General features: G+C 60.3%; 46 protein-coding genes and 1 pseudogene (1 of these 47 running past the window's edge). 12 read left to right on the forward strand and 35 right to left on the reverse strand.

Translation table 11 applies throughout. The features are described from left to right. Positions 1-219 precede the first annotated feature (219 nt). On the forward strand, positions 220-807 hold the full coding sequence (rimJ, locus tag CKW14_RS28210; RefSeq protein WP_095126584.1) for a ribosomal protein S5-alanine N-acetyltransferase: 588 nt from the start codon (positions 220-222) through the stop codon (positions 805-807). Between the two features lie 29 nt (positions 808-836). Continuing rightward, positions 837-2,315 carry a glycosyltransferase family 39 protein gene (locus tag CKW14_RS28215; protein ID WP_095126585.1) on the forward strand — a complete coding sequence of 493 codons (1,479 nt, stop codon included), beginning with the start codon at positions 837-839 and terminating at the stop codon, positions 2,313-2,315. 67 nt (positions 2,316-2,382) lie between these two features. Here the strand turns inward: CKW14_RS28215 and CKW14_RS28220 are convergent, their stop codons facing one another. After that, positions 2,383-3,198 (reverse strand): phosphatase PAP2 family protein, encoded by an 816-nt coding sequence (locus tag CKW14_RS28220; protein WP_095126586.1) that lies wholly within the window; start codon positions 3,196-3,198, stop codon positions 2,383-2,385. After that, positions 3,195-3,866 carry a histidine phosphatase family protein gene (locus CKW14_RS28225; protein ID WP_095126609.1) on the reverse strand — a complete coding sequence of 224 codons (672 nt, stop codon included), beginning with the start codon at positions 3,864-3,866 and terminating at the stop codon, positions 3,195-3,197. The genes CKW14_RS28220 and CKW14_RS28225 overlap by 4 nt, the downstream gene beginning before the upstream one ends. A gap of 388 nt (positions 3,867-4,254) precedes the next feature. Here CKW14_RS28225 and CKW14_RS30620 point away from each other — a divergent pair. Then, a pseudogene (locus CKW14_RS30620) lies at positions 4,255-5,181 on the forward strand (methyl-accepting chemotaxis protein); the annotation flags it as partial. Positions 5,182-5,325: 144 nt separating this feature from the next. After that, entirely contained in the window at positions 5,326-6,039 is a 714-nt protein-coding gene (locus CKW14_RS30625) for a methyl-accepting chemotaxis protein (RefSeq protein ID WP_371042694.1), read from the forward strand. 296 nt (positions 6,040-6,335) lie between these two features. On the opposite strand, the gene CKW14_RS28235 is transcribed toward CKW14_RS30625, so the two are convergent. The 7 genes from CKW14_RS28235 to CKW14_RS28265 all read right to left on the reverse strand — a co-directional run bounded on the left by CKW14_RS28235 (position 6,336) and on the right by CKW14_RS28265 (position 16,521). Further along, the gene (locus CKW14_RS28235; protein WP_095049689.1) at positions 6,336-6,584 is read right to left on the reverse strand and encodes a plasmid stabilization protein; all 249 of its coding nucleotides are present in this window, start codon (positions 6,582-6,584) and stop codon (positions 6,336-6,338) included. Positions 6,585-6,660: 76 nt separating this feature from the next. Continuing rightward, complete coding sequence (locus CKW14_RS28240) at positions 6,661-8,034, reverse strand: DUF1329 domain-containing protein (protein WP_095049688.1); 1,374 nt, start codon at positions 8,032-8,034, stop codon at positions 6,661-6,663. A gap of 163 nt (positions 8,035-8,197) precedes the next feature. Next, positions 8,198-10,156, reverse strand: a complete 1,959-nt coding sequence (locus tag CKW14_RS28245; RefSeq protein WP_095049687.1) for a DUF1302 domain-containing protein — start codon at positions 10,154-10,156, stop codon at positions 8,198-8,200. A 49-nt stretch (positions 10,157-10,205) separates the two neighbouring features. After that, positions 10,206-11,495 carry a phospholipase gene (locus tag CKW14_RS28250; protein WP_095126588.1) on the reverse strand — a complete coding sequence of 430 codons (1,290 nt, stop codon included), beginning with the start codon at positions 11,493-11,495 and terminating at the stop codon, positions 10,206-10,208. Positions 11,496-11,735: 240 nt separating this feature from the next. Beyond that, positions 11,736-13,304: an FGGY-family carbohydrate kinase gene (locus CKW14_RS28255; RefSeq protein ID WP_095049685.1), complete on the reverse strand. Its 1,569-nt coding sequence runs from the start codon at positions 13,302-13,304 to the stop codon at positions 11,736-11,738. Positions 13,305-13,324: 20 nt separating this feature from the next. Next, entirely contained in the window at positions 13,325-14,920 is a 1,596-nt protein-coding gene (locus CKW14_RS28260; RefSeq protein ID WP_095126589.1) for a glycerol-3-phosphate dehydrogenase/oxidase, read from the reverse strand. A gap of 5 nt (positions 14,921-14,925) precedes the next feature. Further along, entirely contained in the window at positions 14,926-16,521 is a 1,596-nt protein-coding gene (locus CKW14_RS28265) for an FAD-binding oxidoreductase (RefSeq protein ID WP_095126590.1), read from the reverse strand. A gap of 211 nt (positions 16,522-16,732) precedes the next feature. On the opposite strand from CKW14_RS28265, the gene CKW14_RS28270 reads away from it, so the two are divergent. Both CKW14_RS28270 and CKW14_RS28275 read left to right on the forward strand, forming a co-directional pair. Continuing rightward, positions 16,733-17,749, forward strand: coding sequence for an AraC family transcriptional regulator (locus CKW14_RS28270; protein ID WP_095126591.1), 1,017 nt, complete (start codon positions 16,733-16,735; stop codon positions 17,747-17,749). A gap of 514 nt (positions 17,750-18,263) precedes the next feature. Then, positions 18,264-18,629 carry a DUF6124 family protein gene (locus tag CKW14_RS28275; RefSeq protein ID WP_095049681.1) on the forward strand — a complete coding sequence of 122 codons (366 nt, stop codon included), beginning with the start codon at positions 18,264-18,266 and terminating at the stop codon, positions 18,627-18,629. 684 nt (positions 18,630-19,313) lie between these two features. Here the strand turns inward: CKW14_RS28275 and CKW14_RS28280 are convergent. The 7 genes from CKW14_RS28280 to CKW14_RS28310 form a co-directional block, all read right to left on the reverse strand. Then, positions 19,314-19,682, reverse strand: coding sequence for a glyoxalase superfamily protein (locus CKW14_RS28280; protein ID WP_095126592.1), 369 nt, complete (start codon positions 19,680-19,682; stop codon positions 19,314-19,316). Positions 19,683-19,880: 198 nt separating this feature from the next. After that, positions 19,881-21,338 (reverse strand): amidohydrolase family protein, encoded by a 1,458-nt coding sequence (locus CKW14_RS28285; RefSeq protein ID WP_095126593.1) that lies wholly within the window; start codon positions 21,336-21,338, stop codon positions 19,881-19,883. Position 21,339: 1 nt separating this feature from the next. Next, positions 21,340-22,200, reverse strand: coding sequence for a MurR/RpiR family transcriptional regulator (locus tag CKW14_RS28290; RefSeq protein ID WP_093442302.1), 861 nt, complete (start codon positions 22,198-22,200; stop codon positions 21,340-21,342). Positions 22,201-22,216: 16 nt separating this feature from the next. After that, a complete protein-coding gene (locus CKW14_RS28295; protein WP_095051052.1) occupies positions 22,217-23,566 on the reverse strand; it encodes a GntP family permease in 1,350 nt (449 codons plus the stop codon). Between the two features lie 340 nt (positions 23,567-23,906). Next, on the reverse strand, positions 23,907-24,800 hold the full coding sequence (locus CKW14_RS28300; RefSeq protein ID WP_095126594.1) for an NAD-dependent epimerase/dehydratase family protein: 894 nt from the start codon (positions 24,798-24,800) through the stop codon (positions 23,907-23,909). 103 nt (positions 24,801-24,903) lie between these two features. Beyond that, positions 24,904-25,815 carry a LysR family transcriptional regulator gene (locus CKW14_RS28305; RefSeq protein ID WP_095126595.1) on the reverse strand — a complete coding sequence of 304 codons (912 nt, stop codon included), beginning with the start codon at positions 25,813-25,815 and terminating at the stop codon, positions 24,904-24,906. 124 nt (positions 25,816-25,939) lie between these two features. Next, positions 25,940-26,530: an NAD(P)H-dependent oxidoreductase gene (locus tag CKW14_RS28310; RefSeq protein WP_095126596.1), complete on the reverse strand. Its 591-nt coding sequence runs from the start codon at positions 26,528-26,530 to the stop codon at positions 25,940-25,942. 184 nt (positions 26,531-26,714) lie between these two features. On the opposite strand from CKW14_RS28310, the gene CKW14_RS28315 reads away from it, so the two are divergent. Next, positions 26,715-27,029 carry a putative quinol monooxygenase gene (locus CKW14_RS28315; protein WP_095051032.1) on the forward strand — a complete coding sequence of 105 codons (315 nt, stop codon included), beginning with the start codon at positions 26,715-26,717 and terminating at the stop codon, positions 27,027-27,029. Here CKW14_RS28315 and CKW14_RS28320 read toward each other — a convergent pair. Further along, complete coding sequence (locus CKW14_RS28320; protein ID WP_095126597.1) at positions 27,019-27,783, reverse strand: sulfite exporter TauE/SafE family protein; 765 nt, start codon at positions 27,781-27,783, stop codon at positions 27,019-27,021. The two genes, CKW14_RS28315 and CKW14_RS28320, sit on opposite strands and share 11 nt — an antisense overlap. Before the next feature lie 234 nt (positions 27,784-28,017). On the opposite strand from CKW14_RS28320, the gene CKW14_RS28325 reads away from it, so the two are divergent. The 3 genes from CKW14_RS28325 to CKW14_RS28335 all read left to right on the forward strand — a co-directional run bounded on the left by CKW14_RS28325 (position 28,018) and on the right by CKW14_RS28335 (position 30,140). Then, positions 28,018-28,899, forward strand: a complete 882-nt coding sequence (locus CKW14_RS28325) for a LysR substrate-binding domain-containing protein (RefSeq protein WP_093442329.1) — start codon at positions 28,018-28,020, stop codon at positions 28,897-28,899. 55 nt (positions 28,900-28,954) lie between these two features. Further along, the gene (locus tag CKW14_RS28330) at positions 28,955-29,530 is read left to right on the forward strand and encodes an NAD(P)H-dependent oxidoreductase (protein ID WP_095126598.1); all 576 of its coding nucleotides are present in this window, start codon (positions 28,955-28,957) and stop codon (positions 29,528-29,530) included. Positions 29,531-29,729: 199 nt separating this feature from the next. Continuing rightward, positions 29,730-30,140, forward strand: a complete 411-nt coding sequence (locus CKW14_RS28335; protein WP_034154373.1) for a MerR family transcriptional regulator — start codon at positions 29,730-29,732, stop codon at positions 30,138-30,140. 69 nt (positions 30,141-30,209) lie between these two features. Here CKW14_RS28335 and CKW14_RS28340 read toward each other — a convergent pair whose 3' ends face one another. The 11 genes from CKW14_RS28340 to CKW14_RS28390 all read right to left on the reverse strand — a co-directional run bounded on the left by CKW14_RS28340 (position 30,210) and on the right by CKW14_RS28390 (position 44,896). Continuing rightward, the gene (locus CKW14_RS28340) at positions 30,210-32,825 is read right to left on the reverse strand and encodes an RND family transporter (RefSeq protein WP_095051053.1); all 2,616 of its coding nucleotides are present in this window, start codon (positions 32,823-32,825) and stop codon (positions 30,210-30,212) included. Between the two features lie 33 nt (positions 32,826-32,858). Further along, a complete protein-coding gene (locus CKW14_RS28345) occupies positions 32,859-33,695 on the reverse strand; it encodes an outer membrane lipoprotein-sorting protein (protein ID WP_093442334.1) in 837 nt (278 codons plus the stop codon). A gap of 57 nt (positions 33,696-33,752) precedes the next feature. Beyond that, a complete protein-coding gene (locus tag CKW14_RS28350; protein WP_371857766.1) occupies positions 33,753-34,985 on the reverse strand; it encodes a DUF1302 family protein in 1,233 nt (410 codons plus the stop codon). Between the two features lie 68 nt (positions 34,986-35,053). Then, positions 35,054-35,818 (reverse strand): SDR family NAD(P)-dependent oxidoreductase, encoded by a 765-nt coding sequence (locus tag CKW14_RS28355; protein WP_095126599.1) that lies wholly within the window; start codon positions 35,816-35,818, stop codon positions 35,054-35,056. Next, positions 35,815-36,552 carry a 3-oxoacyl-ACP reductase family protein gene (locus tag CKW14_RS28360; protein WP_095051037.1) on the reverse strand — a complete coding sequence of 246 codons (738 nt, stop codon included), beginning with the start codon at positions 36,550-36,552 and terminating at the stop codon, positions 35,815-35,817. The genes CKW14_RS28355 and CKW14_RS28360 overlap by 4 nt, the downstream gene beginning before the upstream one ends. A 9-nt stretch (positions 36,553-36,561) precedes the next feature. Further along, positions 36,562-39,432: an aminotransferase class III-fold pyridoxal phosphate-dependent enzyme gene (locus tag CKW14_RS28365; protein ID WP_095126600.1), complete on the reverse strand. Its 2,871-nt coding sequence runs from the start codon at positions 39,430-39,432 to the stop codon at positions 36,562-36,564. A gap of 54 nt (positions 39,433-39,486) precedes the next feature. After that, complete coding sequence (locus CKW14_RS28370; RefSeq protein ID WP_095126601.1) at positions 39,487-40,695, reverse strand: beta-ketoacyl synthase N-terminal-like domain-containing protein; 1,209 nt, start codon at positions 40,693-40,695, stop codon at positions 39,487-39,489. Next, positions 40,692-41,987 (reverse strand): beta-ketoacyl synthase, encoded by a 1,296-nt coding sequence (locus CKW14_RS28375; RefSeq protein ID WP_095051040.1) that lies wholly within the window; start codon positions 41,985-41,987, stop codon positions 40,692-40,694. The genes CKW14_RS28370 and CKW14_RS28375 overlap by 4 nt, the downstream gene beginning before the upstream one ends. Beyond that, positions 41,984-43,042 carry a beta-ketoacyl synthase gene (locus tag CKW14_RS28380; protein WP_095051041.1) on the reverse strand — a complete coding sequence of 353 codons (1,059 nt, stop codon included), beginning with the start codon at positions 43,040-43,042 and terminating at the stop codon, positions 41,984-41,986. Before CKW14_RS28380 ends, CKW14_RS28375 begins: the two co-directional genes overlap by 4 nt. A 1-nt stretch (position 43,043) precedes the next feature. Further along, entirely contained in the window at positions 43,044-44,318 is a 1,275-nt protein-coding gene (locus CKW14_RS28385) for a beta-ketoacyl-[acyl-carrier-protein] synthase family protein (RefSeq protein ID WP_095051042.1), read from the reverse strand. An 8-nt stretch (positions 44,319-44,326) separates the two neighbouring features. Next, positions 44,327-44,896 (reverse strand): acyl carrier protein, encoded by a 570-nt coding sequence (locus tag CKW14_RS28390; RefSeq protein WP_095126602.1) that lies wholly within the window; start codon positions 44,894-44,896, stop codon positions 44,327-44,329. A gap of 511 nt (positions 44,897-45,407) precedes the next feature. Here CKW14_RS28390 and CKW14_RS28395 point away from each other — a divergent pair. Then, on the forward strand, positions 45,408-45,752 hold the full coding sequence (locus CKW14_RS28395) for a cupin domain-containing protein (RefSeq protein WP_003177747.1): 345 nt from the start codon (positions 45,408-45,410) through the stop codon (positions 45,750-45,752). A gap of 163 nt (positions 45,753-45,915) precedes the next feature. On the opposite strand, the gene mmsB is transcribed toward CKW14_RS28395, so the two are convergent. Both mmsB and CKW14_RS28405 read right to left on the reverse strand, forming a co-directional pair. After that, on the reverse strand, positions 45,916-46,818 hold the full coding sequence (mmsB, locus tag CKW14_RS28400; protein ID WP_095126603.1) for a 3-hydroxyisobutyrate dehydrogenase: 903 nt from the start codon (positions 46,816-46,818) through the stop codon (positions 45,916-45,918). Positions 46,819-46,828: 10 nt separating this feature from the next. Further along, on the reverse strand, positions 46,829-48,355 hold the full coding sequence (locus CKW14_RS28405; protein WP_095051045.1) for a CoA-acylating methylmalonate-semialdehyde dehydrogenase: 1,527 nt from the start codon (positions 48,353-48,355) through the stop codon (positions 46,829-46,831). 149 nt (positions 48,356-48,504) lie between these two features. Here CKW14_RS28405 and CKW14_RS28410 point away from each other — a divergent pair, with 149 nt between their 5' ends. After that, positions 48,505-49,452: a LysR family transcriptional regulator gene (locus tag CKW14_RS28410; RefSeq protein WP_095126604.1), complete on the forward strand. Its 948-nt coding sequence runs from the start codon at positions 48,505-48,507 to the stop codon at positions 49,450-49,452. On the opposite strand, the gene CKW14_RS28415 is transcribed toward CKW14_RS28410, so the two are convergent. From CKW14_RS28415 to recB, 5 genes are all read right to left on the reverse strand, one after another. Beyond that, entirely contained in the window at positions 49,449-49,901 is a 453-nt protein-coding gene (locus tag CKW14_RS28415) for an OmpA family protein (RefSeq protein ID WP_095051054.1), read from the reverse strand. The genes CKW14_RS28410 and CKW14_RS28415 overlap by 4 nt on opposite strands. Positions 49,902-49,948: 47 nt before the next feature. Further along, a complete protein-coding gene (locus CKW14_RS28420) occupies positions 49,949-51,217 on the reverse strand; it encodes a diguanylate cyclase domain-containing protein (RefSeq protein ID WP_095051047.1) in 1,269 nt (422 codons plus the stop codon). Further along, entirely contained in the window at positions 51,214-51,789 is a 576-nt protein-coding gene (locus CKW14_RS28425; protein ID WP_095126605.1) for a YfiR family protein, read from the reverse strand. Before CKW14_RS28425 ends, CKW14_RS28420 begins: the two co-directional genes overlap by 4 nt. 119 nt (positions 51,790-51,908) lie before the next feature. After that, positions 51,909-54,017, reverse strand: a complete 2,109-nt coding sequence (recD, locus tag CKW14_RS28430) for an exodeoxyribonuclease V subunit alpha (RefSeq protein ID WP_095126606.1) — start codon at positions 54,015-54,017, stop codon at positions 51,909-51,911. Then, positions 54,014-57,671, reverse strand: partial view of an exodeoxyribonuclease V subunit beta gene (gene recB / locus CKW14_RS28435; RefSeq protein WP_095126607.1) — the 3' portion only. It continues 32 nt past the right edge of the window; only the last 3,658 of its 3,690 coding nucleotides appear in the window; the start codon falls outside the window, past its right edge; its stop codon occupies positions 54,014-54,016. The genes recD and recB overlap by 4 nt, the downstream gene beginning before the upstream one ends.

A 57,671-nucleotide genomic window follows, 5' to 3' on the forward strand; every position in this document is an offset into this window, starting at 1 on the left:
AAGGAAAGTATTAATATCGCGCATAAGAACGCCGGTTTGTTAGATGTGTTTGCTCGCACGAACATCATCAATCAAATCGGCGTTCTTGTTTCTGTCTTTCCCGGGATTCCGTGAAGAACCTTTTTTTTGCCTGAAACAAAACCCCTTCTTCGTCACAACTTGCCGTAACCCCAGTGATTGCGCGACTCTGCGAGCAGATCCCACAAGCCGGAGCGCCCGATGCCGCTGTTGACCCTGCCCTGCCAACGCCTGACGCTCGCGATACTTGCACCGGAGCAGGCCGAGCTGGAAAGCGAGTTCTACCGACGCAACCTGCGCCACCTGGCGCCATGGTCGCCCATCCGCACCACTGAATATTTTTCCACCGAGCAAATTCGCCGGCGCCTTGACGTGCAGGCCAGCGCATTCGAGGCCGGGCTGGCCATGCATTTCGCGCTGCTGACCCCGGACGGCCAGCAGATGATCGGCGCCTGCAATTTCAGCGGCATCATTCGCGGAGCCTTTCAGGCGTGTTATCTGGGTTATCACATCGACGAGGCCCAACAGGGTCAGGGCTTGATGCAGGAAGCGCTGGAGGCTGGCATCGCTTACATGTTCGACAGCCAGAACCTGCACCGGATCATGGCCAACTACATTCCCGGCAATGAGCGCAGTGCACGTTTGCTGGAGCGCCTGGGCTTCGAGCGCGAGGGTTACGCCAAGGCGTATCTGAACATTGCCGGGCGCTGGCAGGATCATGTGCTGACGGCGCTGGTCAATCCGCTGTTCGAAACGCCGGAGAAGCGTTGGTCGCGACAACTGGCCTAGCTTCACAATTTGTTCAGGATTGCCGACGTATGCTCAGGCCTCCCGCCCCTTCCGGTTGCCTGAAACCTATGTCGCGTGCCGCCACTTCGCTGTTTCTGCTTGCCGCCCTGCTGTTTTTCTTCGCGCTGGGTGGCCACCAATTGCAAGGCTCCACTGAGGCCCGCGTCGCCGGTATCGCCATGGAGATGCACTTGGACGACGACTGGGTGACGCCTCGGTTGTTCGGCGAACCGTTTCTGGAAAAACCACCGCTGAGCCTGTGGCTGGATGCTGGCGCCATGCGCGTGTTCGGTGTTTCACCGTGGGCCGTGCGGCTGGCGTCGGCCGTTGCCGGTTTGCTCAGTGTGATGCTGCTGTACGGCATGTTACGGCGTTTCGAGCGACCGAAAATGATTGCCTGGACCGCAGGCATTCTGCTCGCGACCATGGCCAGTTATTGGAGCAATGTGCGCGGCGTCGGTGAGGATGCGCTGCTCGCACTCGGCGTGACCACCGCGCTGCTGGTCTTTTATCAGGCGCAGCGGGCATCGACTCTGGGCAACTCGCTGCTGTTTGTCGTCGGGATCGCCATCGCCACGTTGAGCAAAGGTGTGCTGGGGCTGGCCATGCCGGGAGTGGTGATTTTTGCCTATCTGCTGGCCGACAACCTGATGGACCAACGACTGAAAATCGCTGACTGGCTGCGACCGGGTTTCCTGACCCTGCTCGGTTTGATTCCGCTGCTGATCTGGCTCGTCATCCTCTTCCAGCACGGCGGCGCACAGGCCGTCAGAGAAGTGCTGCTGACCAACAGCGTCGGGCGCTTCAGCGGTTCGTTCGTCGAGGCCGGGCACTACGAACCGTTCTACTACTACCTCGCCAAACTGCCGGAAGCCTTTCTGCCGTGGAATATTCTGGTGTACCTGGGGCTCTGGCATTTCCGCAAACACCTGAAGGCCAATCGTTACCTGCTGTTTTTCAGCCTGTGGATCGTGGCGCAGTTCATCATGCTGACGTTGGCGTCGAGCAAACGCACGGTGTACCTGATGTCGATGACACCGGCCGCCGCGGTGATCGCAGCGGAGTATGCAGGCGTGCTGTTCGAGCGCTTGAAGCAGTATGAATCCGGTAATGGATTCGTAGGCCGAATTGCCCGGCAGCGTCAGACACTGGCAGTCGGTGTGCTCACGCTGGTGATCGGCAGTTACCTCGCCGCCGCGCAGTGGGCGTTGCCTCATGCCGACAAAAAGCTTTCGTTCCTGCCGTTGAGTGCAGAGATTCAATCGCTGCAAACCGCCGGGCACCAAGTCGCGCTGTTTCAGGCCAATGAGCGGGTCGGTGGCGCCACGGTCTTCTATACCCAGCAAGTACTCAAAGGCCTGGATACCGAAGCGCAGTTACGAGATTTTCTCGCGGCATCACCCTCGCATGTCGCGGTGATGGCCGGCGACAGCGAACCCGCAGCCCCATTGAAAGTGCTCAAGACCATGATAGTCGGACGACAACCGTATTACTTCGTCGGCTATTGAGGGCCTGCGCAGCCCCATAAAAAAACCCGCCGATGATTGGCGGGTTTTTCATTTGATCCGAACGGGTTCAGAGAGAGACCTCAGCACTGAAAGCTTTCTGCTCACGCTTGCCCAGCACTGGCAAATCCAGCCGAGCCCGCCCATAGAACGCCAACGCTGTCAGCAAACACGCCAGCCAGACAAAGATTCCGGCCCAAAACGTGTGGGACATGTAATGCCAGCCCTGCAGGACGCGGGTGGTGCCGTAAACCAATCCCAGCAGCAGCGAACCCCACAAGATGGCACTGGAAAAACGCCATTGATAACGTCGCGCCACGAAATACAGCGCCAGCATGGTGAAGCCGCCCGACGCATGACCACCCGGCCAGCACCGGCCACTACCCGCTTCATGGAACAGTTGAAAATTGCTGTACCACTCAACGTGAGCCATTTTGCCGCCGTACAGCGTGGTCTCGATCGGGCAGTAAACGCTGGTGTGGGATTTGAGGAAGTGAATCACCCCGGTGCAAACGGCAAATGCGACCACCACAAACAGAAAATCCCTACGGTGATCAGCGGCAAATCGCAGCACTGGCGCGACTTTGCTGCGCTCCAGCATTGCGCCGAGTCGCGGACGTTTGTACGGATTGACCAACGGCCAGAGCACCGATAGCAGCGCGCCGATCAGGGCGATTTCCGCCGTCCAGTTGGGAATGATCCGCGCCCATTTGTGCGTGAGCTTTTCAAAGAAGTGGATTTTGTCGAGCGGGAAGGTCTGGGTCAGCGGATCGAACAGCAGGTTACTGAAGGCGATGTCGATTTTGGTCATGTCGAACATCAGGAACACCAGCGCCGCACAAGCGAGCGGAATACCAAAGTTGTAAGCGTAGAAGCGGGATTTCATCGGGTATTCACCGTGCGCCAGTCGGAGGCTTCAATAAAGCCGAGCATCTTGGGAGCCGCCGGGCTGGCAGCGGAGACAAACAACGACGAGCCATAACCCGCGCTCGAAGTCGGTACGTTGAGGTCTTTCTCGATTTGCGCCATGCACTCGCTGTGGGTCACCAGAATCAGGTTGCGCCCCGGGATCTTGTGGGCGAGCGCATCCTGCAACATGCGCCCCCGGCAGTTGATCAACCAGTCGTCACCGCTGGCGGCATGATTGAACATGTAGCCGGCCGTCTGCACCGTGCGCATAGACGGGCTGTTGTAGATGTCGGCGTTGTTCAGGCCCAGTTGTTCGAACCCGGCACCAACCGCCACCGCGACACTGCGCGAGCGATCGGTAATACCGTCATTGCCACTCAGGCAGGCAGCTTTGGAGTGATCGCAGCGCTCGACATGACGCACCAGCACGATCATCTCACCCTTAGCCCAACCTGTCGCCAACGCTTGCGCACCGGCGACATTGCCGTGGGCCAGGTCCGGCACCGCCGCCGGCGCCAGCAACCACAGAGTCAGCGGGATCACCAACACTGATGCCGCCAACACCACCCAAGTGTTGCGAAAACGCGCTAAAAAGCTCAGATCGATCGAGCGTTTGACGCCGAACAGACTCAGTCTCAATTCCACAAAAACCGCCTCGCCACTGTGCATCTCGGGTTCATTCGATGCGGCGAAGGTACAGAGGCGCGCGTGGGCAGCCAGTGAAACCCATGTGAAAAAAGTCTTGGGATCCGGTGTTACAAATTCCGTAGGACAAAATCCTTTCAGCTCTGGGAAATGCGGCCGATACAGTCCTGCTAACACCCTTGCTGGCTCAAAAAAACAACAATCTTCCAGCCTAACCGACGACAAGAAACCCAACGTTTCTGGAGGATTTTTGATGAATAGCTGGTTCGGCAACATCAGCGTGAACATGAAACTGGGCCTGGGCTTCGGCCTCGTGCTGGCCCTGACCTGCGTGCTGGCCCTGACGGGCTGGACCAGCCTCGGTGGCCTGATCGACCGCAGCAACTGGATGAGTGACATCACCCAGCTCAATGCCGGTTTGACCAAACTGCGCGTGGTGCGCCTGCAATACATGCTGACCAATGGCGATGAAACCGCCGCACAGAATGTGCAAACCACCCTCGAAAGCTTCGCCGCGCAGCAACAGAAGCTGATCAACAGCTTCAAGAGCCCGGAAAACGTCAAACTGCTCAAAGAGCAGGCAGCGACCATCGCTGAATACCAGACCTCGCTGAACAAAATGCGCAACGCCTATCGCACCGGCAACAGCGCGCGCGACAGCATGAGCGTGAGTGCCGAGACCGCGTACAACCAGATCGAATCGATCAGCAAACGCGTGCAGCAGATGGACATGAGCGAGCAGCGTTTCGAACAGTTCCAGGCGATAACCGCCGCCAAGGAAGCGTTCATCCTCGCGCGCTACGAAGTGCGCGGCTACACCGCCACCAGCAACGCCGAAACCGAGCAGAAAGCCGTCCGCCAGATCGACGCCGCCATTGCCAGCCTCAAGCAACTGAACGTGCATTTTGCTGACTCGCAGCAAGACGCCCTGCGTCAACTGGAAACCGCACTGGTCAACTATCGCAGCGCATTGATGGCGTACAAAAACGCCAACACCGACGCGGTGCAGGCGCGCAAAGAAATGACTGATCAGGGCGCCGCCATCGTCACTACGAGCGAGCAGCTGTATCAGATCCAGCTTGATCGTCGTGATGTAGAAAGCGCTCAGGCACGTACTTTCCAGTTGATCAGCACCCTGCTGGCGCTGTTGGTCGGCGTGATTGCTGCGGTAATCATCACCCGTCAGATCACCCGTCCGCTGCAAGAAACCCTGGCCGTGGTCGAGCGCATCGCCAGCGGCGACCTGACCCAGAACGTCACCGTCACCCGCCGCGACGAACTCGGCGTGCTGCAACAAGGCATCGCACGCATGGGCGTGACCCTGCGTGACTTGATCAGCGGTATCCGCGACGGCGTCACCCAGATCGCCAGCGCCGCCGAAGAACTGTCCGCTGTGACCGAGCAGACCAGCGCCGGTGTGAACAGCCAGAAAGTCGAGACCGATCAGGTCGCCACCGCAATGCACGAAATGACCGCCACCGTGCAGGAAGTCGCGCGCAACGCCGAAGAAGCCTCACAAGCCGCTGCCGCCGCTGACGGCGAAGCCCGTGAAGGCGACAAAGTGGTCAACGAAGCCATCGCCCAGATCGAACGTCTGGCCAGCGAAGTGGTGCGTTCCACCGAAGCCATGAGCGTGCTGCAACAGGAAAGCGACAAGATTGGTAGCGTCATGGACGTGATCAAGGCAGTGGCCGAACAGACCAACCTGCTGGCCCTCAACGCCGCGATCGAAGCCGCACGTGCCGGTGAAGCCGGTCGTGGTTTTGCCGTGGTCGCCGATGAAGTTCGTGGTCTGGCCCAGCGTACGCAGAAATCCACCGAAGAAATCGAAGGCCTGGTCGCCGGTCTGCAGAACGGCACCCAGCAAGTCTCGGCCGTGATGAGCAACAGCCGTGCGCTGACCGACAGCAGCGTGGCGCTGACGCGCAAGGCTGGTGCATCGCTGGAAAACATCACCCGTACGGTGTCGAACATCCAGTCGATGAACCAGCAGATCGCTGCTGCTGCCGAACAGCAGAGCGCCGTGGCTGAAGAGATCAGCCGCAGCATCATCAACGTGCGCGACGTGTCGGAACAGACCGCTGCGGCGAGTGATGAGACGGCGGCGTCGAGTGTTGAACTGGCGCGTCTGGGTGGTCAGTTGCAGCAGATGGTCAGCCACTTCCGCGTTTGATCCTGATTTCGCGCTGAAGCTACAACCGAATCGCGAGCAGGCGAAGGCCTACAGGTAACGCGTCGATCACAGATTATGTGGGCGACGCCAATTCCCATGTAGGAGTGAGCCTGCTCGCGATTGCGTCCGCCCCATCACCCCGATGTCCCGGAAAAAACTCCGCCTAATGTAGGAGCTGCCGCAGGCTGCGATCTTTTGATCTTCGCTTTTGAACAAATCAGAAGCCAGATCAAAAGATCGCAGCCTTCGGCAGCTCCTACATGAAGGTATTCTTCAGCGCGTGCGCATTTCGAGCATCAGCAATCTGGAAAATCCATAACCCTGGCTTTTTCCTGCCGTGAAGGCAAACCAAGGTCGATCCCTCCGACCGAGGAAAAGCGCTGGCGAATCCGGCTACCCAAGCCTCCAGCGCTATCCCTTCTAATCAATGCTCGCCCCAGAATCATGCGAGCTTCTTCCTCGATGGAATTTCCGTTCCGGGCCGCGTTAATCCGTAACTGATCCATGAGCGGACCATCAATATTTCGAATTGTGATGCTGGCCATGATGACTCCTGCTATCAACTAAAAATCATTGATCGAGACTAACATCCATCCGCCCAAGAACAGCCAGCGCAATCACTTACCGCGTACCCCGCTGCCGCAACGCCGACGGCATGAAGTAAGCATCCTCCGGCACCGGCTGCGCGAAATCCACCGTCTCCGCTTCTTCGTTATCAAGGTTCTGCACGTAGTAACGACGCGCCTGCAAATCGTGGAAAACATCCAGCGCACTCCACGTGGTCGGCAGGTCGTAGAAGTTTTTCAGGTAGGCCATCGATACGCGCCACAACTCCCCTCGCCCATCGTACTGATCGACCAGTGCCGCGCCCCAGCTATCCTCATCGAGGAACAGCACGCGTTTGGAGTAGATGTGCCGCGAGCCCGGTTTCAGGTTGCCTTCCACCACCCACACGCGGTGCAGTTCATAGCGGGTGTATTGCGGGTTGAGGTGGCCCGGGGTGAGCAGTTGCGCGTATTTCACCTCGGGGCTGGCGACTTTGTAGTTGTTGTAGGGGATGTAGATTTCCTGTTTGCCCTTGAGCTTCCACTCGTAGCGGTCCGGCGAGCCGTTGAACAGGTCGGTGTCGTCGGCGGTGCGCAGTCCATCGGAGGACGCGATCGGCGTGTCGTAGGCGAGGTTCGGTGCGCGGCGCACGCGACGTTGGCCGGCGTCGTAGATCCAGGCTTGGCGTGCGTCTTTGAGTTGGTCGAGGGTTTCGTGCACCAGTGCGGCACCGCCGGCCAATCGTGCGGGGCTTTTCACGAAGGCGAGGTAGTAGAACAGGATGTTCTTCAGGTCGGCGAACTGGCCGTTCGGGCGGTAGTAATTGAACAGCGCTTCCTGCTGCGAGGTCACCAGCGCGAAACTGCCGTTGCGCTGGACCGGCGCTTCGGAGGCGCGGCGCACGACGTAGATACCGCGATAGCGAGTGATATGGTTCCACAGCACTTCAACGCCGTCCTTGGGCACCGGGAACGGCACGCCGCCGTAAGCATCGGAGAAGCCGCTGCCGCCTTCGAGCAATTTGGCCGAGGTCGCATTCTTGAGGGTGTTGTCGTACAGCCATTGCGGCGCTGAGCCGGATCGCCGGGATGGGTAGATCGGCATCTGGAAAGTGTCGGGGTAGCTGTTGAACAGCGCGATCTGACCGGGGCTGAGGTGGGCTTTGTACTGGTCGAGATTGGCTTTGGTGATGGTGAACAGCGGTTTGTCCGCCGCGTAGGGATCGGGGTGGTGCTGGCCGGGTTTGTAGCCGGCCGGGGCTTGGGTGATGCCGCCGGTCCACGCGGGGATGGTGCCGGCGGCGTTGCCGGCACGCTCGGCGCCCATGGGGGTCAGGGTGGTTTTCAGTTGTTCGGCTTGTTGTGGGGTGATGGCGGCCAGAGCGGTGCTGGCGGCAAGGCCCAACACAAGCCCTAGCGAAGCTTTGGTCAATCTTGAAGTGTGAAACATAATCGATCTCCGAAACGGGAGTGAGGTCTGCAAATCACCGTAGATCCCCTGTAGGAGTGAGCCTGCTCGCGATAGCGGTGTGTCAGACAACATCTACAGCGACTGAAAATCCGCTATCGCGAGCAGGCTCACTCCTACAGGGGGTGCGCCTGTGTTCTGGATATCAAAGGAAATACTTGAGGTTGAACCCGACGTTGTCGCGGTCGCGAATGCCGTTGTTTTGCCCGCCGCCATAGAACTCGGTGTATTGCAGTTCGGCTTCGAGCTTGTTCTGGTAGTTGGCCTTGATCCCCAGCGTGTAAGCCTTGCGACCTTCGATGGTGTTGCCGGCCTGATAGCTGTTGCCCTCGAAGTCGTCCTTGTAAACGATGTACGGCGAGACGTTGACCCCGGCGTACACATCGTTCCAGGTGCCGTTGAGCATCGCCGTGTAGCTGTAGGAATTGCGGTTGACCTGATCGTCGCGATCACCGCCAGACACATAGGAATAGTTACCGGTGCCGGCGTAGAAGCGACGGCTGCCGTCATACGCGGTGTACTGCAGACTGCTGCCGCGCAGGTGTTCGGAGGCCAGTTCGAAGATGCCGAACAGCGAGTCGAACGAAGCCGTGGGGCCGAAGTTGTAGATGGTCCCCAGCGAGGTGTTGAACGCTTCGACGCGCTCGGCGTTATTGATCTGGCTGTCGAGGGTGACCATCTGCCCGCCGACGTTGATCGACTTGCCCGTCACTGCCGCCGCCGCGCCGTTGGCCAGGTCGCCAATCAAATCGTTGGTCGCCGCAACGCCGATCGGCAGATTCGGCCGATAAGCAATTTCACCAAACACCGACGCCTCGCCCAATGTGGTGTTGAAGCTGAAACCGTACATGCGGATGTCTTCGGCATAACGCCGATGCGCCTGGATATTGCCCATCACGTCGGCAGTCGCCAACCCATTGGCCAGCGCCCCGGCCTGACTGCCGGCGACACCGGACAACAGGTTGGTCAGCGCATCCATGTCGATGCCTTTATACCCGCCCAGATCCGCCGCGATGGTCGGTTCCTTGGCGTGGTAATTGACCATGTACAACCCGAACTCGGTGCTGTTGAGCTGCTCGGCGATGTAGCGAAAGGCAAAACCGAACTGGCCATCGTTGCGCGCGTTGTAGTCCTTGCCGATGCTCGCCACTTTCAGTGTGTTGCCGTAGGCCGGTGTCACGCCGTTGGCGTACAGGCCTGTGGTTTGCAGGGCGGAGTTGAGCAACGGGTTGTTACCCAGCGCGCTGTACAAACCGATGACGTTGCCGAATCCCGGAACCGGCGTGTCGAGCGCCGTGCCGCTGAAGTTGTTGTAACCGGTGTTGCCACCGTCGGCGAACAGGTCAGTCTGCGAGTAGAAGGTGCCGACCGGGTCGATGCGGGTTTCCTTCCAGTTGGTCTGGTAGAAACTCTCCATGGTCAGCGAGTCGGTCAGGCCGATGTTGAAGCTCAGCGCCTCGACCGGCACCAGCACTTCCTTGACTTCGGCGCCGGGCAAGCGGTACTTGGCGGCATCCACCGGATTGGTGGTGTTGATCCCGCCGCGATAGAAAATCCCCTCGCCCCAGTTGAATACCTGCCGACCGACGCGCGCTGTCACCGGCATCTGCGCGACGTCCCAGCTGCCGTGCACGTAGGCGTCGAGCATCTCGATGCGGCTGCCGGCGATGTCGCGAGTCTGGCTGGTGAAATGGTTGTCCTGCGGGTAGCTCTGGCTCGGTTGCGAGGGGCTGTTGTTGTCGTAGTAGTCGTTGCGCTTGTCCATCAGTTGCGTGTCGTAAAACGCGGTGCCGCGCACGAACACGCCGTAGTTCTGATAGTTGGCCTCAAGCTCGGAGGTGATCTTGTACACCTCGGAAACCAGCCCGGTATCGAAGTTGCGATTGCCGTCGTTGGTGTTGACGTCATCGTTAGTCTTGTCGCGGCCCTGCACCCGCCACAAACGACCGTAAGACAAGGTCGTGTCGAGGGAGCCGGTGACCTGTTTGTCCATCAGGCTGAACTCCACCGCGTGCGCCGCATCGACTGCGCACAACTGCAGCAGCCCTGCCAGGCCGACACCGGGGAGCGCGGCGCCCGTCAGGCGCAATCGAGTGTTGATCATCTGTTCCTCCTTGCCTGTTTTTTATTGTTGTGGTGTGCGTTGCGGCGCACTACGGCGCCAAACCCGCGCTGACGTAAATCCGGCTGTGAGCGCCGAAATGTCCGAGCAACCTGAACAACTGCTGGTTGAGTGCCGGGTGGTCGAAGTCTTCTCGTTGCAGCTGATTGCCGCTGCTGAAATCACTGCTGACGGGCACCGTTTCCAGCCACTGGCCGATGGCTTCGTCGAAGGCGGCGGAGTCGTTGACGGCTTCGGCGCTGACCACTTCGCGCAGGTAGTCGACCGAGTACGGCGGGTAACTTTTGTCCTGAGCCACATCGGCGTAAGCCGCGAGCATCGGATGCGGCTGACCGGCATGCAGCACGCGGCGCAGCCAGGTCGACTGATATTTCTCCACTTCCATGTGCCGGGTCGCGACGCGCTCGATGGAGGCTTGTTTGTCGGCGGCGAAACCGGCGATTGCCTTGCCTTCCAGCAGAAGAAGATTGGCAAGGTTGACGCCCGGCAATGGTTTGGCGTGATACGGCTGGGTCAGGTCTTGAATGTGGTGCAGGCCCCAGCCAAGAAAGCGATACCCCCAATACCGATGACCGCTGGCAAACGCCAGTCGCGCTAGGCCCATGTACTGATACGCGCGCCAGTCCGGCCAGCTGCGTTCGAGGAAACCGGCAGCGGCGTAGACCACCGCGCTTTCATGGAAGAAGCCCATGTGGAACGGCGCCTGTGAGCTGTACTGGAAACGCGCATCACCGAACGGTTGCGGGCCGAAGCCGTAGATCGCGCCGACGTTGCCGGGGTTGTCGCTGAACAGATTGATGTCGTGGCCGTAATCCGGCTCATCAGCAGCGCTGGCGAGCACGGCCAGCGGGGCAACTTTTTCGTGATTGGCAATGACGATGAAACGCTGACGATTCCACGGTGACAGGGTTTGTTCGACCATGACCTGGTTAGCTTGCAGATGCTCGCGCTCGGGCAGGTCTTTGCCGGGTAATGGCTGGATGACCATTGCCAAGTGAATCTCGGGGTTGATGCGCAGCGCAGTGAGAAAGTCGTGGCGTAAATTGTCACTCGGCACTGCGGGCAATTTCAGGTTGTCAGGTCGTGGCGGGTACTGAGTGAAGTGCGCGCGGGCGAAGCTTTCCTGTTGTTCCAACAATGCCAGCACGGCCGGATATTGCTCGGTGAGAAACTGCTCCAGTGGCTCGACTTCGACCGCTGGCGCATCGCGCAACGCCGGCAGATCCTGCAACGCCAGATAGCTGCCGACCGTATGGTTCGACCAGCCCCAGGCGCTCGGGGCGGTTGCACAAAGCAGCAACAGGAGGAAGGTCAGCTTCATTGCTTTTCGTTCTTATTGGCGGTGCCGTGGGGGATGAGCCTAACAACCGACCCCGCCGCTGACACTGTCCGATCTCACCAGAAAAAGTCTCCGATGGCGCCAATTACCCGATATCAAAAACACCACCGCCCCTGTAGGAGTGAGCCTGCTCGCGATAGCGGTGTGTCAGTCAAATAGATGTTGGCTGACACACCGCTATCGCGAGCAGGCTCACTCCTACAGGGGATTTGTGGTGTTCTTTCAGGCGGGATAGCCGGTGATTTTGCGGATGCTCTGATACAGCGGTTTGAGTTGGCGATACATGCGCAGGTAGACCTCTTTGTACAGTTGCTCGTAGATTTTTTGCGCATCGGGTTGTGGGGTGAAGACAGCCCCTACTCTGGTCATTGAAGCGATCGCCGTAGGGAAATCCGCATGCAGCCCCAACCCCACCGCACAACAAATCGCCGCGCCCAGACCGGACGCCTCATACACATGCGGACGCTCCGCAGGCAGGCCGAAAATGTTCGCCGTCAGCTGCATCGCCGCATCACTCTGCGAGCCGCCACCGGCCACGCGCAACCGCTTGATCGAGACCTTCGAACGCCGCTCGATATTCTCCATGCCCTGGCGCAACGCATACGCCAGCCCTTCCAGAATCGCCCGATAAATATGCGCACGGGTATGCACATCACCGAAGCCGATCATCGCGCCTTTCGCCTCGACACCCGGCTCTCGAATCCCCGGCGACCAATACGGTTGCAGCATCAGGCCCATCGAACCCGGCGGCACCGCATCAACCAGTGCATCGAACAACTGCTCAGGCTCGATACCCTGCTCTTTGGCCTGCTGCATCTCGCGCAAACCGAACTCGTTCTTGAACCAACTGACCATCCAGTAACCGCGATAAATCATCACCTCGCAGTTGTACTGATCCGGCACCGCCGATGGATATGGTGGGATCAACGGGACGATTTCCAGATAGCGCGATCGGGTGCTGGTGATCGTCGCCGTGGTGCCGTAGGACAAGCACACCGTGCTCGCATCGACCACGCCGGACCCGACCACTTCACAGGCCTTGTCAGCCCCCGCAGCAATCAGCGGCAAGCCTTCGGGAATACCCGTATGGCGAGCGGCCTCGGCGGTAATGTGGCCGAGGGTTTCTCCGGGTTTGTGCAGGCTCGGCAATTGCTCGGGGCACACCGCCAGCGCCTGCCATTTCCAGTCACTCGGCGCAGCCCATTTCAGGCGTTTGAAGTCGAACGGAAGGTAGCCGACGCAGCAACCCACAGAGTCGACAAAACGCCCGCACAGGCGATGGGTGAGAAAACCGGACAGCAGCAAAAACTTGTCTGTTGCCGCCCAGACTTCCGGCTGATGCTGAGCAATCCAGTTCGCCTCAGCCTGAGCACGAAAATAATCCACAGTCGCCTGGGCGCCGACCAGTTTGAACAGCCAGCCCCACGGCCCTTTAATCCCGCCTTCGACTTCGCTCTGGCGTTGATCGAGCCACAGAATCGCCGGACGCAATGGCTTGCCCTCGGCATCGACGTTAATCACCGTACCGCGCTGCGTGGTCAGGGAAACGCCGGCAATCTGCGTACGGTCGATGCCGGTCTGCGCCCAGACTTGCTGGCACGCCTCCCCCAATTTCGCCCAGTAATACTCCGGATCCTGCTCGGCCCAACCCGGCTGCGTCGAGTAATACGCCTGCAACTCGACCTTGCCTTTGCCGAGCAGATTGCCCTGCAAATCGAAGAGCAGCGCACGCACGCTCTGGGTGCCGTTGTCGATGGCCAGCAGGTAACGCTTGTTCGGGTGGTTATCCATGGAGCTCTCTTCTGGGGGCATCAAGGCGTGGCATCCGGCAAACCGTGATGGCGTTGCCACAACGCCCGATAACGCTGTTCTTCCTGCTGCCAGTGTTCGTCGCTCCAGCCCAGTCGAGGCTGGCAGAGTTGGCGGATGGCGACAAAATAGTCTTCGCCACCGCGCGGCAACAGCAGGCCCAGACGCGTGCGGCGCAGCAGCAGATCGTCGAGGTGCAAGACCATTTCCGCTTCGCAGGCGAAGGCCAGTTCTGCCCACAACGTGTCCGTAGCATCGACCGTTTCGTGGCTGACTTCTTTGATCAGTTGCGCCAGCCTCGGCAGGTCGCGGCCATGCCGTCCGGCCAGGCGTCGCCACTGATGGTTGCTCAATTCAGGGATCGCCAGCGCAGGCACAGCGGCAAACACTGGCGCGGCGTCGTCAACGAAAGGACGCTCGAGCATCGCCGCGCAGGCCTTAAGCACTTCGATGGCTTGCGGGCGAAACGTGGTCAGTTTGCCGCCAGCCAGGGTCACGCAACCGGGCTCCTGCCACAGCACATGCTCGCGGGTTTCGTTCGACGGTTTGTCTTGATGATTGCCCGCCGCACTGCCGACTACCGGACGTACGCCCGACCATGTCGACAGCACGTCCGAAGCGTTCACTTGCGCTCCGGGAAACTGTTGCGTGCAAGCCGCCAGCAGATAGTCGAGTTCTTCGCCGCTGATGCTCGCGCTCTGATCGAGATCCTCACGATGATCGAGGTCCGTGGTGCCGACCACCGTCGCGCCTTCCCACGGGAAAACGAACACCGGACGCCGGTCGCGCTCATGCATGAAAGTGAACGCCTGCGCCACCGGCAAACGCCAACCTGGCAGTAACAGATGACTACCCCGCAACGGCCGCAATTGCCGTGGCGCCGCTGCCGGGCGCAAGCGTTCAGCCCAGGCGCCGGTAGCCACCGCGAGCACGCCGCAGCGCAATTGCAGTGACGAACCGGCCTCGCAATCCTCGACCTGAACGCCACACACTCGGCCGTTTTCACGTAGCAGTTGTTCGACGCGCACGCCATTGACCACGACAGCGCCATCGGCCCGCGCTTCGCTCAACACACGCATCACCAACCGTGCATCATCGGTCAGCGCATCGACAAAACAGGTGCCACCGAGCAAGTCGTTTTCCCTCACGCCCGGCGCCAGATAACGCAGTTGTTGCGCATCATGAAAGCGATGGCTGCGCCGTCCCGCCAAGGCGTCGTACACGCTCAGCAAACCGCCCAGTACACGAGGCCCGGGAAAGCCGCCGCGATAGTGCGGCATCAGGAAACTCATCGGCTCGACCAGCCCCGGCGCTTCGTCGAGCAAGCGCTGACGTTCGCGCACCGAATCGCGGGTCAGGCGCCACTGGCCCTTGGCGATGTAACGCAAACCGCCGTGGACCATTTTCGACGATCGACTTGAGGTGCCCCAGGCGAAATCGCGTTGTTCCAGCAGCAGACAGCGCCAGCCTCGACGCGCCGCTTCACGCAGGATGCCGGCGCCGCTGATACCGCCGCCGATGACGATCAGATCCCAGGTTTCCTCGGCCAGCGTCGGCAGAATCTGCTGGCGCCACGCAGCGTTCCAGTCCTGACTCATGGCCGTCACTCCGGCAGCAGCGTGCCGGGGTTGAGGCGCCCGGCCGGATCGAAGTGCTTGCTCAGCGCCTGTAAGGTGTCCATCGCCAATGCGCCCTTCTCGCGCAGCAGGTACGGCGCGTGATCCTTGCCGACACCGTGCTGGTGACTGATGGTGCCGTGGTTGTCGACGATGGTCTGGCTGGCCACGTGTTTCAGCGCTTTCCAGCGTGCCAGCGTCGCGGGGTAATCCGCTGCTGGGCGAAACACGTAAGTGGTGTAGATGCTCGAACCTTCGCCGTAGACGTGGGACAGGTGGGTGAACACGTGCACTCGCTCGCCTTCGGCGGCCAAGGCCTCGCGCAGGCTGTTTTCAACGAGGTTGAGCAGGTGGTCGACATTGCTCCAGTCAGTGGCGGTTTCGAGGGTGTCGACCACGTAACCGGCGTTCCACAGGTTCTCGCGCAGGTAGGGGAAACGGAAGCGGTTCTGCGCCCACTTCTTGCCGAGCAAGGTGCCGGTGAACACGCCGCCGAAGGCCTTGAGGTGTTGTCGCGCCTGTTTCAGCGACAGCGCGTTTTGCCGACGATTGCCGGTCACGCCGAAGGTCAGCAAGCACTTGCCCGCACCGGCGCCGCGCAGTTTCAGATACTTTTCCAGCCAGGCGATTTGTTGCGGATGACCGGCCAGCGCCAGTTGCGTTTCGGTTTCCACGGCGTTGGACAGGCGCAGCATCGACAGCGGAACGCGCGCCTGAGCCAATTGGCGGATGGCTTGCAGTGCCTTGGTCCAAGAGGGCAGAAATACACCGTAGAAACGCTCATCGGCAGGCAGCGCACTGACCCGCACCTGGACCTCGGAAATGATCCCGAAACGGCCCTCGCAACCCAGCACCACTTCGCGCAGATCAGGCCCGGCGGCAGAGGCCGGAAAGGTTGGAATATGCATCGGCCCGGCGAAGGTTTCCAGCGTTCCGCCAGCGAATAACTGCTCGATCCGGCCATAGCGCAACGACTGCTGACCGCTTGAGCGGCTGGCGACCCAACCGCCCAGCGTCGACAGCTCCCACGACTGCGGAAAATGCCCCAGCGTGTAGCCTTTCGCACGCAACTGACTTTCGACCTGCGGCCCACTCGCGCCGGGGCCGAACGTCGCCAGCAGGCTCTGTTCATCGAGGTCGATCAGGCGGTTCATCCGCGCCAGCGACACCGTCACCACTGGCCGCTCCGAATCCGGTGGATTGATGTGGCCGGCCACCGATGTGCCGCCGCCATACGGGATCAGGCACAAGTCTTGTTCATGGGCGAGCGCCAGCAACTGGCGAATGTGCTCGGCGGTCTCGGGAAAGGCCACCGCATCGGGATAATTGCCCAGCGCACCTTCGCGCAACGCCAGCCAGTCCGGCAGGCTTTGTCCCCGCGCATGCAGTAAACGGTCATGGGCATCGACGCTGTACAAAGTGTGCGCCTGCAACCGCGAATTCGGCACACGCGCCAGCGCCGCCTCTAGCGTCGCATCGGGCAGCGCGCACCCCTCGCCCAGGCGCTCATGAAGAAACTCCGCGCCCTGGGCCGGCAGTTCGACCACCGTGGTTGCATCTCCCCAGCCGTTCCAGCGTCGCATGCGTGTGTCCTTCTTGCCGTCAGATCAGTGATATTTCAGGCCTCCATACTAGCCAGCGGCCGCCAAGTGTCACGGTCGCATCCGGCCAGTTCGTGTAGCCAATTGAGTCAAACGTCGCGCAAGCGTCAGCCATTTACTTTAGTCGGGGTTTCAAATTACCTTTCAGGCTATTTCGTCCGCCTCCGCTGCCGTTGATCAAAGGAATGGGATCATGCAATCGCTCGGCTACACCTCGGTTCCGCCACTGCTCAAGTACCTGCGCCATGCCGAACAACTGGGCATGGCCATCGAGCCGGCGTTGGCGGCAGCGGGTTTGCAGGCGCAGCAGTTGAGCGACAACACCCTGCGTTTGCCCGGTGAAGCGCATGAACGCTTGCTGGATTATTTCTGCGAACACTCGGGCGATCCGCTGTTCGGGCTCAACGCGGCGAATTTCGTCCTGCCCAATTCGTGGAGCGTGCTCGGTTACATCACCATGAACTGCGCGACGTTGGGCGATGCGATGAGCCGGATCATGCCGTTCGAGAAACTGGTCGGCGACATGGGCGTCAGCCGCGCCGAGGTACAGGACGGCCATGTGCATCTGATCTGGACTTGCCGTTATCAGCGCCCGCGAATCCGCCGGCATCTGGTGGAAAACGTGCTCGGTTCGTGGCTGCACTATGCGCGCTGGATCGCCGACACGCAGATGTCGCCGGCCGGGGTCTGGCTCGAACATTCGTGCCCGGCCGAAGCGACACCAGCGCAATATGAAGCGTTTTTCGATTGCCCGGTGTTGTTCGATCAGCCGTATTCGGCACTGGTCGTGCCGCTGGCGTATTTGCAGTTGCCGTTGCGCCAGGCCGATGCGCAGTTGCTGCGAACGCTGGAAGAACATGCGCTGGGCTTGATGGCGACGCTGGAGGATGCGTCGCTTGAGCAGCAGGTGAAAAACATCCTGCGGCAGTTGCTCAAGGAGGGGTTGCCGCGCAAAGAACAGGTCGCCGAACAGCTCGTTGTTTCCGTGCGCACGTTGCAGCGGCAATTGCATCAGGCGGGGACGTCGTATCAGCAGATTCTCGATGATTTGCGCCAGGAGCTGGCTGAGCATTATTTGCTCAATAGCACCTTGCCGATTCAGGACATTGCGCAGTATCTGGGGTTTACCGAACCGAGGTCGTTTCATCGCACGTTCAAGAGCCGACGCGGGATGCCGCCGGGGGAGTTTCGGCAGATGCATCGCGGGTGAATATTCCGGCCCCATCGCTGGCAAGCCAGCTCCCATAGTGCCCAAGTCGTCCACAAAATCCATGGCTTGCACATAAACCTGTGGGAGCTGGCTTGCCAGCGATGGCGTCAGTGGCAGCCCAGAATTCCTACAGGTAAATCTTCGATACTTGAACGCAATAAACATCCCGCACCACAGGTGTTTAAAGACACTCAGCGTTACGCGAAACAGCCCACAAATCCTTGCGCCGTAACCTACGCCTAAGCCAGAATCCGCCGGCTTGTGCGCCCTGAGCATGCTGCGTAACTTGATTGCGTCACTGATTCCCAGTGATCGGGTTTAGTAGCCCGGCGGTAATTCTGCTGGTCGTACATTCATCACAGGTACTCGCGTACCTGAGCTTGATGGTGGCTGTACGCAGGGCGCTTCGGCGCGCCGGCTTTTAGCTGAGTTCCCCGGTCTACTAACCTGCGTACAGCTGCCACCCTTTCGTTTAGTAGCCAAAGGGTTGCCGCTCAACAAAGGGAACACAGCTATGTTCAAGATAACGCCAAACCCGCCGGTCACCGACCCGGCCTCCCCCTACGAATCCCCCGATTCAAAGAAATTCCACGAAGCCGCCGAGCGCGCGCTCGACCACTACCTCGGTCCGACGAACGCCGACCTCATGGCAACGCCCTACTCCCCCAACACGCTGTACATGGCCAACCCCGAGGCAGGCACCGAATCCCTGCTGGCCGACGCCAGCGAAACTCTTGGCTCGGCGACCGTCATGCTCAACAACCATGCCGCGCAGGTTGAAGGCACACACCGCAAGACACTGCAGGGTATTGCGCAAGTGGTGATGGTGGCGGAAATGGCCGTCAATCGCGTGTTGGACAGGTTAGTGCCGACCGAGTAACGAAAAAGCCCGCTACCCCAACTGGAAGGGTTGGATGGCGGGCTTCTTTTTGTGGTGTGTCATTTCCCCCTCACCCCAGCCCTCTCCCGGAGGGAGAGGGGGCCGAACGGGGGATCTTGATTAGATACGCCGACCTGAAAGTGCTGCCGTGAATCCACAATCGCTGCAGATTTTTCAGGTCGATGTATAGCGCCAGACAACTCGGTCGGTCCCCTCTCCCTCTGGGAGAGGGCTAGGGTGAGGGGGCAACAGTGGGATGTTCGCTAAATACACCGACCTGAAAGTGCTGCTGTGAATCCATAATCGCTGCAGATCTTTCAGGTCGGTGCATAGCGTCAGACAACTCGGTCAGTCCCCTCTCCCTCTGGGAGAGGGCTAGGGTGAGGGGCCAACAGTGGGATGTTCGCTAAATACACCGACCTGAAAGTGCTGCTGTGAATCCATAATCGCTGCAGATCTTTCAGGTCGGTGCATAGCGCCAGACAACTCGGTCAGTCCCCTCTCCCTCTGGGAGAGGGCTAGGGTGAGGGGCCAACAGTGGGATGTTCGCTAAATACACCGACCTGAAAGTGCTGCTGTGAATCCATAATCGCTGCAGATCTTTCAGGTCAGTGCATAGCGCCAGACAACTCGGTCAGTCCCCTCTCCCCCCGGGGAGAGGGTTAGGGTGAGGGGCTGTTCAGCTCAGAGACAAATCGCATTGGTAAACACCAGCCGATTACCAAACGGATCAACGATCGTCATGTCCTGGCTCCCCCACGGCATCGCCTGAATACCCGGATGCGAAAACTTGTAATCCTTGTCCACCAACTGCTGCTGAAACGCCTCCAGCTCATCCGTCTCGATACGCAGCGCCGAACCCGGCGTCGCATCGCCATGGTGCTCGGACAGGTGCAGCACACACTCGCCACGGGACACCTGCAGATACAACGGGAAGTTCGCCTCGAAACGGTGCTGCCAGTCGATCTTGAAGCCGAGGAAGTCGACGTAGAATTCTACGGCTTTGGCTTCATCGAAGATCCGCAGGATCGGGGTGGTTTTGCCGAAGCTCATGGGGTGCTCCCTGACTGATTAGCCCGACAGTGTAGACGGGGTGGATGTCAGCAATTCGGCCTGTTGATGACTTTCTTTAATCTCAGAGTGCCACTATGAGACGTGAGTCAAAAGATCGCAGCCTTCGGCAGCTCCTACAGGTATATGCGTTCCACTATAGGAGCTGCCGAAGGCTGCGATCTTTTGGCGCCATCAGAATCAATGAAACCCTTGGCGCAAATCACCTTCGCGTGCCAGAAAACGCCCTTCTCTCCTGCCATTCGCCTGTCCATCGCGGTAACTCAACACGCCATTGATCCAAACCCCATCAATCCCCTGCGCAGCCCGTTGCGGATCACTGAAGTTCGCGACATCACGCACGGTCGCCGGATCGAACAACACCAGATCCGCCCAATAACCTTCACGAATCTCGCCGCGCTCCTTCAAACCAAACCGCGCCGCCGACAGCCCAGTCATCTTGTGTACGGCCGTGTGCAGCGGAAACAGCCCGACATCACGACTGAAATGGCCCAACACCCGTGGGAAAGCCCCCCACAGGCGCGGATGGGGGAACGGATCTTCGGGCAGTCCGTCAGACCCGATCATCGATAACGGGTGGGCGAGGATTCTTCGTACATCCGCCTCGTCCATGCCGTAGTACACCGCGCCGGCCGGTTGCAGGCGTATGGCGGCATCGAGCAGCGGCAGATTCCATTCGGCAGCGATGTCGATCAGGTCGCGACCGCTGACCTCGGGGTGCGGCGTCGACCAAGTTATGGTGATGCGATGCGCATCGGTGACTTGCTTCAAATCCAGTGTCGATGAACTCGCCGCATACGGGTAGCAATCGCAGCCGACCGGGTGAGTTTTGGCGACCTCTTCCAACGACGCGAGCAGTTGCGGACTGCGCCCCCAGTTACCGACGCCGGCACATTTGAGGTGGGAAATGATCACTGGCGATTTGGCGTGACGGCCAATCTGAAACGCCTCGTCCATCGCTTCCAGAACCGGGGCGAATTCGCTGCGCAGGTGCGTGGTGTACACCGCGCCGAATGCCGTCAGTTCTTCGGTCAGTTGCATCACTTCATCGGTGGAGGCGTTGTAGGCGCTGGCGTACGCCAGACCTGTGGATAAACCCAACGCACCAGCCTCAAGGCTTTCGCGTAACTGTTCGCGCATCGCCGCGATTTCTTCTGGCGTCGCGGTACGGAACAAATCATCCAGATGATTGCTGCGCAGCGCCGTGTGGCCGATCAGTGCCGCCACGTTCAGCGTGGTATTGGCCGCTTCCACCGCCGCGCGGTAATCGCTGAAGCGTGGATAAACGAATGCCGCCGCTGTACCGAGCAAGTTCATCGGGTCGGGCGGATTGCCCTTCAATGTCACGGGCGAGGCGCTGATCCCGCAGTTGCCGACAATCACCGTGGTCACGCCCTGGCTGAGCTTGGGCAGCATCTCTGGCTGACGAATCACCACGGTGTCGTCGTGGGTATGTACGTCGATAAAACCCGGCGCCAGCACCCGACCGGCGGCGTCGATTTCTTCGGTTGCAGTGGCGTCGTGCAAGTCACCGATACGCTCGATGCGGCCCTCGCGAATCGCCACGTCGGCGCGGTAACCGGGCACGTTGCTGCCGTCGATGATCAGGGCGTTGCGAATCAGCGTGTCGTACAGCATGTCAGTCTCCCAGCGGCAGGTGATCGTCGCCGCCACGGTATTCGTCGAGGGCGAGTTTGATCCGCCGCAGACGCTCTTGATTGTCTTCAGGATTGGCCAGTGCCAGCTCGGTCGCCAGCACATCGATGGCGAGCAGCATGCCGTAGCGGGCCGCCGTCGGTTTGTAGATGAACGAGGTTTCTGCGCCTTGCAGCGGCAGGACGATGTCGGCCAGTTCTGCCAGTGGCGAGTCGGCGCGGGTGATCGCCAGAATGCGCGCGCCGTAGTTGCGCGCCAGCTCGACAGTCTCGAGCAATTCCGGGGTGATGCCGGTCAGCGAGCAGACGATGAGCACTTGCTCGGCGTTCAGGCTGGCGGCGGTGACGCGCATCATCACCGCGTCATGGCACACGGCAATCGGGTAGCCGAGGCGCACCAGGCGTACCTGCAATTCGTCGCTGCACAGGGTGGAGCAACCGCCCATGCCGAAGGCGTGAATCATCCGCGCCTGACCGAGCATTTTCACCGCATCGGCAAAGCGCGATTCGTCGAATCCGGCCAGATGCTGGCGCAGCGTGGTTTCGATATCGCCGACGATCTGCCCGTAAAACGCCGACTGCTCAGGCGTGCCCGCCGGGTCGAGAAAACGGCTGCCAACGCCGCTGGCCTGAGCCAGTTGCAGGCGCAGATCACGCAGGTCGCGGCAGCCCACGGTGCGGGCAAAACGCGACAGCGTGGCCGTGCTGACTTCGGCACGTTGCGCGAGGTCTTCGAGGCTGGCGCTCGCGGCGAAGCCAACGTCGTCGAGCATCAGCCGGGCGATGCGCCCTTCGCCGGCACTGAAGGAATCCTGACGGGCGCGGATCTGGTAGAGGATGTCCATGGGCGGCGTGCTCCGGTTACAGCAGGTAAGAAAGGCCGACGGTCAGACCAAAAGCGACCAGCGAGATCAACGTCTCGAGCACGGTCCAGGTCTTGAACGTCTGCGCGACCGTCATGTTGAAGTATTCCTTGATCAACCAGAAGCCGCCGTCGTTGACGTGGGAAAAGATAACCGAGCCAGCGCCGGTCGCCAGCACCAACAGTTCAGGGTGTGGATAACCCAGACCAATGGCCACTGGTGCGACCACGCCGGACGCGGTGGTCATGGCCACGGTCGCGGAACCGGTGGCGACGCGCATCAACGCCGCGAACAACCAGCCCATGATCAGCGGCGACAGGTGGAATTCGTGGGCGAGACCGACAATCTGATCGGTGACGCCCGCGTCGACCAGAATGCGGTTCAAGCCACCGCCAGCGCCCACCAGCAGGGTGATACTGGCGGTCGGCGCCAGACATTCGTTGGTGAATTTGAGGATCGATTCACGGTTGAAGCCCTGGGCGATGCCCAGCGTCCAGAAGCTCAGCAAGGTCGCCAGCAGCAAGGCAATCACCGAGTTGCCGATGAACAACAGGAACTGATTGAAACCGCTGCCCGGGGTGGAAATCAGGTTGGCCCAGCCGCCGATCAGCATCAGCACCACCGGCAATAGAATGGTCGCCATGGTGATGCCGAAACCCGGCAGTTTGTCGCGCGGTTCGCGGTCGAGAAATTGTTTTTCCAGCGGGTTATCTGCCGGCAGTTGAATGCGCGGCACGATGAATTTGGCGTACAGCGGCCCGGCAATGATCGCGGTGGGAATGCCGATGGCGATCGCATACAGCAAAGTCTGCCCGACCGACGCCTGATAGGCCTGCACCGCGAGCATCGCCGCCGGGTGCGGCGGCACCAGCGCATGCACCACCGACAGGCCGGCGACCATCGGCAAACCGACCATCAGAATCGACACGCCGACGCGCCGTGCCACGGTAAACGCAATCGGCACCAGCAAGACGAAACCGACTTCGAAGAACAGCGGCAGACCGACCAGAAAAGCGATGCAGACCATCGCCCAATGCGCGTTCTTCTCGCCAAACTTGTCGATCAGCGTACGCGCCATCTGCTCGGCGCCACCGGACTCGGCCATCATCTTGCCAAGCATCGTCCCCAGCGCGACCACCAGCGCAATATGCCCCAGCGTCTTGCCCACCCCGGCCTCATACGCCCCTACCACACCCGACGGCGGCATCCCCGCCACCAGTGCCAGGCCGATGGAAATCAGGGTGATGACAATGAACGGGTTGAGCCGGTAACGGGCAATCAACACGATCAGCGCAATGATGGCGACGGCGGCATAGACCAGAAGCCAATAGCCGAAGGAAGGCGTCATGCGGTACTCCTCGAAAGGGTCACGTTCGAATGGGTTGTGAAACTCATAAATCATTTCGAGATCGAGAATTCAAACCACATGAAAGTAATTTTCGTGGAGAGGTAAGGCGTGTCGCTAACGGATATGTCTTGTCGTGATTAATGAAAATCGTAGGCCGGGATTTACATGGCTTTTCGGTGAACGAGAAACCAATGTGGGAGCGAGCCTGCTCGCGAAGGCAGCTTCACATTCAACATCTTTGCCGACTGATCCACCGCTTTCGCGAGCAGGCTCACTCCCACAGTTTTGATCGCATTCCTCCAGACAGGATGCGCAAAACCTGTGGGACGTAGCGTACGGATCACACCATTTCGTTACGAATCCATTCAACCACCGACGTGCGCTTTGGTGCCCACCCCAGCAGTTCGCGAGCGTGTTTGCCGCGTACGCGGCTGTTGGAGCCGAGGCCGTAATTGGCCATTTCGTAGCCCCATTCGGCTTCGGCGTCTTTAAGTGGCCAGTCTTGTGGTTGACCCAGGTTCAGGGCTTCGGCCATGGCGGTGGTCATGTCGATGAACGATGCTTCGCCGCTTTCGACGAAGTAGAAAGTACCCGGTACGTTCTTGGTCAGCGCCAGCAGGTACAGGGCGACGACGTCTTCGATGTGCACGTTGGACCAGATGTTCTGGCCGGTGCCGACGTGGCGCACCACGCCGCTTTTACGCGCCTGTTTGAGCAGACGCGGCAATTGCACGCTGTCGCGGATAACGCCCAGGCTGTGGCCGTAGATCAGCGTGTTGCAGATCACCGCCGAGTTCACGCCGTCCTGCGCCGCTGCGAGGATCAGGTTATCGATTGCCACGCGCGCAGCTTTGTCGACAGTCGGCTCTGGCAAGTTGTCTTCGTAGTAGATGACATCGCTGGACTTGCCGCCCGATGCATCGCCGACGATGCTCGAACCGCTGGTGTGCAGGAACACTTTGTTGGAACCGCGCAAAGCATCGAGCAATGCTTCGACGGCGCCGCGATGGTCGCTGCTGGCGGCGTTGATTACTGCGTTGGCAGCACGGGCCTGTTCGGCGAGCAATGCTTTGTCGTCGAGGGTGCCGATGACCGGGGTCATGCCCAGTGCCTCGAGCTCAGCCGCTTGTTCAGGGTTGCGCACCAGACCGGTGACTTGATGCCCGGCCTTGACCAGACCGCTAGCGATGGAGCCGCCGATAAAACCGGCAGCGCCGGTGACGAATACGTTCATGGAGAAACTCCCTGCGTGAATAAGTGATGGGACGAGTATCGGCCTGTGGATCCGAGGGAAAAACCCGCCCTCGACCAATTCACTCTTGCGCAGAGGTCACGAATCAGCCCTTGAAATCGGCGCTGGCGTAAGCGGCGAGTTTGCTCTGGATAAAGTCGAGGAAGCACTGAATGCGCAGCGCCAGTTGCGAGTTTCGGTAGTACACCGCGTTGATCGGCTGGCGATAACCGCTGTTGAATTCAGCGAGCAAGACTTTCAGGCGCCCGGCACGAATGTCGTCGATGGTCATGAAGTGCGACAAGCAAGCGATGCCCTGCCCTTCCAGCGCCAGATGCCGCACGGTCTCGCCGCTGGAGGCGCTGATGGCCGGGGTGATTGGCCAGCGATCGCCGTGCACATAGCGCAGCGGCCATTGGTTGAGGCCTTCGTTCTGAGTGAAGCCGAGTAAAGTGTGCTCGCTCAGATCGGCGACTTGCTGTGGCGCGCCGTGTTTTTCCAGGTAGGCGGGGCTGGCGACGATCAGCAGCGGACTGCAACCGAGCGAGCGCGCATGCAGCGTCGAGTCAGCGAGGGTGCCGATACGGATGGCGATGTCGGTGCTTTGTTCCAGCAGGTCAATGATCAGGTCATTGCTGTTGAGTTCGAGCTGGATGTCCGGATAGAGACGACGAAACTCGTCGATGTAGGGGACGACTGCGTGGAGCATGAACGGTGACGCGGCGTTGATCCGCAGGCGCCCGGACGGCGTTTGCTGGCGCGAGGACAGGCGTTCTTCGAGTTGATCCATCTGATCGAGAATCAGCTTGGCCTGTTCGAAGAAATACTTGCCCTCTTCGGTCAGATCCATGCGCCGCGTGGTGCGGTTGATCAGCGTGGTGTCGAGCTTGGCTTCCAGCTTCGACAATGTGCGACTGACCGCAGAAGGCGTTTGCCCGACCTGTTCGGCGGCGGCGGAAATCGAACCGCATTCGATCACGCAGACGAAAATCTGCAACTCATCGGATCTGGCTTTCACGGGTGTCCTCTTTGAAATCGCCAAGATCGCAGCCTTCGGCAGCTCCTACATGGAAATGGGTTCCTGTAGGAGCTGCCGAAGGCTGCGATCTTTTGCTGTTACCACCGATAGTAGCTTGAAACACTCAAGCCTTGAGGCCAAACACCTCGGTCAGATGCTGCTCATAACGCGCCACATCAGCCTTGATATTCGGCCGCTTCATCACATCCACACAAAGGAACGTCGGCAACCCGGTCATACCGAGAAACTCGTTGGCCTTGTGGAATGGGAAGTACACCGCGTCGACACCTTTGGCCTCAAAGAAATCAGTCGGGTCATCGAAGGCCTGCTGCGGTGCATTCCAGGTCAGCGACAGCATGTATTGCTTGCCCTGAATCAGACCGCCGCTGCCGTACTTCTGCGACGCATCGGAACGGGTGCGGCCATCGCTGGCGTAGAGGCTGCCGTGGCCTTCGGTGAAGACTTCGTCGAGGTACTTTTTCACCGTCCATGGCGCGCCCATCCACCAGCCCGGCATCTGATAAATGATCACGTCGGCCCAGAGAAATTTCGCCACTTCTTCGGCAACGTCGTAGCCCTCGTCGATAAAGGTGGTTTTCACATCGAAACCGCCGCGATCCAGCACGCTCAACGCGGCTTCATGCAGGGTGGCGTTGTAGCGACCGTCAGAGTGGGCGAATTTTTTACCGCCATTGAGCAACAGCACTTTTTTCATGAGAAAGCCTCGGCGCAGCCATTGGGCTGGATGGAGAAGGGAAACTGGAATGGCGGCAGATTAACGATCCGCCTCGCGCGGAATAAGGCCTGATTGCGCAAAATACATTTGATCAAAAAGCACGAATCCATCGCCGATTGTTGCAATAACATCCGCGGCATTCTGAATGTGAGGAGTCGTTGTGATGAGTGAACGCTTGGGTTTTATCCTGCACGCCAAGACCCGCCCGGAACAAGCCGAGGCTTTCGAAGCGCTGTTTCGCGCCTACGTCGAACCGAGCCGCGCCGAGCCAGGTTGCATCGAGTACCACATGCTGCGTGATAAGGAAGATCCGACGCTGTTTATCTTCTACGAGATCTGGGCCTCCCAGGCGCACCTGGACGTGCATTCGAATTTGCCGCACATGAAGGCTTTCTTTGAACAGCGCATGGACTATCTGGAGCGCGATTTCGATATCCGCCAGATCGAAATGCTCAGCGAAGCCTCGGCTAACCGCTGATCAACAAGTGGGCGCCGAGCGCGCCCATACCGACAAAGAACACCCGTTTGAACAACACGGCGCTGATCCGTTCGCGCAGCCATTGGCCCAGCAACATACCGAGAATGGCCGGGATCAGCGCCAGCAGCGAAGCACTCAGTTCGCCGCCACCGAGGGCGCCACGCCAGAGCAATCCAGCGGCCAATGCCAGCGTCGAAACGGTGAATGACAGGCCCAGTGCCTGCACCAGTTGATCGCGATTCAAGCCCAGCGCTTGCAGGTACGGCACCGCCGGAATCACGAAGACGCCGGTGGCCGAGGTGATGACACCGGTGATCAAACCACACGCCGGACCCAGCCAACCTTCATGGCGTGGATTGACGCTCAGCGTTGGCAGAAACAAACCGCTCAACGCATAGAGGAACAGGGCCGCGCCGAGCCCGCGCACCACCCAATGCCCGCCCGCCATGCCGATCGATAACGTGCCTATTCCGGTGCCGAGGAAAATCATCAGCAGCATCGGCCAGAGGCGTTTGATCAGTCCTTTCAGATGACCGCCGAAAGCCAGTTGCCAGACATTGGTCAGGGTTGCCGGGATGATCAGCAATGCGGCTGCCTGCGACGGTGCCATAGCCAGACCGAGCAAGCCCATGGCGACGGTAGGCAGGCCGAGGCCGATCACGCCTTTGATCAGGCCGGCGAGCATGAACGTCACGATGACCAGCAGGGACAGGGCTAGGCCGAGGTGTTGGTAGAAATCTGTGAGAGTGTGCATGGCGCTACTGTGCGCCAGTCGGGGTTGGCTGAAAATCTGCCATATACTGAGGGTGCCTCTACCCATACAAGAGGCTGATATCTTCTTTGAAGCCTCTGGCCCCATCGCTGGCAAGCCAGCTCCCACAGTATTTTTGTTGTTCACACATTTAGAGATCAACCCTGAAACCTGTGGGAGCTGGCTTGCCAGCGATGGGGCCAGCCCAGACACCACAAAAACCAGAGGCTGCCAATCATGCACTTCGATCTCACCGACCTGCGCCTCTACCTGCACATCCTCGACACCGGCAACATCACCGCCGGCGCCGTCCGCAGCCATTTATCCCTGGCCGCCGCCAGCGCCAGAATCCGCGCAATGGAAGCCTCGCTCGGCATCGATTTCCTCGAACGCGGCCGTCGTGGCGTCACCCCGACGCCGGCCGGTAAAGCGTTGGCCCAGCACGCGCGCATCCTCCTGCAACAGGCCGAACGCCTGCAGCAGGATCTGGCCGACTATGCCCAAGGCGTCAAAGGTCAGGTGCGTTTGCTGTGCAACACCACGGCGATCACCGAATACCTGCCGGAAGTACTCGCGGACTTCCTGCGCGATCATCCCAATCTCGACATCGACTTGCAGGAGTTGCCCAGCGCGCGCATCACCCATGCCTTGCGCCAAGGCGCGGCGGACCTCGGGATCGTCTCCGATGCGGTCGACACCCACGGTCTGCAGACCCGGCCCTTTCGCGACGATCCATTGGTGCTGATCCTGCCCCCTGAGCATGTTTTGGCGAGTCAGGCGTCGTTGACGTTTGGTGAAACCCTGGCGCACGACTATGTTGCGCTTGGCAGCCACAGCGCGCTGGCGATTCACCTGGAGGAACAAGCGCTGCACATCGGCCAGCGCATGTCGATCCGGATCCGTGCCGATGGCTTCGAGGGCGTCATGCGCATGGTGGCGCGAGGTGCGGGGCTGGCCATCGTGCCCAAGGTGGCCATCGAGCGCTGGGCGGCGGTGCACTCGGTAACGTGCCGGCCGCTGGACGAAGTCTGGGCGCATCGCACCTTGCAACTGTGTGCGCGGGACTTCGACCACCTGCCCGGTTACGCCCGGGCCTTGTTTGATGCGCTGGTGCCTTGACTCTACCGCTAGGGGCAGACTCTATCCTGCGAGCTTCATTTCAGGAGTACACACAATGAGCAAACGAATGCTCGTGATACTGGGTCACCCCTCCACCGACAGCTTTTGCGGGGCATTGAGTGAGACTTACGTTCAGGCCGCCAAGGACGCCGGGCATGACGTGCGGCTGCTGCGTCTGGATGCGCTGGAGTTCGACCCGGTCCTGCACGAAGGCTACAACAAGGTGCAGCCACTGGAGCCGGACCTGCTGCAAGCCCAGGCCGATATCATCTGGGCCGAGCACCTGACATTCGTCTATCCGATCTGGTGGGGCGGGATTCCGGCACTGTTGAAAGGCTTCGTCGACCGGATTTTCCTGCCGGGTTTCGCCTTCAAATATCGCGAAGGCAAAGCCTTCCCCGACAAGCTGCTCAAGGGCCGTACCGCGCATTTGCTGGTGACCATGGACACGCCGTACTGGTACTACAAATGGATCTATGGGATGCCGGGGCTGAATCAGATGCGCAAGACCACGCTGGAATTCTGCGGCATCAAGCCACTGAAGACGCTGACCTTCGGGCCGATCCTTGGCTCCAAGCCAAACCAGCGCGATGCCTGGCTGGAACAGGCGCGCGTGACCGCCGCCGTCTAAGGCTTTCCAGCCGCCTCAACTGACGGCGCACAAGCCGCCGTCAGTGCCTCTTCGGGCTCCCTTCTCGAGCCCGTCCGTCGCCTGTGCACGTCATTTACGCGCAGTTGCCATTTTCTGATGGTATTGGACATATAATCGCCGCCGATCCGGCATGACGCCTGATCGCGCTACGCTATGTTTGATCATCGAGACGGACCTTATGTATATCGGCAAAGCCGCCCAACTGTCGGGCACCACAGTCAAAAGCATTCGCCATTACGAAGAAATCGGCCTGTTGCCCGAGCCCAAGCGTGAAGGCAAATACCGCATCTACAGCCAGCAAAGTGTCGAGGTGTTGACGTTCATCAAGTGCGCCCAGCAATTGGGCTTCAAGCTCAAAGAGCTGCAGGTGATCCTCAACAACTACCGCGGCGACGAATTCCCGTGGGACATGGCGCAACGAGCCATTGCCGAAAAAAAAGCCGAACTGGTGACCCAGATCGGCGATTTGCAGCAATTGCATGATGGCCTTGAGGCGTTTGAACACAACCTCAACGACGCCCGCCAGGAATGTCAGTTCGAACGCATCGCCCGCTATGGCGAAAAAAACCCGGTCAATACACTGAACTGAAAACCCTGCTGCGCCGCATGACCGGGTTCGCCTGTCGTCTCAGGGCAGGCGCGCCCGGTCGTTGGCGAATCAGCCCGGTACCGCCTCCCCTTCTGTGCGCAGCGCTTGAACCGGCGCATGCACCGGTGCTATCGCCGCAAAGAACCACGGTGACACCAGTGTCACCAGGACAATGGTCATGACCCCGCTGGAAAACAGCGCCATCGCCACCAGTGCGCCGAGATCGACAATCGGCTTGAAGTCGGAAAACAGCAGCGCCATGAAGCCTACGGAGAAGATCACCACGTTGATCACCGTCGAGCGGCCAACGCTGTGCATCGCCTGCAAAATAGCCGCGTCGATCTCAATGCCCTGTTGCACCAGCAACTTGATGCGCGACAGCAGGTGCACCGCGTAATCCACCACGCCGACCACCAGGAACGTCACCAGCGTCGTGCCGATGTTCAGCTCAATGCCGAACAGGAACATGAAGCCATAGACCGTCACCGACGTGGTCAGCAAGGTCAGCATGCCGAGCACACCTAGGCGCACCGATTTGAGCCAGTACATCATCATCAGCGTGACGACCAGCAAGGCCAGGGAAAAACTCAGCACCTGGCCCTGAGTGATTTCCTGCAGGACGCCCGTCCAGATCAACGGCGTGCCGGCGTGGGTCACCTCCAGGTTGGCCGGTTTGTTGACCAGCAACCAGGCATCGAGGCGGTCGAGCATGCCCTGATAGTCGCTGGCGACCGACGAGGTCATGGTGTACAGGGTCAAGGCCTTGGAGAAATCGGCGTTGAGCACGTTGTTCAGGTCCGAACCGCCACCGTTTTCGAACAGCATCACGTGTTGCTCGATCAGCGAATTGCCCGGCACTTCAAACTGCTCGACCTGCCCGTCGTCATTGACCGACGTGACCTTCTCAACGGCATTCGGTACCCGCAGATACTCCGGGTTCATGTCGTTGAGCACCAGGTTCATGCGCTTGACGTAAGTGGCCAGCGAGTAGCCGTAACTGACGTTCGGTTGCTGTTTGATGAAGTGGTCGAGCTTGTCGATGAACTGCACCACTTCGGTGGTCAGCACGCCGCGTGGTTCTTTGCTGTCGATCGCGATCCAGCCCGGCGCCGTGCCCGCTACTTTGGCGTGGTTGATGAACTGATCGGACACGCGAATGTGGCTTTCCGGCTTGAAGTAAGCGATGCCGGAGTCTTCGATATCGACGCGGAAGGTGAACACGGTGGCCAGCGCCAACAGCGGCAGCATGACCATCAGGATCGGTTTGCGAAAGCGGATCATCCAGGCACAGAACGCCACCAGATACCGCGAGATGATCGATTCCTTGTGTACCTCAGCCTTGGCCTGCTGCGGCTGATCCTTGCCCCAGATGGAAATCCACGCCGGAATCAGCAACAGCGAAATGATCAGCGCCGCGGTCAGACCGATCGACATGAACACGCCGAAATTGCGGATGCTGACAATGTTGTTGGTGGTGGAAATCATGAACGTGGCGATGGTCGTCACGGTCGTCAACACCACCGGCACCACCATCAAGCGCTGGGTTTCACGGTTGGCCTCACGATTGCTCTTGCCCGCGTTTTTCTGCTCGTAATATTCAGCCATCACGTGGATCGCATCCGAGCAGCAAATGGTGAACAGGAACACCGGTAGCACACTGGTCAGCAGGTCGAACGGCACCCGCAACAGCGCCATCAGGCCCAAGGTCCAGATGGTGCAGAACAGAATGTTGAACAGCGGCAACAGCACGCCCAGTGGTTTGCGGAAGAAGAAAATCAGCAGCAAGGTAATCAGCAAAAACACGATCGGGAACAGCACGGCCAGGTCGTGATCGATGATTTCCTGTTGCGCGGCGATGAAGATCGGCATGCCGGCAATGAAGATTTCGTCCTTGTACTCCGGGTGTTCGGCCTGATATTGCGCGACGATGCCGCGCACGATCTGATAAGCCCGCAGTTGCGCCTGAGCGTCGTCCTGCTTGGTGCCGAGTTCGGCCACCAGCATCGCGACTTTCTTGTCCTTGGACACCACCCCGTCGACCATCAATTCGTTGCCCATGATCTGCGACTCGACCAGCGCCGGGTCCATGTCATAGGCATTCAGGGTTTTGTGGATCAACAGCTCGCCGTCGTCGGTCAGGACGATGTTTTCCAGGTCGCCCATCGAGGCCATTTCGCGGATCGGGTTGATCCGCTCGGCGAGAAAGGTCAGGAACAACTGATCATGGGCGTCCCAGTTCTGGCTTTGGGCATGATCACGCAATGCCTTGGCGTTGGCGTAATCGTTCTGCGAAAAGCCATCCTCGAGAATATCCCGGGTCAACAACTGCGCACGGCTGTCGCCTGCATGCCGGGCGACGATTTGCGCCAACTGCTCCTTGTCGGCATCGTTGGCCAGAATCATCTTGCGCACCGATTGCGACATCGAAAACAGCGCGTTGAGCGTCGATTTGTTGAACACCGTTTGCGGGTTGTTCAGCGCCACCATGACCGAGTCGAACGTGCCGGTGAACTCACCCTGCAAATCGATGATGGTCTTGCGCGCCGGGTGGCTTTCCTTGAGCAGATAAGGGTTGGTGTCGGACACCAGCGCGCCCAGCGTATAAGTGAAATACGCCGTAATCGCCACCAGCAGGAAAACAATCGCCCGCGCATAGCGCTCGACGAAATTCAGATATCTTTCCATGATCATGCGGTTCCAGGTCGTCGGGGTCGGCGCTTAGCGGGCAGACACGGCAAAGTCCGGCAGGTCACCGGTTTTCAGCCCGCGTTTGATGGCGGTCTGGGTGAAGAGGCGGTCTTCCAGAGAAACGTTGTACTGCAACTGGTTGAAGCGCATTTCCGAACGCGTACCGTCGATGAAGTGCTCGGTTTCACTGAGCACGATGCTGTCGATCGAATCGATGGTCGCGACTTTCTGCGTGCGCATCTGCTTGATCAACACGCCTTTGACGTCGAAGAAATCCTGACGCATGACCAGGAAATTCTGCTTGTCGATCCACACCTTCAGCTTGTTGTAACCGGTCTTGGCCAGCACCTCGGGAGACGCCGGTTCGCGCTCGATCACGTAGCAGTCGCGGCCCTTGATCTGTTCTTCGCCGACGAGTTTCTGCGAGTAGTCTTTAACGCGGATCTTGTCCAGATCGGCGTACGAGTACTCGCTGCCCATGAACGAGCCGCGCTTGTCGGTGGTGGAGATGCGGCGGGTCTGGCGGCTGACCGGCAAGTACATCCACTGGCTGTCTTCCAGGCCAAGGGTTTCGTGCGGGTTTTCGATGTGGAAGGCCACGTCACGCACGTCAGTCGGCGCAGAAAAGTACATGCTGAACTTGTCGCTGTCCGGGTAATCCTTTTGCAGATAGGTGAACTCGCGAACCCGGGTATTGCCTTTCTTGTCATGCAGGATCAGCGAGACCTGGGACATGAAGCTGTTCCCGTCATTGCGATCGCGTACCTGACGGATGATCTCATCGGCATTGCCAGCCTCGGCGGCACTGGCGCAGGCGCTACCGAGGATCAGTGCGGCGGTGGTCAGACTTTTCAAAAACGGCAACATAACAACTTCCTTTTCGTTGGATGAGTGCACCTGCGCGAGAGCGGCAGGCGTGATGGGTCAGAACAGATAACCGGCCGACAGCCGTACTTGATCGCGCTTGCTGTACTCGCCGAAAGTCTTCTCGGGCTTGCCGAAGAACACATCCACTTCCAGCCCGAGCTTGATGTAGTCGACCGGTTTGTAGGTGAAGATGCCTTGCAGCAAGGCGTCGTCCTGAAACGGCGGTGAGCCAGCGACCACCAGACGACTCTTGAGGCGGTCTTGCCAATGAGTGCCTTCGGCCGACAGGGTGAACAGCGGTTCGTGTTTGTCCTGCAACATGCCGTCCTGCCAGTCGAGCAGCACTTGTTCCTGCCATTGCGCGGAGATCAGCCAGTCGCGCAACAGGTAGTCGACACCCAGCAGCGACTTGACCATCGGCGTACTGTCGGCACCGTAGGCGCGGGTCGGATTGGTCACGCGCCAGTTGTCGAAATACGCCACCTCGCTGCGCACCACGATGCTGTGCCCGGCGTCGATCGCCAGCCCGGCACCGCCCATGGTGTAACGGGGAAACTGCCGTTCCAGCCGCGTGCGGCCGTCGTCGGCGAGGCCTTCGACCGCGTACACCGGGTCTTGCTGACGGGCGCTCAAGGCGACAAAACTGGTGTCCACCGCACCGATCCGGCCGTTGGCGCTCAGGCCATAGGAATAGCCTTTGTCGCCGTCATAGCCGGGCTTGGAATCGAGCAGGAAATACTGCGGGTCCGGCGTAGCAAACAGTGGCGCGGCAAATTCACTGCCCTCAACCGGCGCCTGGTTTTTCACGAAGTCAGTGATCCACAGCGCCTCCAGTTCCCACTCGCCCACCGGTTGCGCAAAGCGCACCATGGGCACGGCGATGCGGCTGTCTTCGAGCAGCGGCGTCAGGCCATCGCGATAGTCCAGCGGGTTGATCTGATCGAGCACACGCAATTCATCCGCGCGGCCCCAGACCACTTGCTGCCAGCCCACTGTCACCTCTCCGTCACCCAGCGAATGGCCGACGTAGAGGTGCCGCCAATCGGCGTCGAAACGGTATTTGTCGCGTGCCCGTTCGCTGTACGGATTGTTGCCGTCGTAGCGCGCGTCGTAACGCACGCGGCCCTTGGCCTTGTAGTAACCGCCCTCCCAGTTGTCTTCCAGGTTGGCTTTGAAATACACGGCTTTTTGCGTGATCTGGTCGTCGCCGTGCAGACGCATGGCCGTGGCCACGCCGACTTCACCGTCGGCGTAATCGGGCTTCAGATCAGCGACGGTAAATTCGGCCATCGCGGTGGGCGCAGCCATGCACGCCCATACCGCACACACGATGTGACTGTTGTGAAATCGAGGCATCGCTACATTCCCAACCCGACACCGCCATCGATCACCAGACTCTGCGCGGTCACCCCGCCAGCCTCGGGGCTGGCCAGGTAACGCACCATCGCCGCCACCTCCTCGCTCTGGATGAAACGGCGCATCGGCAGTTTCTTCTTCGCGTTGCGTACGATCTGTTCCTGGGTCAGCCCGGCAATCGCCGCTTGCGTCGCCAGTTCACCCTGCAACATCGGCGTGTCGATCCACGCTGGCAGAATCGCGTTGACGGTGATCTGCCGCGAAGCGAGATCCAGCGCCAGCGCCTTGGTCATGCCGACGATGCCGTGCTTGGAGGCGCAGTACGCGGTGTTGCGCACCTTGCCGGCACGGCCGAGGATCGACGACATGTTGATAATCCGCCCACGGTCAGGCATCAGCGCCAGACACAACGAGGTCACGTAGAACGTGCCATTGAGGTTGACCGAAATCACCTTGTGCCAGTTGTGCAGATCTTCCGGTTCGTTCTCGTTGCAGATGCCGGCGCTGTTGACCAGCACATCAACGTATTCGACTTGCGAACCGAGGGTCTTGAACAACGCCTCCATGGCCGGCAGGTCAGCAATGTTCGCCGCATGGGTTTCGACCCGCGCCTTGATCTGCTCCTGCTGCTCGTCGACCCAGCGCTGCAGTTCGGCCAGATCGAGATCCAGCAGGATTAGGCGATTGCCGGCGTCGGCGGCAAAATTTTCGGCGACCGCGCGACCGATGCCTTTCGCCGCTCCGGTAATCAGAATCGTCCGGCTCATGGCATTTTCAACCCGCCGTTAACCGACAGGACCTCCCCGGTCAGGTACAAACCGCGATCGGCGAGGTACAGCACCGCTTCGGCGATTTCTTCCGGTTCGGCGTAGCGTTTGATCAACAGACGCGACTGGATTTCTTCCTCCTGACTGCCAATCAGCGCCGTACTCATCTCGGTCTTGACGATGCCCGGGGCGACCGCGTTGACGCGAATGTTGCGCGGCGCCAGCTCCACCGCCAAGGCACGGGTCAACGATTCGACTCCGCCCTTGGCGGCGGCATAGTTGCTTTGGCCTTTACCGGGTTTCTGCGCCGCCACCGAACTGATGTTGACGATGCAACCGATGCGCTGGCGCAACATGCCCGGCACCACCTGCTGACAGCACAGCATCGTGCCGATCAGGTTGGTCTGGATCACCTCGACCAGGTCGCGCGCCGACATCGTCGCCAGCAAGCCATCACGGGTGATGCCGGCGTTATTGACCAACAGATCGATACGCTGGAAATGCTCCTCGACCCGTTCGAAAAACGCCTTGATGCTGTCGCCGCTGCTGACATCGCACTGCAACGCCAGGCAATCGATGCCCGACGCCTGAACCTCATCGCGCAAAGCCATCGCCGCGACTTCATCGCGCACGTAACTGAACGCGATCTGATAACCCGCCCCGGCCAGGGTCTGGACAATCGCCCGACCGATGCCGCGACTGCCACCGGTCACTACTGCTACTTTATTCGGCATGACCGTTCCTTAAAGCGAGTTGTCGGTTTTGAACTGCGCGAGGCTGAAGCCGTGAGTCGCCGCCAGTGCACGAATCTGCTGCACTTGCTCGCGGCTGATGTCGCCGTAGGAGTAGTGCTGTTTCATACAGGACAGGCCCATCAGCACCGACTCGGCCATGCACGCGTACAACTGACCTTGCTTGAGATAGGCGCGAACGTTTTTCACCAGGCCATCGCCCAGCGGCGTCTGCACGATGCCGCCGTGCATGTAGAGCACGTCGGAGCGCTGACTGGCGAGGTTCTGGTCGACGTTCAGCGGCACGGCGATGTCGCAGATCACGCTGTTTTCGGCGAAGTGCTCGGCAAAGAGAAACGGCTGCGGTGCGTTCGCCGCGCAGAGCACGATGCGTGCCTGTTTCAGCACATCAAGATCGTTGCTGACGGTGATGAAGGCGTTCGCGCCCAAGCGTTCTTCGACCAGTTTCGCTACGCGCAGCCCCAGATCGGCACTGCTGCCGTGGGCCTGCAAGAGTCCATCGATTCCATCAATTTGCTGCAGGCGACGGGCGAGGCGATCGTGTTCGGCGACACCCTTGAGAATCGCGCGGGCGGCTTCGGCGTAAATCTGTTGCGCGGTTTTTTCCAGACGACGCAGGGAACCGTCGCGGCCGCTACCGATGAGGATCAGGTGCTCGACGCTGGTCGACAGCAGCGAGGCGTAGGTCGAGGCGATGTTGCCGGCGGCACCGACCACCGCAGCGGTCTGCTCGCCCAGCTCAAGGCCTTGCTGTTTGCAGCCCTGTTCGATGGCTTCCAGGCCCATGCCGATGGTCAGTGCATTACCGGAAGTCAGCGCCATGTCAGGAATCTGCAGGGCCTGGCAGTTGTTGGTGACGATCGAGGTGTACATGCCCAGCCCGGCGACGGTGTAGCCATCGGCGCGGGCATCCTTGATGCGGTTGCCGACTTCTTCGCGGATGGTTTGCAGATCACCGCTGGCGATGTACGCCGCCATCGCATCGGAATCCATGCACAGCGGGTACAGGGTGAATTCCACGGCGGTGCCGAGTTTCGAGCGAATCTGCACCGGTCCGATTGGCGCGGCACGGCGCTCGGGGGCCATGCGTTTGATGAACTCGCGTTTCTGTTCAGCGCTCAGGGTCGACAGTGAAGGATCGACGTCGCTGAGCATGTCCGAATCAATCAGATGGTTGATGAACGCCACGCGCGCCACCACGCGCACGTTCTCATCAGACTTTGGGAGGCTTTCATCCTCCTTGAAGCTGACCTCGCGGGCCGGCACTTGCGCGATGCTGTCGGCACACACACCAGCCGCCAGCGGGAAGGCATCGCGGCGGCGCAACATGTCGCAGACTTTCTGCAAAGAACCGATCAAGCCGTCGATTTCTTCGAAGGTGATGCACACCGGCGGTTCCAGACGAATCACATTGGCGTTGCTGCCCGACGGCGCCACGCGCAGGGATTCGAATTGCAGCAGGTAGCCGGCGATGATGTAGCCCAGCGCATCGTTGTACTGCGCCGATGCCTGAACCAGTGAGCTGGTGCCGGTCAGGTCGTGCAGTTCGAAGCCCAGCAGCAAGCCACGCCCACGCACGTCGGCGATGACGTCCGGGTACGCTGCTTTGAGTTCCAGCAGCGAAGCCTTGAGGTACTCGCCCTTCTTGTTCACGTCCTTGAGCATCGCGCTGTCGTTCTCGAACAGACGGCGCAAGGCCGACAGGGCGATATGGCAGGACGCGTCATCTTCGGCAAAGGTCGAACTGTGGATGTAGCTGAAATCGTTTTCGTAGTGGCTGGCGCGAATCACCGTCGCGGCAATCTTCATCAGGCCACCGCCCAAGGCTTTCGACAGGCAGTAGTAATCACCCTGCAAGTTGAAATGGCTGGCGCCAAGCAAAGTGCCGGTGCGGCCGAAACCGGATTGCACTTCATCGATGATCAGCGGGCATTGCTGCTCGTTGCACAGACGCCGCAGGCCCAGATAAAACTCATTGGCAAACTCGTTGATGCCGCCCTCGCCCTGGATCGGCTCCAGCAATACAGCGGTGATCGCACTGAACGCCTCACGGCGAACCTGCAGGGTTTCGCCGCTCCATTCCAGGCTCAGCCAATGACGGATATGACGGGCCGGCAGCTCTTGCAATTGCAGGGGTTGCTGCGGGTCGATGAACTCGACGTTGAGGCCAAAACGGGCGAACGGCTTGCGGTACTGCTTGCCATAGGTCAACTGAACGGTGTTCACCAGTTTGCCGTGGAAGCTGCCGCGCACAGCGAGGAACACCGGCTCGACATGCAACTGCGCCAGGTTGTGCTGACGCACCGCTTCGGCCACTTGGCGCACGGTGACGCAGGATAGATTCTGCGGCAGCAGACCGGCGGGCAAATCGAGATCGTCGATGTCCAGTTCGACGTAAGCCTTGTCGCTGGCAACCAGATTGGCGAGGGCGAAATCACGCTCGTCGAATTGCTTCTGCAGGTTTTTCTGACGACGGTATTCGGCGTGCTTGACGGCGATTTCCACCGACTCGGCACCGCTGTTGGAGAAGGTCGAAATGTAGCGTTCGCTGTTGTTCAGTTCACGGTTGAACGCTTCACTGAGTTCACGCCCCAACTGCCCCGCTGCACCGCGCACCGACATCTGCGCATTGAACGGCACATCGGCACGCAGCAGGTCGACGAGTTGATCGACAAATTGCGGATCGTTGTGGCCATACAGCGCGGCGCCGTAACCGCCGAGGAAGTCAGTAACCGTCACCTCTTCGCCCTGGCGGTCGCGGTAAAACAATTTACTGCCCAGCGCTCTGTGGAATTGGCATTCCAGGCCCAGGGCCTGCATCAATTCAACGAATTTCGGCCGTACGTAATCGCGGTAATCCATGACAGTTCTATCCCTTGAGTAAAAAATCAGCTGCGTTTCGTTGCGTGCCGACGGTCAGTCAGCCGCGTGAAATTCGAGTTGGTAACCGGCGCTAAAACCGTTGTCGTCGCGGTTGATGACCAGGCAATCGTGCAGCACGGCATCGCGCGGCCCGCCGATAACGAACGGCAGATGCGCATCCAGCGGTTGCTCCAGGCCACTGACCGGCGGGATGCTCTGCGCCTGCAAAGCCTGCCGGGCAAAGATCAGGTCAACCAGGCTCGGTGCACCACTGAGCATGCCGGTCAGCGGCGTGCTGCTGGTGATGTGCGCGGCGCCGGTTCGCGCCAGCGTGCGGGCCAGATCGGCATCCTTGTGCGGATCGCCAGTGGCGCTGCTGATCAGCAGATCCACCTGTTTGTCGGGCAAGCTCAGCGAGTCCAGACGCGGATGGGCGAACAGTGCTGTCAGGCAAGTTTGCGGCCCTGCCGGCAGGTCATCGGCGCGGCGCAGTACCAGCGCCGCCGCACCTTCGCCAGCAATGCCGCCACGGCCCTGGCGATCAAAGGCACGCAGGCTTGGCGAACCGTCGGTGCTGATCACCCCCGCCTCGGCCAGTGCGGCGAGGGCCTGCGGATCCAGTTCACTGCCCGCGCCCACCACAATGGCCGCATCGATCCGCCCGCTCTGCAACGCCGCGCAGGCTTCGCGCAGCGCCGCCAGATTGCCGGCCACGCCTTGCATGTAGGCGTTGCATTCGCACTCAAGCTTCAAGGCCAGACTGACGACGCCGAGCAAACCGTTGCTCAGGCTCTTGAGCACCAGGAACGGATCGAGTGCACGTTCCTGCAACACGCGTTTGGCCAGACGCTGCATGTCGGCACCGCTCTCGGTCTGACACTCGTGCAACAGTTCGCCGTAAGACGCGAGCGACGGATGGGTGTAACCGCCCTGGCAGCAATAGAGACCAAAACGCACGTTGTCGCGGCCCGGTTCAAGCTCGGCCTCGGCCAACGCCTGGCGCACCGCACTGACACCCCAGATCACCGCCGGCGGGCAGTAACGCTGGAGGTTTTGCGCAACGTCCTGACGGCTACGTTGATGATCTCGACCAGCGATGTGCCCGAACGCAATGACCCGCTCGCTGTGGAACAACGACGAGTTCAGGGGCGAGATCGCGCTACGCCCTCCGCGGGCCGACGACCAGAAACCCTCAACGCCCCAGCCGGTGGGCAAGACACAGCCGCTGCCGGCGATCGCGACACGTACAGTGGTGTCAGTCATTGTCCCTGCTCCCGATATTTGCCAAGGGCCAGCGAAGTATTGAGGCCACCGAAACCGAAGGAATTGCTCAGCGCGTAATCCACTCGGCGACTGACGGCTTGCCCGGCGCAGTAATCCAGATCGCACTGTTCGTCGGCGTCATGCAGGTTCACTGTTGGCGTGACCAGATCGTTGAGGCAGGCCAACGCGGTGACGATGCATTCCGGTGCGCCAGCGGCTGCGATCAGGTGACCGAACTGTGATTTGTTGGCGCTGACAGCCAAGGCTTGATAGTGCTTGTGTTCGGCGAACACGCTTTTAATCGCCAGGGTTTCGGCCACGTCGTTGAGCGGCGTAGAGGTGCCGTGGGCGTTGATCAGATCGATCTGCTGCGGCCGTAGCCCGGCGTCGTCGAGCGCGGCCTGCATAGCCAGTGCCGCGCCGCGTCCTTCCGGCTGCGGTGCGGTGACTTTGTAGGCGTCCAGACTGCTGCCGAAACCCAACACCTCGGCATACGGCGTGGCGCCACGGGCCAAGGCATGTTCGAGGCTTTCCAGCACGACAAAACCACCGCCCTCGCCGGCAATCAGACCGCTGCGGTCACGATCGAACGGACGGCACAGATCCGCGCCCCAGCGCTGCTCGCCCGACGCGGCACCGAGTAGATACAACGCGGCCATGGTGTCGAGGTTGAGCACCGAGTCGGCGCCACCCGCCAGCGCAACGCTGACTTCTCCGCGACGAATCATCTGGAAGGCATTGCCAATGGCTTGTGAAGCACCGGCACAGGCACTGCTGATATTGATCACCGGTCCTTCACAGCCCAGGTCGTCGGCGATTACCCGCGCCAGACGATCGTTGCTCTGGCGCAGTGAGCCATCGGCATTCACTTGCCCGGCCCGTGGCATCAGGTACGACCAGCTCGGGGTGCCACCATTCGGGGCTTCGGTCAGCAGCATGTCGGCGAGCATGTGCTGCGGTGCTCCCGAGGCACACAGCACCGCCGCGCCACGCAACTGTTCTGGCTGCAAGCCGCTGTCACCGACTGCCTGCGTGGCAGCCACCCAGCCAAACCGACTGCGCTTTTCCAGCGGCATCGTCCAGGCCGGATGGCTGTGCAGTTTTTCCGGCAACAGGCGCATGTCGACAGGCGCGGCATAACGCACCGCGAACGACGCCTCTTGCAAGTCGTCCGGCTGCCATGGCCGCACGCAATGTTCGGCGCCGAGCATTTTTTCCCAGAGGGTCTGCCATTCGAAACCGAAACCGGTGACGGCGCCCATGCCGGTGATCACAATCCGTGTCGCACTCATGCGTGCTTCTCCATGGTTTCACTGGCCAACAGCAATGCGCCCCAGTGACCGGCGCGAGTGTGGCTGACGAGCAGCGTGTAACCCGGTGCCGCCGCCGTATCACCGCTGAGATGCAAAGTCAGTGCGGCCTCTGTCAGCAAGCCGCTGGCGCCCAGTTCGCCGGTCATGGCGCGGGTACTGCGAATCTCGCGCGGGAAAGCTTCGAGCAACTTCATCACTTGCCCGTCAGCGCAATTGCCGACGATATGCTCGACGTCGCCGACCCGCAGTTTTTCGACGCTCAGGACCTGATCGATGACGCGCCGACCCACCGCCACAGAGCGTTGCGGATCGTTGCTGTAACCGCGGGCAAATCCGGCAATGCGCACGGCGTGTGCCGCACCCGGCGGCGGTGTCGACGCCAGCAACAGCGCGGCGGCGCCCTCACCGAAAATCGCTTCGTTCGCCTGATCGGGCTCGCGCAGATACAGGGCCGGGGTCAGGTTCGGGCTGCTGCTGACCACCAACGCGGCGTCGGCATGTCGCTCGCCAATCTGCTGGCAAGCTTCGATCAGCGCATCCAGCCCGGCGTTGTCCTGAGAACAAAATCCACCCATTGGCCCATGGCAATTCAATGCTTCAGCCACATAGGCCATGACGCTGCTGTTGAGCAGGGTCAGCGCATGCAGGGGCGGTGTGTTGGCCAATAACTGCGCCAGTTGTTTTTGCGGCTGTTCGATGATCGCCTGCACCGCATCCCAGCAAGGACTCGGCGCGTCGACTTCAGGAATGGCCGCTGTCAGGGCAATGCGTGAAGCGGGCAATTGCAGCGCCGCCAGTGCTGGCGCCAGCCGTGCAGCGCAATGCAACAGCCGTAAGCCCTGCGGTTCGACGCTGCGCTGGATCTTGCGATCAAACAGGTCACTGGCCAGTCGCGGTGTCGGCAAGGCAAACGCCTGACGCTGTGCGTCAAATGCCAACGGTTGCGCCGCACAGGGTGTGCCGAGCAAGTCAGCGCATTCACTGCCCGCCACATTCAGCACCGCAGCGGCATTCAGGTAGATGGCTCGGTTCATGTCATGCCCTCCCCAGAACCAGCGAGCTGTTGATGCCGCCAAAGCCGAACGAGTTGGACATCACCACGCTGATCGGCTGTCGCACCGGCTCACTCAAGAACTTCAGCGAAGGGTATTCGGCACGCTCGGAGTCGTAATTCAGGGTCGGCAGCAGCACACCATCACGCAGGCTCATCAGCGACAGCACCGCTTCGATCGCACCACTGCCTGCCAGGGAGTGCCCGATGGCGGACTTGTTGGCGGTGAAGGTCATGAAGTCCTGGCAGCCGCCGAACAGACGCTGCAGCGCCAACGCTTCACAACTGTCATTGGCCTGCGTGGAGGTGCCGTGGGTGTTGACGTGTTGCACGGCGCTGCGCAGCAGCCCGGCGTCTTCGATTGCGGCTTCCATGCATTCCTCGTATTTACTGCCGTCGCGACTGCTGGAGGTCATTTTCTGCGCCTCGCAGACATTCGCGTAACCCAACACCCGGCCCAGTGGCGCAGCCTTGCGCCGTTGGGCGTGTTCAGCGGATTCGAGAATGACCATCGCCGAGCCTTCGCTGAGGACAAAACCGCTACGGTCAGGCATAAACGGGCGGCTTTGTTCGCTCGCCGGCAAGTCGGCCTGACAGAGCGCGCCGAGGCTGTTGAACATGTAATAAGGCAGTTCGTTGGCCATCAGTTCGACGGCGCCGCAGATAGCCAGATCGATCTCTCCGCGCTCGATCGCCCGGTAAGCACTGCCGATGGCCATGGTGCCGGCGGCACAGGCATCGGAATGGGTCGAGATGTGATCGCGGATGCCGAGCCGATCGGCCAGGTGCTGCGTCTGTTGATCGACCCGCCGGGTGAAAGTCGCGCTGGACGCTGCCGGACTGTCCAGCAGACGGTCGAGGTCGACGCGTCCGGCCTCATCCATGCACCGGCTGAGCCGCTGCAGGTCGTGGCTGTCGGCACAGTACTTGTTGGCGCCCAGAAACAGACCGCTGCGACTGTGGGCAAAGTCTGCCGGTGTCAGACCGGCATGCTCCAGCGCCTGTCGGGCAACGTATTCGGCCAGCACACTTTGCCGTGGGTGCAGCGCCGCGTTGCCACCGAAACCGGCCCCGATCCGCTGCCACTGCGTATCGTCGATAAAACCGGCGGCGCTGTTGTTGAATCCCAGCGCCTTGAACCGAGGATGTTCGCGGACACAGGATTGCTTCCGGCAAATCCGCTCGAACAACGTGGCAGCGTCCAGCGCCATCGGCGCCACCAGACCGAACCCGCCCACATAGACTTCTCGTGCCCGCATGAGAACTCCTACACCGCTTCTTTGGCGTGAGTGGTGACAAACTGCTCAACCAATTGACGCGACACTTCATCGCCATCCGCCGGCACCAGACGTGCACTGCACGCACCGCAGACCACTTGTTGACGTTCGTTCAGAACCGCTTGGTGAGCGTTGCAATCCGGGCAGGTGGCCGGCAGGTAGTTGAAAAGATTGCGGCACTGGTTGGCCCAGTTACGCACGGTAGTCGCGGCGAACACCTGAGCCGGTTGCATGCCCGCCTTCAGTTGATCCGGGGTGTAGGCGCTGAGGCTTTGCTCAAGCAGGTGCTTGCCACTTTCGGTAATGCGACCGTTGGCGAGAAACTCGCTGGCATCCCCGCAAACCGCCACCGCATGGTCAAGCACGCTGGTTTTCGGCAGTGTGCAGCCATATTGGCGGCCCAGTTGGAAGCTCAGGTCGACGATGTCCAGCGAGTCGGCACCGAGGTCTTCGACGATGCTGCTGTTTTCTTCGATGTCATTCGCATCCATCACCAACAGCTGTGCGAGGATTTCGCGAGTGCTGGCAACGACATGTTCCAAGTCCAATGGATTGTTCATTTCTATCTCCCTATATGTCGTGACTACTTCATGAATTCGACTTATGAAAAGTAACTTTTCCCACAGCAACTTCTCACGCGGCGGGAATCTAAACTCTGCCCTTAAGGGGAGAGTCAACGAACTATTCAAGGTTTTTTTACAACTCGAAAAAAGTCTGCAAAACCCCACAGACACCGCACCTCCTTGGTGCGACGAACGACTTATTTACTTAACAAAGACGGGGTATGGTGGGGCGCCCGCGCTATCGGGCAGGCTGACTATCGAAAGCAACTAAGGACGCAACGGAACAGACGTACTAAAAGTAAAAACCAGACAAGTAAAATAGTTATAACTTCATAGCCTTTGTTTTAGATCAATACTGCCGTTAATTGATTTTGCTGGAAGGTTTACGTCTCCATCCATAAATCTGGCAGCGTTTATGGATATCTGCATGTCGAGCACAGACATCTGGGCAGAAGCACGGCGCTATAGGGTGCAGCTTCCGTTTGATCGCCTTGTCTGGAGCCGACACATGACCGCCCCTATTACCGTTCTACGCGACACTCATCCGCTGCCGGTACTCGATGCCTGCAAATGGGAAAAACTCGAAGGCGACCCGCACACCGTTAACCTCAACGCCTACACCAGCGAAGACGGCAGCAAGATCATGGGTACGTGGATCTGCACCCCGGGCAAATGGCGCGTCGATTATGTGAAGTGGGAGTACTGCCATTTCCAGGAAGGCTACTGCGTGATTACTCCGGACGGCATGGCGCCGATCCACCTGCGTGCTGGCGATATTTTCGTGGTTGAGCCGGGGATGAAAGGCACGTGGGAAGTGGTCGAGACCGTGCGTAAATATTTCGTGTTTGCCTGATGCAAAAAAGCCGGGAGATCACCCGACGTGATTTCCCGGCAAACAATTTCTGATATACGCAATTCCCCTGTGGGAGCGAGCCTGCTCGCGAAAGCGGACCGTCAGTCACTTCCTTGTTGAAGCAACCGCCGTCATCGCGAGCAGGCTCGCTCCCACAGTTTGTTCAGCGCTGCCCTTCAATTGCAGGCTTGCGATAGCTGTTGATGATCGCCGAGAAGTCTTTCCCGCCGTCACCGCGCTGGCTCATCGCCTGATACAACTGCTGCGCCACCGCGCCGAGCACCACCGGTTGGTGCGCCTGACGCGCCGCTTCGGTCGCCAGCCCCAGATCCTTGAGCATCAGTTCCGCACCGAACCCACCGGTATAACCACGCGAGGCCGGCGCCGTTTCGACGATGCCCGGCCACGGGTTGTACATCTCCGAACTCCAGCAACGCCCGGTCGAGCTGTTGATGATCCCGGCCAGCACCGAGGTGTCGATGCCCAATGCATCGCCCAGCGCCATCGCCTCGCTGACACCGACCATCGAAATCGCCAGTAGCAGGTTGTTGCAGATCTTGGCGATCTGCCCGGTGCCGACTTCGCCGCAATGCACAATGTTGCGGCCCATTTGCGCCAGCACCGGTTGCAGGGTGGCGAACAGTTGCGGGGTGGCACCGACCATGAAGGTCAACGTGCCGGCAGTGGCACCGCCCGTGCCACCGGACACCGGCGCGTCGGCCATGGCCACGCCTTGTTTCGCGGCAGCGGCCGCTACATCGCGAGCGGTCTGCGGATCGATGGTGCTGCAATCCACCGCTGGCACACCTTGGCGAATGCCAGCCAGCACACCGTCCTCACCGAGCCAGACACTGCGCACATGCATCGCCGCCGGCAGCATGGTGATCACCAGTTCGGCATCTTCAGCAGCTTCACGGGCCGAAGCGCGAATGCTGCCGCCCAGTTGTTCCAGTTCCGCCAGCACGGTTTTGTTCAGGTCGACCAGATTCAGCGAGTGGCCAGCCTTGATCAGGTTGCGCGCCATCGGCGCGCCCATGTTGCCCAGACCGATAAATGCGATTTTCATGATCGATTCCTCAGCGCAGGTTGATGGTGGTGTTCACGCCGTCGTTGACGCTGTCGTCATCGAACCAGCGCGCCGTGACCGTTTTGGTCTGCGTGTAGAACTGCACCACTTGCTTGCCGTACGGGCCGAGGTCGCCGAGTTTCGAACCGCGCGAACCGGTAAAGCTGAAGAATGGCACCGGCACTGGAATCGGGATGTTGATGCCGACCTGGCCGACGTCGATTTCCGTCTGGAATTTACGCGCCGCCGCACCGCTCTGGGTGAACAGGCCAGTGCCATTGCCGAACGGGTTGGCGTTGACCAGCGCAATCGCCTGATCAAGGGTGTCGACTTCCAGCACCACCAGTACCGGGCCGAAGATTTCCTGGGTGTAGATCTGCATGTCGGTGGTCACGCCCGAGAACAGGGTCGGGCCGACAAAGTTGCCTTGCTCGTAGCCCGGCACCTTGATGTCGCGGCCGTCCAGTTCAAGCTTGGCGCCTTCCTTGATGCCGCTTTCGATCAGGTCGAGAATTCGCGCCTTGGCTTTCTTCGAGATCACCGGGCCGACATCGGTGCCCGGCTCATTACCGGCGTTGACGGTGAGTTTCTGCGCCAGCGCTTTCAAATCTGGCAGCCATTGTTTCGCCGCGCCGACCAGCACCACCACCGAGGTGGCCATGCAACGTTGCCCGGCGGCACCGAAACCGGCGCCGACCAGCGCATTCAGCGCTTGCTCGCGATTGGCATCGGCCAGCACCACAGCGTGGTTCTTCGCGCCCATCATTGATTGCACGCGCTTGCCGTGTTTGCCGGCCAAGTCGTAAACGTGGGTGCCGACAGCGGTCGAACCGACGAAGGACACGGCTTTAATGTCCTTGTGCGTGCACAGGCCATCGACCACATCTTTACCGCCGTGAACCACGTTCAACACGCCCGCCGGTACACCGGCCTCGATTGCCAGCTCGACCAACAGCATGGTCGACAGCGGATCCTGCTCCGAAGGCTTCAAGACAAAGGTGTTGCCGCAGGCGATGGCCATCGGGAACATCCACAGCGGAATCATCGCCGGGAAGTTGAACGGGGTGATGCCGGCGCATACACCGATCGGCTGACGCAGGGTGTAGGTATCGACGCCGCCGGCGACGTTTTCGGCGAACTCGCCCATTTGCAGCGTGCCGATAGAGCACGCGTGCTCGACCACTTCCAGGCCACGGAAAATATCGCCCTCGGCGTCGGCAATGGTTTTGCCCTGCTCGGCACTCAGGACGACGGCAATACGTTTGGAGTGCTCGCGGATCAGCGCTTGCAGCTTGAGCATGATGCGCATGCGCGCACCGATCGGAGTCAGTTTCCAAGTCTGGAAAGCGCGCTGGGCGGCGCTGACGGCGGCATCGACTTCAGCGGCGGTGGCAAACGGCACTTTGGCCAGCACCTGTTGGGTGGCCGGGTTGACGATGTCGTGCCATTCGGTGGTCTGCGACTCGACCCACTCGCCGTCGATCAGCAGTTTGACCTTCTGCAGCGTGGTGTCGTTGGGCGTAAGCGATGCGTTCATGCTGGTCTCCGAAACTTGTTTTTATCGTAGGAGCCAAGGCGAAGGGTTCGCCTTGAGATGAGGCGTGTGTCACGAATTGGTTGTCGGACTGTTTTTGGAGTATAGATGTGCAAACTTCTAATAAGAACGCACATATAAGCCCGTCCATCATGCAAAAAAACATCACCTCCCTCGGTTCGCTGAACTGGGACGACCTCAAGTTTTTCCTCGAAGTCGCCCGCACCCGCAAGGCCAGCACCGCGGCCAAACGGCTGGCTGTCGACTACACCACCGTGTCGCGGCGGATCAGTTCGCTGGAAGCGGCACTCGGCACGCTGTTGTTTGAAAAGTCGCGCACCAGCGGCTTCGTCCTGACCAGCGAAGGTCAGCGCTTGCTCGGTTATGCCGAGTCGATTGAAAGCACATTGCACATGGCCTGCGAGCAGGTATCCGGCTCTGGTGTGGCACTCTCCGGGCACGTGCGCATGGGTTGCACCGAAGGCTTCGGCAGTTTTTTCATCACCCCGCAGCTGAGCCATTTCGTCGACGCCTACCCGGCGATCTCGGTGGACATCCTGCCGCTGCCGCACTTCATCAGCCTGTCCAAGCGCGAGGCCGATATCGTCATTGCCCTGGAACGCCCGGAGCATGGACCGTACGTCTGCTGCAAATTATGCGACTACCGTTTGCAGCTCTACGCAACCCAGGACTATCTGGACCAACACCCACCGATCCGCCGCCCGGCCGATTTGAGCAAGCATCAATTCATCAGTTATGTGGATGACCTGGCGTTCAGCTCGGAGCTGCTGTACCTGGCGAACGTGTTGCCGGGCGCCAGTGCGCATTTGCGCAGCACCAGCGTGATTGCACAGTTCGTCGCCGCACAGCAGGGGCGTTCTCTGGCGATTCTGCCGTGCTTCCTCGCCGCGCAGGACCCGCGCCTGCTGCCGGTGTTGCCGGAGGACATCGACATCACCCGGCAGTTCTGGATGTACTGCCGGGAGGACCTGCGCAAGCTCAAGCGGATCACCCTGTTGTGGGATTACATCCGCGAGGTGACCGAGCGTAATCAGGGCCTGCTGATGGGGCAAACCCGCGACATGCAGTTCGCCGATTAGTCGGCGCTGACCACAATCGAGACCCGGCGGTTTTCCGTGCGACCCGCTGCCGTATCGTTGGACGCCACCGGCTCTTTGCTGCCCAGGCCCTGCAGCTGGATGTTCTCGTCCTTCATGCCGACTGTGCGCAGGACGTTGGCGACACTTTTCGCACGGCGCAGGGACAGTTGCTGGTTGTAGGTTTCCTTGCCCGATGCATCGGTGTGACCGTCGACGCGCACGCGCTCGATACCGACGCCCAGCAATGCCTTGCCGATGCGTTCAACGATCTCGGTGCTTTGCGTGTTCAGGCTTTCGACGTCGCTGCCAAACAGCACTTTGCCGGACAGGCCAAACTCCCAGCCCTCGTCAGTCAATTCAAAGCCCTGTTGTTTGAGGACCGCAACTTGCGCCGGGGTCAGGCCTTTTTGCGGCGCTGTCTGGCAACCGGTCAGGGCCAGTACGGCCATCAACAGCACAGCGTAAAAAGATCGAATGGTCAGTGTGGACACGAGAGTCAGCTCCTGGTTTGCACGGAATCGACCGGGTGCTCCGCCCCGGCCGTGAATTGGGCGCCGCGCGACAGGCGCTTGGCTTGATACATCGCCGCATCGGCGGCATCGAGCAAGGCCCCCGGCGTGGCACCATGATCGGGAAAAACCGCAATGCCGATACTGAGCGAGGTCACCACACTGGTGTCGCCCGGCAACGCGATGGGCATGTCCATGCTGGCGAGGATCTTGTCGGCAATTCGCTCGGCATCTTCGACCTTGTGCAGCGGCGTGAGCAGAACCGCGAACTCGTCACCGCCCAGTCGCGCCACCAGATCCTCTTCACGCAATTGCGCACGGACGCGGTTGGCCACGGCCACCAACACCGCATCACCGGCGGCGTGGCCGAAGTTGTCGTTGATGCCTTTGAAACGGTCACTGTCGAGAAACAACACGGCCACGCGCTCATCGTGTTTGCCGGCATTGCGCAACGCGCGGATCAACCGCCCTTCGAAAAAGGCGCGGTTTGGCAAACCGGTCAGGCTGTCGTGACTGGCTTGGTGAGCGAGGGTTTCATTTTCGTTTTGCAGATGGGTTTGCCACGATTCCAGTTCGTCGAGCAAGGCGTTGAAGTCATTGCCGAGGTTGTCGAGTTCGGCGATCTTCGCCGGCGGCACACGGCGGTCCAGCGCGCGTTCACTGCGTGCGGCGTGGGCGACGGCGGCCAGGCTGCGCAGGGGGCCGGTGATGCCGCGTAACTGGCGCCGCGCCAGGTAGAGCGCGACCCAGGCGCTAATCGCGGTACAGAGGATGATCCCCGCCAGACCACTGAGCAGAAAGCGCATCAGGCTACCGCCATGACCCGTGAGCAATACGCGACCGATTTCACGGTCCTGATGCTCGATCGGCAGGCTGATGGGTTTCTCCAGGACGGCGCGGGTGATCTGCATTTCCAGCTCAGAGAACAAGCCGTTTTCCGGTCGCTGCCAATGCGCGAGCAGTTGTCCCTGGCTGTCCAGCACCTGGGCATCAGCGACCTCTTCGGCGGAAGCAATCAGCGCCAGCGATTCGTTGGCGGCCGTCTTGTCGTTGAACACCACCGCAGCTTCCACGGTGTAGCTGATCGAACGGGCGATCAAGTGCAGGTTGTGATCGGCGTACACCCGTAAAGCCAGTACGCCGAGCAACGTCAGCGAAACACTGGCCATCGCCACGCCCACCAGCGCAACAATCAAATGCCCTCGGCCGATGACCGACCCCAACGTCGGGCGTTTTTCCGCTCGGAACAGTTTCATGGCGCCGCCGGTTTGCGACGCGACAATTGCAGCACGCTTGGGTGAATACGCACGCCGCTGCGGGCAACGGAGTCGAGGTTGACCTCGAAAGACACCTGTTCATCGCCAATGCGTAGACAGAACAGACTGCCGACCGTGCATTGATCGCCGCCTTCGCTGATGCTCAGCACCGGATGACCGATCAGCGAAGAGAACAAGCGAGCGCGTTCATCCGTCGTGAGTTTGCCGATGTACACCGCATCGCATTCGCTGATGATGGCCGGGTTGTCGGCCAGCAGGCGACGTACGGTGACCGGCCGGCCAGTGGCTTGCGTGGTGCCTTTGACCAAGTCGTCGGTGTATTCGGTCGGGCCAACGATGCACAGGCGCAATTGCGCCGGCTCCACCGGCCAGCGCGCGTAGCTGAGAATGCCAAGAACGACCTGAGTGACAGATTTGGCCCGTTGTTCGGCCATGCCCGTCGGCGCTTGCGACTGTGCGACAGCCGCCCCCGTCAACAACCAGAGCAGACCGACAAGCAACGCGTGCTTGCAGACAACTACGCGCTCTGTCGCCCAGACAGACACCTTCATGCAGGGATTCTCTTGGATCGTAGCGAAATGATGCCGCAACGATAGCACAGCACTGGAACGCCAGCGAGACAGCGACCTCTGACCGGTCGGTCAGTAATCGCCGTCAATCGTCTGGATTTTCACCCCCGAGGCACGGCACCCTCTTCCAGTTCCAGCATCAGCCCGCTCAGGCGTTTGACCTTGCGCTGCACTGCCTCCTCGAACACCCCCGGGCGGGATTCGATCAGGGTGAACCAGTGCTTTGCGCGGGTGATGCCGGTGTAGATCAATTCTTTGGTAAGCACCGGGTTCAAGGCATCGGGAAGGATCAGCGCGGTGTGGGCAAACTCCGAGCCCTGAGACTTGTGCACCGTCATGGCGTAGACGGTTTCGACGTCGTTGAGGCGGCTTGGCAATACAAAACGCACGCCACCCTGCCCGTCGTTGCGCGGGAAGGCCACGCGCAATACCGGTTTTCCCGCGTCCGGCCCTTCGCGCTCGGGCAGCTTGAGGGCGATCCCGATGTCGCCGTTCATCAAGCCCAGACCGTAATCGTTGCGAGTCATCAGAACCGGACGGCCTTCGTACCATTGCTGATCGTTTTCAATCAGACGTGCTTTGAGCAATGCGGCGGTGATTCGTTGATTCAGACCTTCGACACCCCATGGCCCTTTGCGCACGGCGCACAGCAACTGGAAAGTGTCGAAAGCTTGCAAGACCTCGCGGGCCCAAACGACCCAGTCCGGATGTTCGAGGGGCCGAGCCGAGGGTGGGCGCTGATCACGCAGCACACTCAGATAATGGCGGTAACCCTGCGGGCCGTCGCCGTGCCCTTCCAGCAGCAGGCGCTCCAGCTTGTGATCGTGTTCACCCTTGAGCGGCAACGAATACACATCGTCATGGTGTCCGGCGGTGAGCAACTGACGCGCTTCATCCGGCAACTGTTGATTGACCCGACGCGCGAGCTGACCGATCCCGCTGCCCTCGCCGAAGCGCCGGGAGTGGCGCAGCATGACCACCTGCTGGGCCAGCGGGTGGGCGCCATCGACGTCTTCATGCAAGCCGCTGCCCTGCAACGACTCACCGCTGACCGACTCCAGCCACTGTCGGGTCTGCGGGCTGTACCAGCCACCCTCGGCGTCACGGCACAAATCCCCCAGTACAGCGCCGGCCTCCACAGAGGCCAGTTGGTCCTTGTCGCCCAACAGAACCAGGCGTGCATGGGGTGGCAAGGCATCGAGCAGATTGGCCATCATTTCCAGGTCGATCATCGAGGCTTCGTCGACCACCAGCACATCCAGTGGCAAGCGATTGCCGGCGTGGTGGCGGAAATGGCGGGTGCCGGGACGGCTGCCCAGCAAGCGATGCACGGTGGTGACGTCACAAGGAATCTTCGCCCGCACCTCTTCGGTAACTTTCAGCGACTGCACCTGCTGGCTGATGGACTCGGTCAACCGCGCCGCGGCCTTGCCTGTCGGTGCCGCCAGACGAATCCGCAGCGGATGACCGGTAGCGACTGCGGGCGCTTGAAGCAGGGCCAGCAAACGCACCACCGTGGTGGTTTTGCCGGTACCCGGACCGCCGGTGACGATGCTGAAGGCACCGCGAGTGGCAAGGGCGCAGGCGAGTTTCTGCCAGTCGATTACCTCGCCGGTTCTGGCTGATCCGAACAGTTCGTTCAAGCGCTGCGGCAGATCGTCCGGTGTTGGTTCGACTTGCTCCAGGCGCTGGCGCAACGCCGTATCAATGCGCCGCTCGTAGGTCCAGTAGCGTCGCAGATACAGACGTTTGCCCGACAATACCAGCGGGCGTTGCTGTGCGAAATCGCTGGAATCCGCCGCCAGCGCGACCAAGGAGCTGCCCGCCAGCACCCTGCACCAATGAGCACCGTCGAGCGCCTCAAGCAATTGCGACGGCAGCAACAGCACACCGCCTTGCACGTCGCCTTCGGGGGGCAGTGACAGCGCGAAGTCAGGAGCTTTCAGGGTTTCGTACAGATCAAGACAGACATGACCGTGGCCCAGTTGATGGCTGGTCAGGGCGGCAGCCAACAGCACCAGCGGATCCGTGTCGCGCTCAAGTTCGTGCAGGAACGCGACGAACGCTTTGTCCAGCGCACGCAGCCAGCCACGCTCGACCCAACGAGTCAGCAATATCAACAGGTCATCGGCGCTGGTCAGCGGCGAAAGCCTCGACAGGCTGTCGGCTGCGAGCGGTATGGGTAGCAGATCGGCAAAGGTGCGGCTCATAGCAGGACTCCCTGTTCCCAGGCGGGTTCGGACTTGGGTTCGGGTTTTCCTTGAAACATACGGTCGAGACGCTCGATCAGTTCACGAGGGGGACGGGCGAAATACACACCACGACTGTCAGCACGCGTGCCACGCAGGAACAGATACAACGCGCCGCCGACATGTCGGTCGTAATCGTAATCAGGCAGCCGCGCCTTGAGCTGGCGATGCAACGCCAGCAGGTACAACACGTATTGCAAGTCATAGCGGTTGTCGAGGATCGACTGTTCCATGGCCTGCTCCGTGTAGGCCTGATCATCCACACCGAGCCAGTTGGATTTGTAGTCCGCCACGTAATAACGGCCATCGTGTTCAAAGGTCAGGTCGATGAAGCCTTTGAACATGCCATTGAGTTGCACCGGTTCGGCTGCCACGCGGGCCACGCCCCGATGCGTATGCTGACGCACCAGTTCGTCGAGTTTGAGTACATCGACTTTATGGCTGGCGAACCAGAATTCCATTTCGACCCGATATTGCTTCAGCTGTTCGAGTACAACCGGTGGCTGCCCGCCGGCAATCGGTAGTGGCGATTTGAGCAAATGCTGCAACCAGTCACTCAAGGTGGTGATCCAACCCTCCCAACCGCGAAGGTTGCAGCGTCGGGCAATCGCATCCTCCAGCGCCTCGCGGGAAACGGCAAAGCCGTCATCTCCGGCCCATTCCAGCAAACCGTGGAGAAATGTTCCCGGATTGGGACCGCGCGGAAAGCGGTGGATATCGGCGCCGCCGGCAATGATTTCCCGCGGCGCATCGGGGTCGAGGCGTTCGTCATCAAACAGCTTTTGCGCTTGTGGGCTGTCCGGTGCTTCATCGCTGCCGCCACTCAACACGTCGCTGATGCGCAGAGCGCTGTAGGAGGCGATCCACCAGTTCTCGCTGGCCTTGCGCTTGGGCAACAGTGTGGCACTCAGCACGGCGTCATTGCGTGGCGGCTGGTAATGCTCGTCGGTAGGTTGGGGCATTTCATTGATATGGATAGCCGGGCAGTCTAGTTGCAGGTCTTGCAGCCAGCGTTTCAGTTCGCTGGACTCGCCAAGCGATGCGCCGCCACCAAGCAGATAACCCAGCGCCGAGAGGTGCAGCACCGAGCTGTTGTTATTGCCCCGTTTGAGATCCGTCACGCCCAACCAGCAGGCATGTTGTGCGCGAGTCAACGCAACGTAGAGCAAGCGCAAGTCTTCGGCCAGACGCTCATCGTCCGCTTGCGCTACCAACTCGGCAGTTGGTTTCAAACTCACTTGAGCCTTGCCCTCTGCATCGTGGTAATGCAGTGGCAGGCGACTGCCATCCACGGGTTTTGCCGAACAAATGAACGGCAAGAACACCAATGGATATTCCAGGCCTTTGGACTTGTGGATGGTCACGACCTTGACCAATTGCTCATCACTTTCCAGACGCAGAATCTGCTCTTCGCCGGCCTGGCCAGACACTGCCAGCAGTTCAGCCAGATGGCGAATCAGCGCTTGTTCACCGTCCAGCTCCGCTGCTGCTTGCTGCATCAATTCCGACAGGTGCAAAAGGTTGGTCAGGACACGCTCGCCATCGGTGCGCGTCATCAAGGTTTGCGGCAGATGGAAGTCGTGCAGCAGGCGGCGCAACATCGGCAGCACGCCTTGCTTGCGCCATAGCTCGCGATAGCCACGGAACTGCATGACCCGGGTTTCCCAGACCAGTTCGTCCTGGTTCAGACGTTCCAGTTCAGCCAATGGCAGGTTCAGGGTGATGCAGGCCAATGCGGCTTTCAGGGAGCGTTCGACATCCGGCTCGGCACAGGCCTTGAGCCAGGACAACAGGTCGTGGGCTTCTTGTGCCGCGAATACCGAATCCTTGTCCGACAGGTAAACGCTGCGCACACCACGGGCGGCGAGTTCTCCGCGCGCGGCCTGGGCTTCTTTGCCGTCGCGCACGAGAATCGCGATGTCGGACGGCCTCAGGCCTCTGAAATCTTTGCCGTCCTGAATGAACCCTGCGCTAGCGTTTTGCCCACCATTGAGCAGCGAGGTGATTTCGCTGGCGCACGCTGCCGCCAACTGCTGACGATAGACCGCACCCGACAGTGGCTGGTCGGTGGACAAGTGCCAGACATTCAACGCCGCGACAGCTTGCCCGGCAACTTGCAGCTGTTCCTTGCGACCTTGAGATTCGACGGGGAGGAACGGCACCGGGTTGTCGCCGTTTTTCTCGCGGAACAAAAACGCCCCGCGGCCCTGCTCTCGGGACTCGGCGCGTGCGAAAACATGATTGACCGCGTTGACCATGCCGTGGCTGGAACGGAAGTTGGTGCCCAGCGTATGCAGCCGGCCAGTGGTGGCCTGACGCGCACGCAGGTAGGTATAGATGTCTGCACCGCGGAAAGCGTAGATCGCCTGCTTCGGATCACCAATCAGGAACAGGCCGGTTTCAGGACTATTGTCTTCGATGCGATAGATGCTTTCGAAGATTCGATACTGCACCGGGTCGGTGTCCTGAAACTCATCGATCAGCGCGACCGGGAACTGCTCGCGAATCAACGTCGCAAGACGTTCGCCTCCGTCGGATTGCAGAGCGGCATCCAGGCGCAACAACATGTCGTCGAAGCCCATCTCGGCGCGACGCCGCTTCTCTTCTTCAAAGCGCGCGCCTACCCATTTGGCGGCATGTTGCAACACTGCGGCATCAGGGGTTGGCAATGCATCGAGGCTCGACTTGAGCTTTGGCATCGCGTCCAGGCCGGGGTGACTGGGAGCTTGGCCTTTCCACGCTTCGGCCATCCCGTCGGGAGTCAGTCGGGTGAAACCGGTGCCGATATCCAGTTGCTCCAGGGACTCATCTTCGGCCCATGCCTTGAGCTTTTCGAACCACGGTTCGAAGTAACGCGCCTGCATCTTGCGACCGTCGACAGTTTTGCTCGCAACACCTTGATGACAGATGGCGAGCAATTCGTCTGCCCACTGACACCATGGCATTTTCAGCTCGATCAGCGCGGCACGGCGTTCTTGCAGACATTCATCGATCAGCTCCGCAGGCGCCTTGCCCTCGTCGCTGTCACGCTCGCTGGCGAACAGGCCGCGCACGCGAGGCAACAACGCCGCCGGCCCACCCCAATTGCTGCGAACCCAATTCAAGGCATCGCCCTGCATCGGGTAACAGAACAGCCGCCAGTAATCGCGCAGCACTTCGCCGAGCAACTCGCTGTGATCGGTTTCCAGGGATTGGGTGAACAAGCTGCCGCTGTCGAACGCATGCTCACGCAGCATGCGCTGACACCAACTGTGGATCGTCGAGACAGCTGCCTCGTCCATCCATTGCGCGGCGACATCGAGGCGGTTGGCGCAACCGGGCCATTGTGGGGAGTCGAATTGATCACGCAATTCGGCGATCAGCGCGTCGGGCGCAGGCGTTTCGTCACGAAAGAATCGAGCGGCCTCAGCCAGACGCGTGCGTATGCGCTCCCGCAGTTCCTTGGTCGCGGCATCGGTGAAGGTCACCACCAGAATCTGTGGTGGCAACAATTCTCGGCCGAATCCACACGCCTCGTCACCATGCCCGAGGATAAGCCGCAGATACAAAGCCGAAATGGTAAAGGTTTTACCGGTACCGGCACTGGCTTCGATCAACTGGCTGCCCTGTAGCGGG

Origin of the sequence: Pseudomonas sp. Irchel s3a12 (genome assembly GCF_900187485.1) — a bacterium.
Classification (GTDB): domain Bacteria; phylum Pseudomonadota; class Gammaproteobacteria; order Pseudomonadales; family Pseudomonadaceae; genus Aquipseudomonas; species Aquipseudomonas neuropathica.

Excerpts from the sequence above, each read along its gene's own strand:
- CKW14_RS28410 (WP_095126604.1), top strand. The coding sequence starts at position 48,505 with ATGCAAAAAAACATCACCTCCCTCGGTTCGCTGAACTGGGACGACCTC.
- CKW14_RS28310 (WP_095126596.1), bottom strand. The coding sequence starts at position 26,530 with ATGAAAAAAGTGCTGTTGCTCAATGGCGGTAAAAAATTCGCCCACTCT.
- CKW14_RS28325 (WP_093442329.1), top strand. The coding sequence starts at position 28,018 with ATGCACTTCGATCTCACCGACCTGCGCCTCTACCTGCACATCCTCGAC.
- CKW14_RS28335 (WP_034154373.1), top strand. The coding sequence starts at position 29,730 with ATGTATATCGGCAAAGCCGCCCAACTGTCGGGCACCACAGTCAAAAGC.
- CKW14_RS28365 (WP_095126600.1), bottom strand. The coding sequence starts at position 39,432 with ATGGATTACCGCGATTACGTACGGCCGAAATTCGTTGAATTGATGCAG.
- CKW14_RS28425 (WP_095126605.1), bottom strand. The coding sequence starts at position 51,789 with ATGAAGGTGTCTGTCTGGGCGACAGAGCGCGTAGTTGTCTGCAAGCAC.
- CKW14_RS28295 (WP_095051052.1), bottom strand. The coding sequence starts at position 23,566 with ATGACGCCTTCCTTCGGCTATTGGCTTCTGGTCTATGCCGCCGTCGCC.
- CKW14_RS28360 (WP_095051037.1), bottom strand. The coding sequence starts at position 36,552 with ATGCCGAATAAAGTAGCAGTAGTGACCGGTGGCAGTCGCGGCATCGGT.
- CKW14_RS28235 (WP_095049689.1), bottom strand. The coding sequence starts at position 6,584 with ATGGCCAGCATCACAATTCGAAATATTGATGGTCCGCTCATGGATCAG.
- CKW14_RS28255 (WP_095049685.1), bottom strand. The coding sequence starts at position 13,304 with ATGGATAACCACCCGAACAAGCGTTACCTGCTGGCCATCGACAACGGC.
- CKW14_RS28275 (WP_095049681.1), top strand. The coding sequence starts at position 18,264 with ATGTTCAAGATAACGCCAAACCCGCCGGTCACCGACCCGGCCTCCCCC.
- CKW14_RS28265 (WP_095126590.1), bottom strand. The coding sequence starts at position 16,521 with ATGCGACGCTGGAACGGCTGGGGAGATGCAACCACGGTGGTCGAACTG.
- CKW14_RS28370 (WP_095126601.1), bottom strand. The coding sequence starts at position 40,695 with ATGACTGACACCACTGTACGTGTCGCGATCGCCGGCAGCGGCTGTGTC.
- CKW14_RS28240 (WP_095049688.1), bottom strand. The coding sequence starts at position 8,034 with ATGTTTCACACTTCAAGATTGACCAAAGCTTCGCTAGGGCTTGTGTTG.
- CKW14_RS28340 (WP_095051053.1), bottom strand. The coding sequence starts at position 32,825 with ATGGAAAGATATCTGAATTTCGTCGAGCGCTATGCGCGGGCGATTGTT.
- CKW14_RS28375 (WP_095051040.1), bottom strand. The coding sequence starts at position 41,987 with ATGAGTGCGACACGGATTGTGATCACCGGCATGGGCGCCGTCACCGGT.
- CKW14_RS28290 (WP_093442302.1), bottom strand. The coding sequence starts at position 22,200 with ATGGACATCCTCTACCAGATCCGCGCCCGTCAGGATTCCTTCAGTGCC.
- CKW14_RS28220 (WP_095126586.1), bottom strand. The coding sequence starts at position 3,198 with ATGAAATCCCGCTTCTACGCTTACAACTTTGGTATTCCGCTCGCTTGT.
- CKW14_RS28330 (WP_095126598.1), top strand. The coding sequence starts at position 28,955 with ATGAGCAAACGAATGCTCGTGATACTGGGTCACCCCTCCACCGACAGC.
- CKW14_RS28380 (WP_095051041.1), bottom strand. The coding sequence starts at position 43,042 with ATGAACCGAGCCATCTACCTGAATGCCGCTGCGGTGCTGAATGTGGCG.
- CKW14_RS28390 (WP_095126602.1), bottom strand. The coding sequence starts at position 44,896 with ATGAACAATCCATTGGACTTGGAACATGTCGTTGCCAGCACTCGCGAA.
- CKW14_RS28315 (WP_095051032.1), top strand. The coding sequence starts at position 26,715 with ATGAGTGAACGCTTGGGTTTTATCCTGCACGCCAAGACCCGCCCGGAA.
- CKW14_RS28350 (WP_371857766.1), bottom strand. The coding sequence starts at position 34,985 with ATGGCCGAATTTACCGTCGCTGATCTGAAGCCCGATTACGCCGACGGT.
- CKW14_RS28300 (WP_095126594.1), bottom strand. The coding sequence starts at position 24,800 with ATGAACGTATTCGTCACCGGCGCTGCCGGTTTTATCGGCGGCTCCATC.
- CKW14_RS28395 (WP_003177747.1), top strand. The coding sequence starts at position 45,408 with ATGACCGCCCCTATTACCGTTCTACGCGACACTCATCCGCTGCCGGTA.
- CKW14_RS28280 (WP_095126592.1), bottom strand. The coding sequence starts at position 19,682 with ATGAGCTTCGGCAAAACCACCCCGATCCTGCGGATCTTCGATGAAGCC.
- CKW14_RS28250 (WP_095126588.1), bottom strand. The coding sequence starts at position 11,495 with ATGAAGCTGACCTTCCTCCTGTTGCTGCTTTGTGCAACCGCCCCGAGC.
- CKW14_RS28405 (WP_095051045.1), bottom strand. The coding sequence starts at position 48,355 with ATGAACGCATCGCTTACGCCCAACGACACCACGCTGCAGAAGGTCAAA.
- recD (WP_095126606.1), bottom strand. The coding sequence starts at position 54,017 with ATGAGCCGCACCTTTGCCGATCTGCTACCCATACCGCTCGCAGCCGAC.
- CKW14_RS28320 (WP_095126597.1), bottom strand. The coding sequence starts at position 27,783 with ATGCACACTCTCACAGATTTCTACCAACACCTCGGCCTAGCCCTGTCC.
- CKW14_RS28270 (WP_095126591.1), top strand. The coding sequence starts at position 16,733 with ATGCAATCGCTCGGCTACACCTCGGTTCCGCCACTGCTCAAGTACCTG.
- CKW14_RS28415 (WP_095051054.1), bottom strand. The coding sequence starts at position 49,901 with ATGGCCGTACTGGCCCTGACCGGTTGCCAGACAGCGCCGCAAAAAGGC.
- CKW14_RS28285 (WP_095126593.1), bottom strand. The coding sequence starts at position 21,338 with ATGCTGTACGACACGCTGATTCGCAACGCCCTGATCATCGACGGCAGC.
- CKW14_RS28385 (WP_095051042.1), bottom strand. The coding sequence starts at position 44,318 with ATGCGGGCACGAGAAGTCTATGTGGGCGGGTTCGGTCTGGTGGCGCCG.
- CKW14_RS28420 (WP_095051047.1), bottom strand. The coding sequence starts at position 51,217 with ATGAAACTGTTCCGAGCGGAAAAACGCCCGACGTTGGGGTCGGTCATC.
- CKW14_RS28215 (WP_095126585.1), top strand. The coding sequence starts at position 837 with ATGCTCAGGCCTCCCGCCCCTTCCGGTTGCCTGAAACCTATGTCGCGT.
- rimJ (WP_095126584.1), top strand. The coding sequence starts at position 220 with ATGCCGCTGTTGACCCTGCCCTGCCAACGCCTGACGCTCGCGATACTT.
- mmsB (WP_095126603.1), bottom strand. The coding sequence starts at position 46,818 with ATGAAAATCGCATTTATCGGTCTGGGCAACATGGGCGCGCCGATGGCG.
- CKW14_RS28260 (WP_095126589.1), bottom strand. The coding sequence starts at position 14,920 with ATGAGTCAGGACTGGAACGCTGCGTGGCGCCAGCAGATTCTGCCGACG.
- CKW14_RS28355 (WP_095126599.1), bottom strand. The coding sequence starts at position 35,818 with ATGAGCCGGACGATTCTGATTACCGGAGCGGCGAAAGGCATCGGTCGC.
- CKW14_RS28345 (WP_093442334.1), bottom strand. The coding sequence starts at position 33,695 with ATGTTGCCGTTTTTGAAAAGTCTGACCACCGCCGCACTGATCCTCGGT.
- CKW14_RS28245 (WP_095049687.1), bottom strand. The coding sequence starts at position 10,156 with ATGATCAACACTCGATTGCGCCTGACGGGCGCCGCGCTCCCCGGTGTC.
- CKW14_RS30625 (WP_371042694.1), top strand. The coding sequence starts at position 5,326 with ATGCACGAAATGACCGCCACCGTGCAGGAAGTCGCGCGCAACGCCGAA.